This window comes from Vibrio sp. T3Y01, assembly GCF_013114525.1.
GTDB lineage: Bacteria > Pseudomonadota > Gammaproteobacteria > Enterobacterales > Vibrionaceae > Vibrio > Vibrio chagasii_B.
In genome coordinates, this window is record NZ_VTXJ01000027.1 from 1 (window position 1) to 57133 (window position 57133).

55 protein-coding genes and 2 tRNA genes (1 of these 57 cut by a window edge) are annotated in these 57133 nt (G+C 44.2%); 44 read left to right on the top strand and 13 right to left on the bottom strand.

The genetic code is table 11. The features are described from left to right. Positions 1–4: 4 nt before the first annotated feature. The 6 genes from F0232_RS21765 to cobA all read left to right on the top strand — a co-directional run bounded on the left by F0232_RS21765 (position 5) and on the right by cobA (position 5911). Positions 5–85 (top strand) — tRNA-Leu (locus F0232_RS21765). A gap of 66 nt (positions 86–151) precedes the next feature. Beyond that, positions 152–225: transfer RNA gene (locus F0232_RS21770), tRNA-Cys, on the top strand. A gap of 619 nt (positions 226–844) precedes the next feature. Then, entirely contained in the window at positions 845–3403 is a 2559-nt protein-coding gene (gene nirB / locus F0232_RS21775; RefSeq protein WP_061030882.1) for a nitrite reductase large subunit NirB, read from the top strand. A gap of 15 nt (positions 3404–3418) precedes the next feature. Next, positions 3419–3742 carry a nitrite reductase small subunit NirD gene (nirD, locus tag F0232_RS21780; protein ID WP_048608192.1) on the top strand — a complete coding sequence of 108 codons (324 nt, stop codon included), beginning with the start codon at positions 3419–3421 and terminating at the stop codon, positions 3740–3742. 123 nt (positions 3743–3865) lie between these two features. Continuing rightward, positions 3866–4681: a formate/nitrite transporter family protein gene (locus F0232_RS21785; RefSeq protein ID WP_017062558.1), complete on the top strand. Its 816-nt coding sequence runs from the start codon at positions 3866–3868 to the stop codon at positions 4679–4681. A gap of 459 nt (positions 4682–5140) precedes the next feature. Beyond that, positions 5141–5911, top strand: coding sequence for a uroporphyrinogen-III C-methyltransferase (gene cobA, locus F0232_RS21790; protein WP_061030883.1), 771 nt, complete (start codon positions 5141–5143; stop codon positions 5909–5911). A 30-nt stretch (positions 5912–5941) separates the two neighbouring features. On the opposite strand, the gene F0232_RS21795 is transcribed toward cobA, so the two are convergent. Further along, complete coding sequence (locus F0232_RS21795) at positions 5942–6481, bottom strand: DUF4174 domain-containing protein (RefSeq protein ID WP_061030884.1); 540 nt, start codon at positions 6479–6481, stop codon at positions 5942–5944. A gap of 249 nt (positions 6482–6730) precedes the next feature. Between F0232_RS21795 and F0232_RS21800 the strand changes: the two genes are divergently transcribed. From F0232_RS21800 to F0232_RS21810, 3 genes are all read left to right on the top strand, one after another. Beyond that, entirely contained in the window at positions 6731–7204 is a 474-nt protein-coding gene (locus F0232_RS21800; RefSeq protein WP_105058240.1) for an NYN domain-containing protein, read from the top strand. Between the two features lie 80 nt (positions 7205–7284). Then, positions 7285–7950 (top strand): response regulator transcription factor, encoded by a 666-nt coding sequence (locus F0232_RS21805; protein WP_032498470.1) that lies wholly within the window; start codon positions 7285–7287, stop codon positions 7948–7950. Continuing rightward, entirely contained in the window at positions 7947–9341 is a 1395-nt protein-coding gene (locus F0232_RS21810; protein WP_105058239.1) for a sensor histidine kinase, read from the top strand. Before F0232_RS21805 ends, F0232_RS21810 begins: the two co-directional genes overlap by 4 nt. 130 nt (positions 9342–9471) lie before the next feature. Here the strand turns inward: F0232_RS21810 and F0232_RS21815 are convergent, their stop codons facing one another. Further along, positions 9472–10776 (bottom strand): dicarboxylate/amino acid:cation symporter, encoded by a 1305-nt coding sequence (locus F0232_RS21815; RefSeq protein ID WP_008219735.1) that lies wholly within the window; start codon positions 10774–10776, stop codon positions 9472–9474. Positions 10777–11336: 560 nt separating this feature from the next. On the opposite strand from F0232_RS21815, the gene F0232_RS21820 reads away from it, so the two are divergent. The 7 genes from F0232_RS21820 (at position 11337) to F0232_RS21850 (ending at position 18552) form a co-directional block, all read left to right on the top strand. Continuing rightward, positions 11337–13454 carry a TonB-dependent siderophore receptor gene (locus tag F0232_RS21820; protein ID WP_061030887.1) on the top strand — a complete coding sequence of 706 codons (2118 nt, stop codon included), beginning with the start codon at positions 11337–11339 and terminating at the stop codon, positions 13452–13454. Between the two features lie 178 nt (positions 13455–13632). Continuing rightward, on the top strand, positions 13633–14400 hold the full coding sequence (locus tag F0232_RS21825; RefSeq protein ID WP_105058238.1) for a DUF3450 domain-containing protein: 768 nt from the start codon (positions 13633–13635) through the stop codon (positions 14398–14400). Next, positions 14400–15776: a MotA/TolQ/ExbB proton channel family protein gene (locus tag F0232_RS21830; RefSeq protein WP_105058237.1), complete on the top strand. Its 1377-nt coding sequence runs from the start codon at positions 14400–14402 to the stop codon at positions 15774–15776. Before F0232_RS21825 ends, F0232_RS21830 begins: the two co-directional genes overlap by 1 nt. Next, positions 15776–16336, top strand: coding sequence for a MotA/TolQ/ExbB proton channel family protein (locus F0232_RS21835; RefSeq protein WP_019822786.1), 561 nt, complete (start codon positions 15776–15778; stop codon positions 16334–16336). The genes F0232_RS21830 and F0232_RS21835 overlap by 1 nt, the downstream gene beginning before the upstream one ends. Next, positions 16333–16737, top strand: coding sequence for a biopolymer transporter ExbD (locus F0232_RS21840; protein ID WP_004731145.1), 405 nt, complete (start codon positions 16333–16335; stop codon positions 16735–16737). The genes F0232_RS21835 and F0232_RS21840 overlap by 4 nt, the downstream gene beginning before the upstream one ends. Positions 16738–16756: 19 nt before the next feature. Beyond that, complete coding sequence (locus F0232_RS21845; protein ID WP_105058236.1) at positions 16757–17377, top strand: energy transducer TonB; 621 nt, start codon at positions 16757–16759, stop codon at positions 17375–17377. Further along, positions 17374–18552, top strand: a complete 1179-nt coding sequence (locus F0232_RS21850) for a lipopolysaccharide assembly protein LapB (protein ID WP_105058235.1) — start codon at positions 17374–17376, stop codon at positions 18550–18552. The genes F0232_RS21845 and F0232_RS21850 overlap by 4 nt, the downstream gene beginning before the upstream one ends. Positions 18553–18702: 150 nt before the next feature. Here F0232_RS21850 and F0232_RS21855 read toward each other — a convergent pair whose 3' ends face one another. Continuing rightward, positions 18703–19023, bottom strand: a complete 321-nt coding sequence (locus F0232_RS21855; protein WP_105058234.1) for a hypothetical protein — start codon at positions 19021–19023, stop codon at positions 18703–18705. A 344-nt stretch (positions 19024–19367) separates the two neighbouring features. Here F0232_RS21855 and F0232_RS21860 point away from each other — a divergent pair, with 344 nt between their 5' ends. The 9 genes from F0232_RS21860 to F0232_RS21900 all read left to right on the top strand — a co-directional run bounded on the left by F0232_RS21860 (position 19368) and on the right by F0232_RS21900 (position 26102). Continuing rightward, positions 19368–19997 carry a PepSY-associated TM helix domain-containing protein gene (locus F0232_RS21860; RefSeq protein WP_105058233.1) on the top strand — a complete coding sequence of 210 codons (630 nt, stop codon included), beginning with the start codon at positions 19368–19370 and terminating at the stop codon, positions 19995–19997. 80 nt (positions 19998–20077) lie between these two features. After that, a complete protein-coding gene (locus F0232_RS21865; protein WP_105058232.1) occupies positions 20078–20596 on the top strand; it encodes a DUF2271 domain-containing protein in 519 nt (172 codons plus the stop codon). Positions 20597–20708: 112 nt separating this feature from the next. Then, a complete protein-coding gene (locus tag F0232_RS21870) occupies positions 20709–21545 on the top strand; it encodes a DUF4198 domain-containing protein (protein ID WP_105058231.1) in 837 nt (278 codons plus the stop codon). Positions 21546–21660: 115 nt separating this feature from the next. Further along, positions 21661–21996, top strand: a complete 336-nt coding sequence (locus tag F0232_RS21875) for a hypothetical protein (protein ID WP_105058230.1) — start codon at positions 21661–21663, stop codon at positions 21994–21996. Beyond that, a complete protein-coding gene (locus F0232_RS21880; protein WP_105058229.1) occupies positions 21993–22586 on the top strand; it encodes a hypothetical protein in 594 nt (197 codons plus the stop codon). The genes F0232_RS21875 and F0232_RS21880 overlap by 4 nt, the downstream gene beginning before the upstream one ends. 45 nt (positions 22587–22631) lie before the next feature. Continuing rightward, positions 22632–23567 carry a zinc ABC transporter substrate-binding protein gene (locus tag F0232_RS21885; RefSeq protein ID WP_105058228.1) on the top strand — a complete coding sequence of 312 codons (936 nt, stop codon included), beginning with the start codon at positions 22632–22634 and terminating at the stop codon, positions 23565–23567. Continuing rightward, positions 23567–24301, top strand: coding sequence for a metal ABC transporter ATP-binding protein (locus tag F0232_RS21890; protein WP_105058227.1), 735 nt, complete (start codon positions 23567–23569; stop codon positions 24299–24301). The genes F0232_RS21885 and F0232_RS21890 overlap by 1 nt, the downstream gene beginning before the upstream one ends. Beyond that, positions 24301–25176, top strand: a complete 876-nt coding sequence (locus F0232_RS21895; protein WP_004739197.1) for a metal ABC transporter permease — start codon at positions 24301–24303, stop codon at positions 25174–25176. The genes F0232_RS21890 and F0232_RS21895 overlap by 1 nt, the downstream gene beginning before the upstream one ends. Positions 25177–25178: 2 nt before the next feature. Then, the gene (locus tag F0232_RS21900; protein ID WP_061030898.1) at positions 25179–26102 is read left to right on the top strand and encodes an ABC transporter substrate-binding protein; all 924 of its coding nucleotides are present in this window, start codon (positions 25179–25181) and stop codon (positions 26100–26102) included. A 116-nt stretch (positions 26103–26218) separates the two neighbouring features. Here F0232_RS21900 and F0232_RS21905 read toward each other — a convergent pair whose 3' ends face one another. Then, positions 26219–26422, bottom strand: coding sequence for a DUF2986 domain-containing protein (locus F0232_RS21905; RefSeq protein ID WP_061030899.1), 204 nt, complete (start codon positions 26420–26422; stop codon positions 26219–26221). A gap of 97 nt (positions 26423–26519) precedes the next feature. Here F0232_RS21905 and F0232_RS21910 point away from each other — a divergent pair, with 97 nt between their 5' ends. Next, positions 26520–27035 (top strand): GNAT family N-acetyltransferase, encoded by a 516-nt coding sequence (locus F0232_RS21910; protein WP_105058226.1) that lies wholly within the window; start codon positions 26520–26522, stop codon positions 27033–27035. Between the two features lie 3 nt (positions 27036–27038). Further along, on the top strand, positions 27039–27434 hold the full coding sequence (locus tag F0232_RS21915; protein ID WP_105058225.1) for a nitrous oxide-stimulated promoter family protein: 396 nt from the start codon (positions 27039–27041) through the stop codon (positions 27432–27434). A gap of 109 nt (positions 27435–27543) precedes the next feature. On the opposite strand, the gene F0232_RS21920 is transcribed toward F0232_RS21915, so the two are convergent. Next, positions 27544–28941, bottom strand: a complete 1398-nt coding sequence (locus F0232_RS21920) for an MATE family efflux transporter (protein WP_105058224.1) — start codon at positions 28939–28941, stop codon at positions 27544–27546. Between the two features lie 50 nt (positions 28942–28991). On the opposite strand from F0232_RS21920, the gene F0232_RS21925 reads away from it, so the two are divergent. The 3 genes from F0232_RS21925 to F0232_RS21935 all read left to right on the top strand — a co-directional run bounded on the left by F0232_RS21925 (position 28992) and on the right by F0232_RS21935 (position 30874). Then, complete coding sequence (locus tag F0232_RS21925) at positions 28992–29885, top strand: helix-turn-helix transcriptional regulator (protein WP_105058223.1); 894 nt, start codon at positions 28992–28994, stop codon at positions 29883–29885. A 169-nt stretch (positions 29886–30054) separates the two neighbouring features. Beyond that, positions 30055–30378, top strand: coding sequence for a winged helix-turn-helix domain-containing protein (locus tag F0232_RS21930; protein ID WP_239930743.1), 324 nt, complete (start codon positions 30055–30057; stop codon positions 30376–30378). Between the two features lie 154 nt (positions 30379–30532). Next, positions 30533–30874: a helix-turn-helix domain-containing protein gene (locus F0232_RS21935; protein ID WP_061030905.1), complete on the top strand. Its 342-nt coding sequence runs from the start codon at positions 30533–30535 to the stop codon at positions 30872–30874. Between the two features lie 102 nt (positions 30875–30976). Here the strand turns inward: F0232_RS21935 and F0232_RS21940 are convergent, their stop codons facing one another. Next, entirely contained in the window at positions 30977–32128 is a 1152-nt protein-coding gene (locus tag F0232_RS21940; RefSeq protein WP_086714056.1) for an MFS transporter, read from the bottom strand. A gap of 262 nt (positions 32129–32390) precedes the next feature. Further along, positions 32391–33422 (bottom strand): AraC family transcriptional regulator, encoded by a 1032-nt coding sequence (locus tag F0232_RS21945; RefSeq protein ID WP_105058222.1) that lies wholly within the window; start codon positions 33420–33422, stop codon positions 32391–32393. Between the two features lie 369 nt (positions 33423–33791). Here F0232_RS21945 and F0232_RS21950 point away from each other — a divergent pair, with 369 nt between their 5' ends. Next, a complete protein-coding gene (locus F0232_RS21950) occupies positions 33792–35396 on the top strand; it encodes a long-chain fatty acid--CoA ligase (RefSeq protein ID WP_105058221.1) in 1605 nt (534 codons plus the stop codon). Beyond that, the gene (locus F0232_RS21955; protein WP_105058220.1) at positions 35389–37056 is read left to right on the top strand and encodes a GMC family oxidoreductase; all 1668 of its coding nucleotides are present in this window, start codon (positions 35389–35391) and stop codon (positions 37054–37056) included. The genes F0232_RS21950 and F0232_RS21955 overlap by 8 nt, the downstream gene beginning before the upstream one ends. A gap of 108 nt (positions 37057–37164) precedes the next feature. Here F0232_RS21955 and trxC read toward each other — a convergent pair whose 3' ends face one another. Next, positions 37165–37599 (bottom strand): thioredoxin TrxC, encoded by a 435-nt coding sequence (gene trxC / locus F0232_RS21960; RefSeq protein ID WP_061030910.1) that lies wholly within the window; start codon positions 37597–37599, stop codon positions 37165–37167. Positions 37600–37721: 122 nt separating this feature from the next. Here trxC and F0232_RS21965 point away from each other — a divergent pair, with 122 nt between their 5' ends. From F0232_RS21965 to F0232_RS21985, 5 genes are all read left to right on the top strand, one after another. Then, positions 37722–38819: a ketoacyl-ACP synthase III gene (locus F0232_RS21965; protein ID WP_105058219.1), complete on the top strand. Its 1098-nt coding sequence runs from the start codon at positions 37722–37724 to the stop codon at positions 38817–38819. A gap of 22 nt (positions 38820–38841) precedes the next feature. Beyond that, positions 38842–39306 carry a GNAT family N-acetyltransferase gene (locus tag F0232_RS21970; protein ID WP_105058841.1) on the top strand — a complete coding sequence of 155 codons (465 nt, stop codon included), beginning with the start codon at positions 38842–38844 and terminating at the stop codon, positions 39304–39306. 97 nt (positions 39307–39403) lie between these two features. Then, a complete protein-coding gene (locus tag F0232_RS21975; protein WP_105058218.1) occupies positions 39404–40636 on the top strand; it encodes a glycosyltransferase in 1233 nt (410 codons plus the stop codon). A 213-nt stretch (positions 40637–40849) separates the two neighbouring features. Continuing rightward, positions 40850–41326, top strand: a complete 477-nt coding sequence (locus F0232_RS21980) for a YeeE/YedE family protein (protein WP_171731496.1) — start codon at positions 40850–40852, stop codon at positions 41324–41326. Continuing rightward, the gene (locus tag F0232_RS21985) at positions 41326–41757 is read left to right on the top strand and encodes a YeeE/YedE family protein (RefSeq protein ID WP_105058216.1); all 432 of its coding nucleotides are present in this window, start codon (positions 41326–41328) and stop codon (positions 41755–41757) included. Before F0232_RS21980 ends, F0232_RS21985 begins: the two co-directional genes overlap by 1 nt. Before the next feature lie 96 nt (positions 41758–41853). On the opposite strand, the gene F0232_RS21990 is transcribed toward F0232_RS21985, so the two are convergent. After that, entirely contained in the window at positions 41854–42732 is an 879-nt protein-coding gene (locus tag F0232_RS21990; protein WP_105058215.1) for an endonuclease/exonuclease/phosphatase family protein, read from the bottom strand. Between the two features lie 303 nt (positions 42733–43035). On the opposite strand from F0232_RS21990, the gene nrdD reads away from it, so the two are divergent. Next, entirely contained in the window at positions 43036–45156 is a 2121-nt protein-coding gene (nrdD, locus tag F0232_RS21995; protein ID WP_061030915.1) for an anaerobic ribonucleoside-triphosphate reductase, read from the top strand. Positions 45157–45312: 156 nt separating this feature from the next. After that, positions 45313–45783 (top strand): anaerobic ribonucleoside-triphosphate reductase-activating protein, encoded by a 471-nt coding sequence (gene nrdG / locus F0232_RS22000; RefSeq protein ID WP_105058214.1) that lies wholly within the window; start codon positions 45313–45315, stop codon positions 45781–45783. 117 nt (positions 45784–45900) lie between these two features. Here nrdG and F0232_RS22005 read toward each other — a convergent pair whose 3' ends face one another. Continuing rightward, positions 45901–47328 (bottom strand): MATE family efflux transporter, encoded by a 1428-nt coding sequence (locus tag F0232_RS22005; RefSeq protein WP_105058213.1) that lies wholly within the window; start codon positions 47326–47328, stop codon positions 45901–45903. Positions 47329–47418: 90 nt separating this feature from the next. On the opposite strand from F0232_RS22005, the gene F0232_RS22010 reads away from it, so the two are divergent. The 4 genes from F0232_RS22010 to F0232_RS22025 all read left to right on the top strand — a co-directional run bounded on the left by F0232_RS22010 (position 47419) and on the right by F0232_RS22025 (position 52240). Beyond that, positions 47419–48267 (top strand): AraC family transcriptional regulator, encoded by an 849-nt coding sequence (locus F0232_RS22010; protein ID WP_105058212.1) that lies wholly within the window; start codon positions 47419–47421, stop codon positions 48265–48267. Positions 48268–48459: 192 nt separating this feature from the next. Beyond that, a complete protein-coding gene (locus F0232_RS22015; protein ID WP_061030919.1) occupies positions 48460–49644 on the top strand; it encodes an amino acid aminotransferase in 1185 nt (394 codons plus the stop codon). Positions 49645–49655: 11 nt separating this feature from the next. Further along, positions 49656–50342, top strand: coding sequence for a RimK/LysX family protein (locus F0232_RS22020; RefSeq protein WP_061030920.1), 687 nt, complete (start codon positions 49656–49658; stop codon positions 50340–50342). 290 nt (positions 50343–50632) lie between these two features. Next, positions 50633–52240 carry an ABC-F family ATPase gene (locus tag F0232_RS22025; protein ID WP_081090279.1) on the top strand — a complete coding sequence of 536 codons (1608 nt, stop codon included), beginning with the start codon at positions 50633–50635 and terminating at the stop codon, positions 52238–52240. Between the two features lie 125 nt (positions 52241–52365). Here F0232_RS22025 and F0232_RS22030 read toward each other — a convergent pair whose 3' ends face one another. From F0232_RS22030 to F0232_RS22040, 3 genes are all read right to left on the bottom strand, one after another. Then, positions 52366–54252, bottom strand: coding sequence for a methyl-accepting chemotaxis protein (locus tag F0232_RS22030; protein ID WP_061030922.1), 1887 nt, complete (start codon positions 54250–54252; stop codon positions 52366–52368). 304 nt (positions 54253–54556) lie between these two features. Beyond that, positions 54557–55081 (bottom strand): hypothetical protein, encoded by a 525-nt coding sequence (locus tag F0232_RS22035; RefSeq protein WP_061030923.1) that lies wholly within the window; start codon positions 55079–55081, stop codon positions 54557–54559. Between the two features lie 98 nt (positions 55082–55179). Continuing rightward, positions 55180–55557 (bottom strand): YgiW/YdeI family stress tolerance OB fold protein, encoded by a 378-nt coding sequence (locus F0232_RS22040; protein WP_061030924.1) that lies wholly within the window; start codon positions 55555–55557, stop codon positions 55180–55182. Between the two features lie 196 nt (positions 55558–55753). Here F0232_RS22040 and F0232_RS22045 point away from each other — a divergent pair, with 196 nt between their 5' ends. Beyond that, positions 55754–57133 carry the 5' portion of a cobyric acid synthase gene (locus F0232_RS22045; RefSeq protein WP_061030925.1) on the top strand. Its footprint extends 120 nt past the window's final position, so only the first 1380 of its 1500 coding nucleotides appear in the window; its start codon is at positions 55754–55756; its stop codon lies beyond the right edge, outside the window.

A 57133-nucleotide genomic window follows, 5' to 3' on the forward strand; every position in this document is an offset into this window, starting at 1 on the left:
CCTGGTGGTGGAATTGGTAGACACAAGGGATTTAAAATCCCTCGACGTTCGCGTTGTGCCGGTTCAAGTCCGGCCCGGGGCACCATCTATTTGATTGTTACCTTTTACTTGGTAATGTTCAAAAGAGTTGTTCTCTTAAAACACTATTTAAGGCGCCTTGGCAGAGTGGCTATGCAGCGGATTGCAAATCCGTGGACCTCGGTTCGACTCCGGGAGGCGCCTCCACTATTCAAAGTTGAAAGGCCAGCAGAAGTGCTGGCCTTTTTGCTATCTGAAATTCTAAATCCCCATGCTACCTCCAAACTCCCACGTATGCTCTCTAATCAGTAGCACCTCAAGGGGCATAGCCCTTATCTGATCACTTTCTTTGCAGTTTTTTTCCTTGTGTAAATCTATCATTTGCTAAACAACCAGCAGCATCTGTTAACTCGTTGTGCAGTTTGTGAATGGAATTAGTGGGGAATGGAAAAGGGCGACTGTCTTTTGCGTCATTAAGTTCTTCATATTTATACATAGTTACTCATGATCCTGTAACGCTTTCATGAGTTATTACACTTCTAATGACTACAAATGAAAATGATTGTCATTTACTTACGTTGTTGCTAGTCTATTGTGAAATATTACAACAAGCATGCTTGTGTGTGAAATTGCCTATAAAACGCCTCTAAACCTTATCAAACCTATGGTTATTCGTTTGCTATGGCGTAAAATTAGCCACTTCTACCTCTTTTGTTCTACCCCTTTTGGGTAGTTCGATTTCGTAATTGATTTACATCATATTTTCATTTTCTTTCATAATTCATTATTCGCTCAGTTAAGAAATATATAACCTTCAGGAATTCTTATGAGCAAGATGAAGCTAGTCGTAATCGGTAACGGGATGGTCGGTCATCGCTATATCGAAGATTTAGTCGAGAAGACAGATGTTGCTAACATGGACATTACGGTGTTCTGTGAAGAGCCTCGCGTAGCCTATGACCGTGTACACCTTTCTTCTTATTTTTCACACCATACTGCGGACGAACTTTCTTTAGTTAAAGAAGGCTTCTACGAGAAACACGGCATCAACATGCTAATCGGCGAACGTGCTATTAACGTTAACCGTGAAAAGAAAACAGTTTACTCAAGCACTGGTCGTGAAATTCAATACGACAAACTTATCCTTGCTACCGGTTCATTCCCATTCGTTCCACCAATCAAAGGTAACGAAGGTAAAGACTGCTTTGTTTACCGCACAATCGAAGATTTGAAAGCAATCGAAGCAACGGCTAAGAACTCAAAGTCTGGTGTGGTTGTTGGTGGCGGTCTGCTTGGTCTTGAAGCGGCAGGCGCACTAAAAGCACTTGGCGTAACCACGCACGTTGTTGAGTTTGCTCCAAAGCTAATGGCTGAGCAGCTTGATCAAGCGGGTGGTAACCAACTTCGTCAAAAAATCGAACGCATGGGCGTTAACGTACATACAAGTAAGAACACGCTTGAGATCGCTCCTGAAGGCACTGAAGCTCGTAACGTAATGCGCTTTGCAGACGGTACTGAGCTAGAAACTGATTTCATCGTATTCTCTGCCGGTATTCGCCCTCAAGACAAACTTGCTCGTCAAATGGGGCTGGGTATTGCGCCTCGTGGCGGTATTGAGATTAACGACCACTGTCAAACGACAGACAAAGACATCTACGCAATCGGTGAGTGTGCCTCTTGGAACCAAACGTTCTACGGCCTAGTGGCTCCTGGTTACAAAATGGCGACAGTCGCAGTTGACCACATTGTTGGCAACGAAAGCACATTTGAAGGTGCTGACATGTCTGCGAAGCTTAAGCTTCTAGGCGTGAAAGTAGGCTCTATCGGTGATGCGAACGGTCGTACTCCTGGCTGTAAGAGCTACGTTTACCAAAACGAAGAGCAAGAAGTTTACAAGCGCCTAATCGTTTCTGAAGACAACAAGAAGCTGCTTGGTGCAGTAATGGTTGGTGACACGTCTGACTACGGTGATCTTCTACAGCTTATGCTGAATGAAATTGACCTGCCAGAACACCCAGATGCGTTGATTCTTCCTGCACACGCTGGTGCTGAAAAACCAACACTTGGCGCAGACTCTCTTCCTGAATCTGCAGTTATCTGTTCTTGTTTCGATGTAACGAAAGGCAAGATCGCTCAAGCGGTTGCTGAAGGTCACCACACAATCGGAGATATCAAAGCAGTAACGGGTGCGGGTACTGGCTGTGGTGGTTGTATTCCACTAGTGACTTCAGTACTTAATGCTGAACTTGCTAAAGCAGGCGTAGAAGTTAAGAACGATGTGTGTGAGCACTTTGCTTACTCTCGCCAAGAGCTTTTCCACCTAATTCGCATCGAAGAAATCAAAACGTTCGATGAGCTACTAGAGAAATACGGTAAAGGCTACGGTTGTGAAGTATGTAAGCCTCTAGCAGGTTCTATCCTTGCTTCTTGCTGGGGTGAACACATCCTTAAGCCTGAGCTAGTGAAGTTGCACGATACCAACGATAACTTCTTAGGTAACATGCAAAAAGACGGTACTTACTCTGTTATCCCTCGTATGGCGGGTGGTGAAGTAACGCCTCAAGCGCTAAGCGTTCTGGCTGATGTTGCGGCTGAATATAACCTTTACACTAAGATCACTGGTGCACAACGTATCGGCCTGTTCGGTGCTCAAAAAGATGACTTACCAGCAATCTGGAAAAAGTTAATCGCTGCAGGTTACGAAACGGGTCAAGCTTACGCAAAAGCACTTCGTATGGCTAAGACATGTGTTGGTTCTACTTGGTGTCGTTACGGCGTTCAAGATTCAGTTGGTCTTGGCGTGATGATCGAGAACCGTTACAAAGGCATCCGTACGCCTCATAAGATGAAGTTTGGTGTGTCTGGTTGTACTCGTGAGTGTGCTGAAGCTCAAGGTAAAGACTTAGGTATTATCGCGACTGATGCAGGTTGGAACATGTATGTTTGTGGTAATGGTGGTATGAAGCCTCGTCACGCAGACCTGCTAGCAAGCGACCTAGACCAAGAAACGCTGATCAAATACATCGACCGTTTCATGATGTTCTACATCCGCACGGCTGCTCCGCTACAACGTACTTCGGTATGGATGGATAACCTAGAAGGTGGTGTGGATTACCTACGTGAAGTCATCATCGACAATAAGCTTGGTATTAACGACCAACTTGAAGCTGACATCGCTGGCCTTGTTGACAACTTTGCTTGTGAGTGGACAGACACTATCAACGATGAAGCTCAACTTAAGCGCTTCGCTCACTTCATCAACGCTGATGACCGTGATGAAAACGTTGTGTTTGTTGATGACGGCCGTGAACAACACCGTCCTGCGACATTCACAGAGAAACACCCTGAAGCGAAGGGCGATATCCTTCATGTTGAACTGGTTTAATTGGGAGACGACATCATGGCATTTACCAAAGTTTGTAAGATCGAAGACATTATCCCAGGTACAGGTGTTTGTGCATTGGTTGCTGGTGAGCAAGTGGCTGTCTTCCGCCCGACTAAGGCTGAAGAAGTATTCGCGATTAGTAATACAGACCCTTACTTTCAATCTAACGTGTTATCACGTGGCTTGATTGTTGAGCACAAAGAAGAGCTTTGGGTGGCAAGCCCACTTAAAAAGCAACGCTTTAACCTAGCAACAGGTGTGTGCATGGAAGACGAGAACTTCAACGTGAAAGCGTACAAAGCTCGTGTTACCAAAGGTGCTGTAGAAATCTCTGCTTAATCTTTGGATGAGTAAGATTTGATAGTTCAAGGGTTCTAGTTCTCGATATTGCCTTAACTCGGCAACTAGAGCCTTTTCCTATCCAATTTTAACTTTTAATTTTACTTTTTTAAGGACAACATTATGTCTCCTGATTACAAACCAGCTGAATTCGTTCAAACGATGATCGATGTGGGTGAAGCGAAAACTAAAACAAGTACTCGCGATCTTCTGATTCGAAGCACTATGGCTGGTATCATCCTTTCTTTAGCGGTTGTTGTTGCGATTACAGCAATGGTACAAACAGGCATTGGCCTTGTTGGCGCACTAGTGTTCCCGGTTGGTTTCGTTATTCTAAGTGTTATGGGTTACGACCTAGTAACTGGCGTTTTCGGTCTTGCTCCTTTAGCTAAATTCGACAACCGCCCAGGCATCACTTGGGGCCGTATCCTACGCTGTTGGGGCATTGTTGGTCTTGGTAACCTTATTGGTTCTTTGATTGTTGCTTTCCTAGTGGCTGTTTCATTAACAGGTAACTTCTCTCTAGAGCCAAACGCTGTTGCTCAAAAGTTCATTGCTGTTTCTACAGGCCGTAGCTTAGGTTTTGAAAATATGGGTATGGACGGGTGGATTACGTGTTTCGTACGCGGTATCTTCTGTAACCTAATGGTATGTTTAGGTGTGATTGGTAACATGACAGCGCGTACTGTGTCTGGCCGTGTAGCAATGATGTGGTTCCCAATCTTCATCTTCTTCGCACTAGTATTTGAGCACACAGTAGTAAACATGTTCCTATTCCCACTGGGTATGATTCTTGGCGCTGACTTCGGTATCGCAACATGGTTGAACTTCAACCTTATCCCAACAATCCTAGGTAACATCGTTGGTGGTCTACTAATGACATGTGTTCCTCTATACCTTACTCACGCTAAAACAGCTCCTTCTCTAGGCGCTAAGTAATTCTGAATACGGTGAAACGTAATTTAGTATGAGATTGAAAGCCCCAACGAAATGTTTGGGGCTTTTTTAGTTCAAATGCCTTAAGCATCACCAAGGTGTTGATTCTTATTGAGTAATACCAATCACAGCAAGTAAGTGATCAGAAATAGCGCAGGAAAAAGGCTTGAGAACGAGACAGAATTTTTCGATAAGTAGTTATCCTACAATCAAAAATTCTAACGAAGTTATCGAGCGTTTTAACCAGCTAGGATGAACAGTTATTTACTACGATTGGTATCTAATACCTGCAATAGATCGTTTTGTTATAATTACTTCTATCTTCGTTAGTATTTAAACTGAATATTTATATCAACACCTGATAGTCTAAGGGTTAAGGATTTGGATAAGTCATCATGAATACAGTGACTTATCACATAGATTGAAGCTTGAGATAAAACAAGCAAACCTTCGGAGCACAGCATGTCAGAAGTATCGTCATCGAATGTTAAAGAAGTAAACAAAGGATTTGTTTCATTGGTAGGTGCAGGTCCAGGCGACCCAGACTTACTTACGCTAAAAGCGGCACGAGTGATTCAACAAGCAGACGTCTTGGTATATGACCGCTTGGTATCAAAAGATATCTTGGCGATGGCTAACCCAGACGCAGAAATGCTGTATGTGGGTAAAAAGGTTGATCATCACTGTGTACCTCAAGATCAGATCAACCAATTATTGGTCACTAAAGCCCAAGAGAATAAGCATGTAGTACGCCTGAAAGGTGGTGACTCGTTTATCTTTGGACGTGGCGGGGAAGAGTGTGAAACTCTGGCTGAGAATGATGTGAAATTTGAAGTCATTCCGGGTATCACTGCAGCGGCTGGTGCTACGGCTTATGCGGGTATCCCGTTGACTCACCGTGACCACGCGCAAAGCGTCCAGTTTATTACCGGCCACTTAAAGAAAGGTGGCGAAGATATCGACTGGCAATCTCTTGCTCAACATAATCACACGATCGTGTTCTACATGGGTTTAAAAGAGAGTCCGAATATTCAGAAAAACTTGCTTGATAATGGTATGCGAGCAGACATGCCTGTAGCGATTATCGAAAACGGTACGCGCCAAGAACAGAAGGTGTATCGTGGTGGATTGAGTGACTTAGCTAACCTTGCGGCTGTCGCTAAAAGCCCGGCTTTGATCGTTGTTGGCAGCGTGGCTCAACTTCATGAAAAACTCGATTGGTTTAACAAGTAATCAAGTCACGCTTTATCGATTTGTATAGAGTTAAATACTGCAGCGGCTACTTTGTCGCTGCATTTCTTGTTGGCGCATTGGCATTTCATCGATGATGTTGGTGATTTTCTGCCAGTCCGTCTTACCATTCCATCTGTGCTTCTCTTTTCCGTCTTTACCAATTAATACCGCGGTGTGTGACCCTTTAGGGATCTCATAAACGCTGGTTACTGCCTCCAAGTTAAACTCTTCTTCTAACCAAGTGGGTACGGTGTAGCCACTCTCTGCTATCACCATAATAACCACATCACGTTCATCCAATTGGCAGTTGTTTATCAAGACTTCGTTGAGAAACTCTTTGACGACAGTATCTTCTTCAGGCGCAAAATAAATGACGCTGCGATGTGGTAGTGGCTTTGAGTGAGAATACGCAGGATAGGCAAGTACCGAATGAATGGTGAGGCTAAAAATCAATACAGTACTAACAGTCACTAGCTTGAGCATAGTTAACAAACTACTTGAGGGGTTGAGAGCGACTTTTGCTATGTTGCCGATGCTTCCGTGCGATTTATGTTGTTGTCGTTGTAGCATAGCCAACCTCCCTTCAGTAGCTTGTTAGCTTTACTTGTATCTCTAATTGCTAGCCCTTGTGAGATGGTCATCAAGGACAAAGACGAGCGTCCAATCTGGTAGACACCTATTAAGCATAGTTAGGATTACATTAAACATGCTTAGATTTACGTTAACTGTAACCAACAGGTTCATTTTTATTGGATAAAGCGACTCGCATTTTAGGGTTGAATAGAATAGGGTATACCGAAAATCTAAAGGTATGAATTTATGGAAAACATAGCAATTCTGGTCGACGTTCAAAACGTTTACTACACGACGCGAGACAAATACCGTTCTAACTTTGACTATAACCAGTTTTGGTATGTTGCTACGGAAGGTCGTCATGTTGTTGCAGCTCATGCGTACGCCATTTCTAGTCAAGATCCCAAGCAGCGTCAGTTCCACCATATTCTTCGCGGTGTGGGTTTTGATGTGAAATTGAAGCCATTTATTCAGCGTCGTGATGGCAGTGCAAAAGGAGACTGGGATGTGGGTCTTGCCCTAGATGCCATTGAACTAGCAGAGAACGTTGATACGATCGTTCTAGTTTCTGGAGACGGGGACTTTGAGATTCTTGTGGAAAGAATAAAACAGCGCTTTGGCAAAAAAGTGGAAGTGTATGGTGTACCTGGGCTTACTGCTCAAAACCTTATCGATTCTGCCTCAAAATTTGTACCGATTGAAAAAGATTTCCTTCTATAACGGGAAACGCGCACTTTATAATTGAAATCAATAATAACGATAATTAGAATGCAAACTATTATTATTTATTGGTTTGTATGATGTCGCGCGTTTTAGTTGTTGATGATGATATTCAGTTGTGTGAATTATTGGGTGAAGTTTTAGAAAATGAGGGGTATCACGTTGATACCGTTCATTGTGGCGAGGCTGCGCTAGAGTTTATCCAATCCAACCCTGTTGATTTAGTGTTACTTGATGTGATGCTGCCAAACCTTAGCGGAATTCAAGTTGCAAGACGCATCTGCCAGCGTTTTGCTACACCTATCTTGATGTTAACGGCACTCAATGACGATGCATCGATGCTCGATGGTTATCAAGCGGGTGCCGATCAATACATCGCCAAACCTTTCAATGTTCCTGAGCTACTGACTCGTATTAAGGTTATCTTACGTCGAGTTGGATTTGAGCGTCAGAGGCAGTCTCTAGCTTCATCTAACCACGGTTTGTGTGAACAGATCTCCCGTTTACCCCTCACGGGCACAGAAAAAGATCTGCTTGATTATCTGATCAAGAACGACGGCATTGTTGTTTCCAAGTCAGATCTGCAAATACATGTGTTAAAGAAAGAGTTGTGTCCCTTTGATCGCAATCTAGATATGCACATCAGCAATATCCGCCGAAAATTGGTGCAGGCGGGTCTGTCGAAACAGCACATTAAAACCGTTCGTGGTAAAGGCTACAGTTACCTAGAGTCGGTTGGAGCATGAGTTCCACACTAATACGTTGCCCGGATTTCATCGCTAAGCGTAAAGACGGGTTAACCTTTCAGCTGTTCAGCTATCTGACAGTGATTCTTGTGAGTATTTTGATCTTACAAGGTGTGGCGGAAAGAGCGTTGATGAAGGCGCTCCTTAAGGTGCCAGAATCCGTCAAAGAAGAGATGCTCGACCTCGCTTATCAAGCCAACGTGTTGATCGAAGAGGGTGATATGGATGAACTCGCTGACTGGGGTAACGCCCAACGGTATTATTTGTTTGTTATTGACGAGAATAACCGCCCAATTACACACCGACACATGCATCCACACTTCGAATTTAAATTGAAGTTTCTGCGTACCTTAGATCACCAACTGAGTGACCGTGTGAGTAAGCCTATTTTTGGTTTGCCATTGGATAACGGCAGTACGTTGGTTATTCAACTTCCTCACCAGTTTCACCCTGCAAAATCCTTTGCACCGTATTCTTACATGTTGAAAGCCGTGATCGCTTTAGTCGTATTGTCGCTGTTCTCAATCATTATGGCTAAAAGTCTGCAACAACCCCTCGACCGTTTAAGAGAGGCCAGCAGAAGATTAGCAGAAGGCGACTTCACGGTGAGTGTTGTCTCTGAGTTAGATTCAACGACACGTGAATTTAACGAACTTGCCCATGATTTTGATCACATGACATTTGAGATTAAATCTTTAGCCGAAAAGCAGCGCCGCTTGATACGAGATGTCTCTCACGAGCTCAGAACACCTTTAGCAAGGCAAAACCTCGCTCTGCATTTGTTGCGTAACAAGGTAGATGACAAGAGTGCTGGGCTGCTCGATCGTATGGAAAGTGAAACCGAAGAGATGAATAAGCTAGTGGGCGAGATCCTCGAGTTTAGCCGCTTAGAAACCTCTCGTTACGATTCCAAGCTTAGCTTGATGCAGTTAGAACAATATTGCTCAATGCTTATTGCGCAAATGCAAAACGATTTGAAACCTAACCAAACCTTAGTTGGAGATTTAGAAACACCAACGTCTATGGTCAATATAGATGAACGGTTGCTTTTGAGAGTGATAGGGAATTTGGTTGGCAATGCAATTAAGTATGCAGGTGAGCATGCTCATATTTCGGTAACGACGTATGAAATGACTATTGATCAACGTTACAGTGTCATTTCTGTAGAAGATGATGGAGAAGGCATCCCTGATAACAAAATTGCAGGTATCTTTGACCCGTTTACTCGTATTGAATCAGCAAGAGACAAACGGTCTGGTGGTTACGGTCTGGGCCTTGCCATCGTGAAAGAGGCAATGGTTGTGATGAATGGTCATGTGACTGCGGAGAATAGAGAAAGTGGGGGACTCAGAGTGAATATTATGTTCCCAATTAGTGAGTCCGCTAATTAATCTTACCGCTCTGGTTATGGTACTTCTTTAAATCCATAAAAAACGCCACAGCAAATGCTGTGGCGTTTTTTGTGTTTGTAGCTAAAGCGTAGCCATTAATTACGCTTTAGCTTGAAGCAAGGCTGTTAGATTACGCTTCTTGGCGTGATAGCTTAACTTCTTCTTCTTTCTCACCTGCTGCAGGGTCGTTGAAGCGAGACTCATCAAGAGCGCCTTCAGACTTAGCAACGATGATAGATACGGCACTATCACCTGTGATGTTTACAGCGGTACGGATCATGTCTAGAAGACGGTCAACACCCATGATTAGAGCGATACCTTCAAGCGGTAGACCGACTTGGTTCAATACCATCGCTAGCATCACTAGACCAACACCAGGAACACCTGCAGTACCTACAGACGCCAGCGTCGCTGTTAGGATAACCATCAGGTAATCACCCATAGTAAGGTCGATGTTGTAGGCTTGTGCGATAAACGCAGTCGCAACACCTTGCATGATTGCAGTACCGTCCATGTTCACTGTCGCACCTAGTGGTACAGTGAATGAAGCGACTTTGTTGTCTACACCCATACGGTTCTTCGCAGTTTCCATTGTTACAGGAATCGTTGCATTCGAAGATGCTGTTGAGAATGCAAACATAATTGCATCTTCCATCTTGCGTAGGAACGTAATAGGGCTAAGGCCAGTGAAGCCTTTAAGCATCGCGCTGTAAGTCACCAAACCGTGTAGTAGAAGAGTACCTGCAAGCACTAAGAAGTATTCTGCTAGGTTCCAAATTGCACCTAAGCCTAAGCCAGAGAACAGTTTCGCCATCAAGAAGAACACGCCGTAAGGAGCAAGGTTCATCAGCAAAGCAACAAGCTTCATGATAACTTCGTTTAGGTCTGCAAATACAGCGGCAATGCGCTCACCTGGTTTACCAGCAGCACTAATCGCGATACCGAACAACACAGCAAACACGATTACTTGTAGTGTTTTGCCCTCAGCCATCGCCTGAATAGGGTTGGTTGGGAACATGTCGATGATTACTTGGCCAAGAGAAGGGGCATCCGCTGATTTAAAAGAGCTCGCAGCAGTCAGATCCGCACCAGCACCAGGTTGGAACAGGTTACCGATCGTCAATGCTAGAGTGATAGCAACGGCTGTAGTACCGATATAAAGTGCAAGCGTTTTGCCACCCATACGGCCAAGAGTTGATAAGTCTTTAAGGGAACTTGTACCACACACTAGCGAAACGAAGACTAGAGGGACAACAAGCATTTTTAAACTGGCGACAAAAATTTGTCCGCCTACTTCAAAGAGTCCGTTAACGATGTAGTTGTTAACAAATCCACTTTCTGCAAAAAGGGATTGAATGGCAAATCCCGTTAATATACCTACGACCATACCAAGAATTACACGGCCAGTCAGAGACATAGGTTTTTTGGTATTCATTTAGAACACTCCTTATTATTTATAACTTTGATACCTTTTCAAAGTGAGCAGGAGATTAGCAGTCGGTTGATCAAATCGAAAAACAAAAAATGAGTTTGGAATTATAGATGTGATCAAAATCACTGATAATTGTGTAAATTAAACAAATTCAAATAAAATAATTCACTGTTGGTTAACATTTGTCGAGGGTTTTATACATAAAAATGCGGAATCAAAGCTAATAAATAAGAGAAGATAAATTTTTTATCGTTTTTGGCTTGTTAGATTGAGTGAGTAAATAACGCTGTTTCAAAATTTTTGATTGTCGAGATAAGGACAAGACAAGAATCACTTCTAAGTATCTGTATTAAAGCAGGTTCTGTTACATCGAATGAATAACGCTTACCAAGGCCTTTACAAAACTTTACGAATGCAAAGAATGTAAATTTAATGCAAATGGTAATAGTTATCACTTATATTCTCTCGCGAAAAGATTCAGTGGTACCGGCAACGGTTCAGCGAGCACATCAAATAATTAACCATAGTGCTCGTATAAAAAGAATAAAAGCGGAGTAAAGGACATGTTTTCAAAGAGCCCATTGGCTTTAGTGATCGGCGCAGTATTAGCTTCACCAGCAGTATTGGCAGAAACAGTAAAAACAGACGAGCACATGGTTGTTGAAGGTCGTGACTACGGTTACAAAGCCGACACGAACACAACAGCAATGCGCATGGAGGCGACTCAATTAGAGACTCCGGGACAAGTTTCAGTAATCGATGAGCAAATCATCGATGAACAGCGTGCTAGCACACTAGGTGAAGTTCTTAAGAACGACGCTTCTGTAGGTGCCGGTTCAAAATCAACGAACCGTGAGCGTTTCACTCTTCGTGGTTTTGATTTAGACAGTAGCTCTGGCTACTTACGTGACGGTGTTCAACATTGGTCACATTACCGTCAACCAGTTGAGCTATTAGAGCGTGTTGAAGTACTTAAAGGCCCTGCAGGTCTACTTTACGGTAAATCAGCGCCAGGTGGCCTTGTTAACATGGTTTCTAAGAAGCCTGCATACGAGACTCAAGTAAACGTAAGCCAAGATATCGGTTCTGATAGCTACACGCGTACTACCGCTGATGTAAGTGGTTCACTAAACGATGACCAAACCTTACGTGCTCGTCTTATTGTTTCGCAAGAAAACCAAGACTCTTACCGCACACGTTTTGATGGCACAGATGTAGAAACCGACCGTTTTGTTGGTGGTCTATTTGTTGATTACGATATTAACGAAGACATCATGTTGTCAGTTCATTACGACCGCACAATCGAAGAGGGCGATTTAGACAATGGTTCTAAAATCGACACTTCTACAGGCAAGGCTATCGACCCTAACACGGTTAATGATCAACGTTTCGCTCAAACAGATAACGACGTTGCTAACTACGGCGCTTCGATAACTGCTAATTTAAACGAAACTTGGTCTGTTAAAACAGGTATTAGCCGTCAGTTCTACGAGCGTCAGCGTACAGAATCGAACAATACTGTATACAGCGATAAAAACGGCGGTTACGGCTACAAAGTATCAGATCGTCACGACGAGTGGACGTTTGACACGGCTTACGTAGATTTTACTGGTGATTTCGATGCACTAGGTGTAAACCACCGACTACTTGTTGGTGTTAATGGCCTTCATTACGACTACGAACGTTTATACGACTCTGGTTACACTTGTGTTAATGCAACTGAAGCCGAAGCAGAAGCTGCATGTGGCAATGGTTTTGATATGCCTTCTAACGTTAGCTACAAGAACGACAATGAAGTATCTCACTCTGAAAGCCAACACTACGGTCTATATGTTCAAGACTTAGTAACACTTAACGACCAGTGGCAAGTTCTTGGTGGTGTTCGTTTCGCATACGACAAAACGACGAGCAGTTCTAATCAAGAAGAGAGCTACAACAACATTCTTCCAAAGTTTGGTGTAATTTACTCTCCGGCTTCAAATGGTTCAATTTACGCAGTTTACTCTGAAAGTTTCGAGCCTGTTGGTGAAATCACAGATCAAGATGACGTGAACTTTGGTCAGTCTCAAGATGCTAAGAAAGGCACACTTTACGAGCTAGGTTCTAAGTGGGAACTGTTTGATGAGCGTTTGTTTGTATCAGGAGCATTGTTCCAGATCACTCAATCGAACATGCAAGTGACAGAAGACCTAGACCCAGCAAGTAATAACGGCAAAGAAACACGTACAACTCAAGTTGGTGAACAAGTTCATACTGGTGTTGAATTGGCTGCAACTGGTTACGTGACGGAAGCATTCTCTGTAAGTGCATCTACAATGTTCCTAGATGCTGAGTACCAGAATGACCCTGCTCTAGAAGGCAAAACACCTGCTGATGTACCAGAATTTACTGCGAGCATTTGGTCTACTTACTCGTTCAATAACGGTACTGACGTAAACCTTGGTGTTTACCACGTAGGTGAGCGTTACACTGAAGATTCAAACACCTTCAAAAAAGACGCATACACTCGTGTAGATATGGGTATCGCACATACAATGAAGTATGACGAGAACCTAGATTTCGTCGCACGCTTCAATGTAGAGAACCTGTTTGATACTGACTACCTTGAAGGTGGCAGCACGAGCAACGTTGTTGTTGGCGAAGGCCGCAACTACATGGCGACTTTACAGGTAAAATACTAATTTGTTAGTAGGGTACTATTGGTAGCTTAAATGCTAAGGGGGAAGTTTCGGCTTTCCCCTTTCGTGATTCTACTATTTAGTAAAAATATCCCTAGTAATGCGAGTGACTTTTAATGATAATGAGACTGCTTATCAATAAAATTCATTTAAACTTCTTCTATAGTAAATGACTACAATTATGAATCTTTTAAAATCTAGCCTAGCGCTTGCCATCAGTTTGGTTGCAACGTCTTCTATGGCCAATAGCTTGGATCAAGCTCAATCAATTCAAAACAAGACCAATAACGCGTCGGCTTCGAGCCAAAAGGTTATTGATAAAAGCTCACAAGCGACTTTAATGCTGCAAGCTGAGATTGAGCGTCTGCAAGAAGAAGTTAAAAACCTAGAAATCTATCACGATCACCTTGCTGCATTAGTTGAGAGCCAAAACAAAGAAGCTCAAAGCATTGAAGAGCAGATCGAAGAAATCAAATACACACGCCAAGGTGTCGTGCCTTTGATGTATCAAATGATCGATGGCTTGCAACAGCTGGTAGAAAAAGATGTACCGATTAAGAAAGAGCAGCGTCTAGAGAGAGTTGAAAAGCTTCAATCAATGATGACTCGTGCAGACGTAAGTGATGCTGAGAAATACCGTCGTATCCTAGAGGCATACCAAATCGAGATGGACTACGGCATTAAGTTGGGTGTTTACCAAGGTCGTGTCGCATTGGCGAGTGATAAAACCATCGAGGCAGATGTTCTGCACCTAGGTCGTATCTCTTTGGTTGCTCGTAATCTAAATGGCAGCCAATACTGGGCTTGGAATCAAACAGAAGCTCAATGGCAAGAAGTTGATTCTTCGATGAAGTCTGAGCTCGATAAAGCTTACGATATTGCTAGCCAACAAGCTGCCCCAAGCTTGATTACTTTACCTGTTTCTTTAGCTGTTGCGGAGGTTAAGTAATGAACTTAAAGCCATTAGCAGCATTGCTTTGCATCACGTCTATTTCTTTTTCTGCTTTTTCTGCTTCTGATTCAACGGCTCAGTTAGTTAACAAAGCGAAGTCAGAAAATCGTACTCAAGCTTCTCACAATGTGGTTCGTGAAGCTGACTTTAAAAAGACTGAACAAGAACTGAAAGCAATCAAAGCGCAACTTGAAGCGAAACGTACATCTGTTCAAAACGCAACAGACGTTCTTACTAAAACGTTTAGTGATAACGAAAATAAGTTGGCTCGCTTAGAAGAAAAACTGCGCTTAGAAACAGGTAGCCTTGGTGAGCTGTTCGGTGTCGTTCGTCAAAACGCAAAAGAACTCGGCGCAGAGCTTAGCTCAACAGTAAACAGCGTTGATCGCGCTGATCATACAGCGACCGTTGAACAAATTATCGATGCGAAATCACTGCCATCAATGCCACAACTCTCTGGTTTGTGGATGAGCATGGTTGAGCAGATTCAAGCGAGTTCTGAGCTGAGCAAATCTCAAATTGCATTCATTAATGGTGAAGGCAATACAAACAAGGTTGATGCTTACCGCCTAGGCTCGATTGGCCTAGTGACAGATCAAGGTTACGTTAGCTGGAACACTCAGCGTGAAGACGCAATCGCATACCTTAAACAGCCAGAAAATGGTCCAACGCTAACATCACTTTCTTCACTGGCAAATGGTGAAGTAGCAAATGTTGTTGTCGATCCTTCACGTGGATTCATGTTGGAGCAGTTGGCGCTAACACCTAGCCTATCTGATCGCCTTCAAGCGGGTGGTGTAGTTGGTAAAGTGATTCTTGGCTTGCTTGCAATTGGCTTAATCATCGCATTAGTTCGTGGCGTTTCACTAGCTATCGCTCGCCAGAAAATTCGTGCGCAACTTAAGAATCCTGAGCAAGCTGGCGATAACCCACTAGGCCGTGTTCTTGCCGTGTACAACAAAGAACAAAGCCAAACGGTTGAAGCCTTAGAACTACGTCTTTTAGAAGCGGTTGTTGATGAGCAGACTCACTTAGAGAAAGGTCTATCAATGCTTAAGCTATTGGCAGCGCTAGCACCAATGTTAGGTCTTCTAGGTACAGTAACGGGTATGATCGAAACGTTCCAGGTAATCACACAGTTTGGTAATGGCGACCCGAAAGTAATGGCGGGTGGTATTTCTATGGCGCTTGTAACAACCGTACTTGGTCTTGTCGCTGCAATGCCTCTTTTACTGGCACACAACATTCTTAGCACTCAGGCTGAAAATATTCGCAATATTCTTGAGAAACAAGGTATTGGTCTTGTTGCGGAGCAGGCGGAAAAAACGGTTGAATCAAAAGCTGTGGTTTCACCAGTTGGGACTGCTGCGTAATGGATATTTTGTCGGGTTCTCTATTACCAGCGAGTTGGTTAACGAGTGACTGGCTGCTGTCTTTATCAAGCTTTATGGAGCAGGGCGGTTTCGTCTTGTGGTGGCTAGCGGCTGTTGTCCTAGTGTATTGGGTGCTTGTGGTAGAGCGCGTGTTATATCTCGCGTTCTACTTTCCAAAGCAGCGCCAAGCTTGGATTACTAAGTGGCATGAAAGAGAAGAGCATTCTTCTTGGCATGCCAAAGCCATTCGTGAAGGTTGGTTAGGGCAAGCAAGTATTTTACTTAACCAGAACTTGAATTTTATTAAGCTGTTAGTCGCTATTTGTCCTATGTTGGGTTTGTTAGGTACCGTCACCGGTATGATCTCTGTTTTTGATGTGATGGCGACTCAAGGAAGCAGTGACCCTAAATTGATGGCTTCAGGTATCTCGTTGGCAACACTGCCAACCATGGCGGGTATGGTTGCTGCATTAGCGGGCATGTTTGTTCACGCTCGTTTAGCGAAAGTGTGTAACCGCTTAGAATTGAAATTAGAAAAATCTTTAAGGAGTCAACGATGAGACTCGGTCGACGTCATTCAAAAAACGAAGAGGCTCAAATAGACCTTACTTCGATGCTTGATATTGTATTTATCATGCTTATTTTCTTTATTGTGACCAGTTCATTTGTTCGTGAATCAGGAGTTGAAGTCAATCGCCCACAAGCTTCTAACGTAGTAAGCCAAAAGGATGCGGGCATCTTTGTTGCGATTACTTCTGCTAACGACATCTTTATCGACAAACGTGTCGTAGATGTTGAACGTGTCCAAGCAACGTTAGAACACTTGTTGCTAGAACAACCTGATGCTTCTTTGGTTATTCAAGCGGATGAACACGCTTACAACGGTACGGTTGTTAAAGTGATGGACGCGGCTAAAGGTGCGGGTGTTAAAAACATTGCGCTTGCTGCTGAAAAGCGATGATCTTGGAGGATCTTCATAAATGATTCGCCTATTTCTTGCTTTACCGCTGGCGGGTGCATTGGGCCTGGCTCTATTTTCTTTCATGGCTTGGATGGTCGATAATGGCCATCAACGTTCACCAGATGATAGCGAGACGTTGAGTTTCAACATGGTGATGGTTGAACAAGAACAAGAAGTTCAAAGAAGACAACGTGCCGTCCCTGAAAAGCCAGAAATGCCAGAGCCGCCACCGGAAGCGCAAACGTCTCAGTCACAAGCTGAAGTTACACCTCTGAATTCGATGTCTTCACTGCCGTCATTGGATTTGAATACATCGATTGATGGCTTGGCGATTAACGCTCCTAAATTTTCTGATTTTGGGTCAAACCAACAGGCAATGCCTCTGTATCGAGTAGAACCTCGTTATCCAGCTAAAGCGCTAAAGCGCGGGGCTGAAGGCTTTGTTACATTGAGTTTTACTATCGATGAAACAGGCCGACCGACGGATATTCAAGTCACTGACGCAAACCCGCGTCGTATGTTCGAGCGTGAAGCGATACGTGCTATGAAAAAATACAAGTATCAGCCTAAGGTTGTTGATGGTAAAGCGACCCCTCAATTTGGACAAACATTTACCTTTGAATTCAAGTTGGCAAAATGATGAAACAGATATGGATATTAGTGGGCTTGTTGTTAATGCCCCTTACAACACAAGCGCAAGAGCTGACCCAATATACTGCTATTCGTGTTCAAAAGGCGCATAAGCTTGCTCAAGATGAACAGGTTAAACAGGCGATTGACGTACTTGCAGGATTGGAGCTTTCGAAAGGCTACGACAAAGCGTACGTAGCTCGCATGCTTGGTGTGTTTTACTGGCAAGATGGTAAAACCGACACGGCAATTAAGCAGCTTACTTACGCCGTAGACACTAATTTACTGGTGGATGAACAGGCTTGGGTAACGAAACGCATGCTTGCTGATCTATTACTAAACGATCAGCAGTTCAAAAAAGCGCTTCCGCACTATTACGAGTTAGTAAAAACTGCGCCAGTAAAGGAAAAGAAAGACACACTTTGGATGCGAATTGCACAAGCTGAATATCAAACTGAAAACTGGTCAAAAGTACTGGTGGCCATTGGTAATCGCGACAAGTTCAATTCAAAACAAGAGCTATCACCTTTATCGCTAAAATTGGGTGCTCAGCTACAGTTAAAGCAGTGGAAACAGTCTATTCCGACACTGGAAAGCCTCATTGAACTTCAACCACAGAAAGATAACTGGTGGCGTCAACTTGTGGGTATTCAGTTAAGACTAGAACGTAACCGCGATGCATTGAACACTTTAGCGTTGGCAGATCTTCAAGGTGTTGAGCTGAAAAACTCAGACCGCAGACTACTGGCTCAGCTTTACGCGAAACGCGGCATTCCAGAGCGCGCAGCACAAGAAATTAGAAAGCTAGATGGTGCGAACAGCGACGTTCAACTTCTCGCAGAGCAAGCAACTTACTGGCAGCTAGCGAAAGAGTGGGACAATGCGATTGAAGTGTGGACGTTAGCGTCTAAAAAAGACACTCAGTATCATTGGAATGTGGCTCAGCTATTGGTTCAGCAAGGTTACTACGACCGAGCTCTGGTTGTTTTAGATAAAGTGAAAGACAAAAACAAACAAGCCGACGTTGCGTTAGCGAAAGTGCGTTCATGGTACAAGCTAAAGAATCTTGATAACGCCCTTGCTCAAGCTAAGCGTGCGAACAACATTGAGCCATCTTCTGAGGCGAAAGGCTGGATTAAATACCTGACTCAGCTTAGAACGGTAAGTGATAACGGAAACGTCTAACCGCAAACAGAAGACAAGAAACAGCACATAAGAAACAAGAAAAGCAAAAGGGTGTCATTTGATCGTTCAAATGACACCCTTTTTAATTCTAGTGACTTAAGCTCATCTTGGGGCTTGAGCTCATCTAGCGTTATTGTTCGATTGGATTGATTAAGGCTCGCACATAGTGCCACTAAGCGTTGCACTTAGAATTATGCCGCTGGTATCTGCAATCCAGTTAATGGTGCAGTCGCGATAAGGATTTTTAAAGGCATGCAGCGTATAGCCATTGTCTAGTGGCTTCTTAGTCTCAATCCAAGCATAGTTTCGAGATGCCCAAAAACTGATAGGGCGTGAGCGCTCGGTTAGATACTGCTCTTGAACATCACTTATGCCTGCACCGATGTATTCTTGAATATGTTCTTCCGTGCTGGCTATTTGGCTGGTACACGCCGTTGCCAGCGCAGCAAAAGCCAAAACAATAATACGCATTTCAAATCCTTTTAAGCTTAATTAGCTATCATCAAACCAGTGATCAAATAGTCCCAGCTTTCTATCCTTAAAGCCACCACTGTTACCTTAAACCCATCTCAATCAAGCGTGTTGAGATTGAGGTTTTTTGAGCTTTGACTCTGTTAATCGACAACTGCAAATAGAACGAATCAAATCCCTCTAGTACAAGTTAACAAGAATATGCATACAGTTCGATTACTTCCCATGTAATGTTATGTAAATTTCCTTACGCCACTCGGCAAACGTAAACAATGTAAATTGAATGCCAATACGAATGATTATCAACTAAATTGTCGCCATAAAATTTATAGGTATTGGTTTGTATGTCGTTAAAAAGTAGGGCGGTTCAGTCATGGGCTCGTCGACTTCATGTTTATATTTCTATGGCGCTTCTGTTCGTGGTTCTTTTTTTCTCAGTGACAGGTATTACCCTGAACCGACCTGAGTTATTTGAATCAAGCCAACCCAATATTCAACGATCTACGTTAACGCTTCCTACAAGTTTATTTTCAATCCAAGACGGGCGATTAAAAGCCGATGAAACGGCCTTTGAAACCTTTTTGTTTGAAGAAGCCAACCTATCTGGCGTTCCTTCAGGTTTAGACATCTACGCAGAGATTGAAGGCGGTGAGTTGCTCATCGGTGAAGTGTCTATGGACTTCAAAGGACCAGGCTACAACGCTTCTGTGTTCGTTGACGTGACGTCTGAAATGGTGGAAGTCGAAACCACCAATTACGGCGTTATCGCGCTTTTGAACGACCTACACAAAGGGCGTAATAGCGGTGAAGTTTGGAAATGGTTTATCGATATCACTGCGCTACTGATGATCTTCTTTGTGCTTACTGGCGTGTGCTTACTGTTACCTAAGAAAAAAACGCTCAATACCTCCATTAAATGGACGGTGTTTGGGTCTGCAATCTCACTTGCTATCTATTTTGTCGCCGTACCTTAACCCTCCAGTAGGTTGATGAGTCTGCTTGATGAATCAGCATGAAGAACGAAAGGTTAAACGGATTTAAAAGGTTGTTAAAAATGAAAAAAATGAACTGGAGCAAGGCGCTTCTTGCTTTATCTCTTTTGCCAAGCCTAGGTATGGCACAAGCGATCCCTGATACGGCAAAACTTGATGTGAACTTTAAGCTTCCAAAGATCGATACCTTTATGTATGCGCGTCCTTATGTCGCGGTGTGGGTAGAGAACAGCGAACGAAAGTCAGTGAAAACCATTGAGCTTTGGATTGGTAAAGATGAATGGCTGAAAGACTTACGTAGCTGGTGGAGAAAGGTGGGACGTTACGATCGTGAATTGGTTGATGCAGTGACTTCTGCAACGCGTCCTGCTGGCCAGTACCGTTTCGTTTGGGATGGTAAGAGCGATGAAGGTCAAACTCTAGAACAGGGCGAGTACACGGTTCATATCGAAGTGGTTCGCGAACACGGTGGCCGTAATTACCTTCGTCAAAAAGTATCACTAACGGATACAAATGCTTCTTATGAGCTAAAGGCAACAGAAGAGACAGGTGAAATCACACTGAATTACGTCGCTAAATAGAAAGCGCAGTAGTTAATAGCGAGTGGTTTAAGAATCTGAAAAGAATCGACAGTCGTCACCGTAGGCTCAGTTTGAGCGACACGGCTAACAATTATAAATAATGGAATTGAACATGATGAAACAGACAAAAATCAAAGCACTTGTTCTAGCGGGTGTGATGGCATTCGGCCTAGCAACAACGACAACCGCACAAGCTCACCCACGTTGGATACTGCCGTCTCACTTTACTGTGTCTAAAGAAGGTGGTGATTGGCTAACGTTCGATGTGACTGCATCTCATGGTACGTTCGTTTTCGATAAGCCAGCAGGCAGTGAAAACGCTCATGTCATCATGCCAGATGGTCGCAGCGAGCGTCCTAACTTTGTTATTCGCGGTAAACGTCGTTCAATCTTTGATTTCTACTTTGAAGAAGAAGGCACGCACAAAGTGGCGATCAACAATGAACCGTCTTACTACACACAATACAAAGCGGGTCGTCGTGACACAGTGAAATGGGTCAAAGCAAACAAAGCGGAACGTGATTCAGTTCTTCCTGAAAAGTCGCGTGACGTGGTAACACAAATCAGCTTCACTCGTGCAGAAAGCTACATCACAGTGGGTAAGCCATCGGATTCAGTATTTAAGATTGAAGGCAAGCTACTTGAAATGAAGCCAGTCACGCACCCTTCAGACATCATTGAAGGTGAACCAGTAACGTTCCAATTCTTCTACAACGGTGAAATTCAAAAAGACGTGAAAGCGGAGATCACTCGTGAAGGCACACTTTACCGTAACCACCAAGAGCAGATTGATGTTGTGAGTGACGAGAATGGTGAGATTACCTTCACTCCAGACGTAGCGGGTCGTTACGTAATGAAAGCGAACTACAAAGGTGAGTTGATTGACAACCCACTGGCTGACAAAGCAAGCGCGAACGTTCACCTAACGTTCGAAGCACTGCTTCAGTAATCTGTGATATCGGGGCTAGCTTCCTGATTAAGTAACAAAAAACTTAAGGGCTCATTTGAGCCCTTTATCGCTCAGTTTACTTCTGAGAATTTGCACTGTGGCTAGGGTACGAACCATGACAATAAAAACAAAACTAAAACCGATAATCACTCCTTGCTTGGCTCTGGGACTTGGTCTCGCTGCATTACCTGCGCAAGCACACTTTCCACTGATGAGCTGCTGGTTTGAAGGCAAAACCGTGGCCTGTGAAGCAGGTTACTCTGATGGTAGTAAAGCGATTGATTACGCGGTTGAGATGTACGATTACGAAGACAACTTGATTGCAAAAGAGATGACGGATAAGCGTTCTATCGTTGAATTCCCAAACCCTGATACTGAGTTCTACCTTGTATTCGACTCAGGTCATGAGTTTCCTGTTGAAGTCGACGTTGTTGAGATCAGCGAGAAATGATGATTCAAGGCGTACGTGCTGACACGGGTGGTAGAGAAGGTAAATGGGTAGGGCTGATCATTGTGTTCATTCTGAGCTTTGCCACGGTCGCTATTCCATTTCATCAGGCAGAATCCCACGTGAAAGCGGTACTTGATCATCAAATTCTGGTGACCGATGTTGAACAAGAAAACTTGGCGATGCTATCAGAGCTACGTTTGGCGCATGAAGAGATTCGCGACCTGCGTATGGACTCAGACGGCGAATGGCCAAGTGTTATGTCATTGAAAGACGAATGGGTCGCGCCGTTTGTTGAAGACCAGAGTTGGAAGCGCAAAGGTTCTCATGCTTGGGTACTGGACGAGCGTGGTTACTATTTCTCTGCTCCCAGTGAATCTGCAACACCAAGTGAACAAGCCAAACCTGCTGATCATGGTTCTGCGGATTCCTTTATTTTGAACGCCAACAGCGTTTCTCCTGAAATCTGGATTTACCTGGGTGGCGTAGCAAGTCAACCGACTAGTTTTGATGAGAACACACTTGAATCTTCCGGCTGGAAAATGGTCGTGAATGAATCAGAAGTTGAGCAGCATGATGCATCTTCTCATTAAACAATCCGGCTTATAAAAATGCTCACTAATAATAAGAGAATTACTATGCGAATTATGACTCTGTTCATGTCGTTATTAGCGGTGTTCATGACACCCAATGCATTGGCAAAAGAATATAATATCGACAGCGATAAGCTGACGATTGGTATCACGCTTCAACCTTACTACAGCTACGTAAAAGCAGTAGTAGGTGACAAAGTGAACATTCTTCCTTTGGTTGACGCAGGTTTCAACCCACATAACTACTTGCCACAACCCAATGATTTAAAGCGATTGAGCCAAATGGATGCAATCGTAGTAAACGGTATTGGTCACGATGACTTCGCGCTTAAAGTGATTTCAGCCGCGCAACGTGATGACTTAATCGTGATCGAAGCCAACAAAGAAGTGCCTCTACTTCCTGCACTTGGTCAGTCTGTTGGTCAAGGCGCCGTAAACCCACATACCTTTGTTGGGCTCTCGACAACGATTCAAAAGGTTTACACCATCGCCAGTGAAGTCTCTAAGCTCGACCCAGACAACGCTGCGTTTTATCGCAAGAATGCACGCAAGTACGTTAAGCAATTCCGCTTTATGAAGCGTGATGCGATGCTGTCACTGGGTGAACTCGATACATCAGGTATGAAGGTCGCGACGACGCATAATGCTTATGGTTACATTCTTCAAGAGTTTGGCGTGGATGTAGCAGCAGTAATCGAGCCTGCACACGGTGTTGAGCCAAGTGCTAGCCAACTGCAAGAGACGATCGAGAAGATCCGCACATCAGGCATTGATGTTCTGTTCTACGAGTTAAACATGCCAAACCGTTTTGTTGACACCATTGAAGCGGAAACAGGCGTTCAGCTTTATCGTTTTTCTCACATGACGCATGGTGAATATGAGGACGATAAAGTAGAAGTTGAGATGAAGAAGAACCTAGAGACGTTAATCGAAGCCATGAAATTTGCGGCGGCGAACCAAGCTAAAAGCGGGAACGCATAATGTTAGGTCCATCAATCTCAATTAATAAACTCGGTCTGCAATACGATAACAACGTAATTCTTGATGATATCTCGCTCGAACTTAAAGCGGGTGAATGTCACGTGATCATGGGACCAAACGGTGGTGGTAAAACTTCATTATTGCGCTCTGTACTTGGCCTTACGCCTTTCTCTGGGCAAATAAATATCCACTGGCCAGAAAAGCCGAGTATTGGTTACGTACCTCAAAAAGCGACGTTCGAGTCGAGCTTACCTTTGACGGTCATGGACTTCGTACTGCTTAATCAAACGCGAATCCCATTGTTTTGGCGTCGCAAATCTAAGCAGCTAGGTCTTGCACTCGCACAATTAGATCGCGTTGGTATGGCGACACGCAGCGACCGCCGTATGGGACAGTTATCGGGTGGTGAACAGCAACGTGTGTTGTTTGCCCAAGCGCTGTTGGATAACCCAAGTCTACTGGTGTTGGATGAACCTACGACGGGTATGGACGAGCAGGGTGTTCGTTACCTTGAATCGCTGATTCGTGAATGTGTTAATGAAGGTCGCACGATCCTTGCGGTACACCACGATGTCACGGCAGTGCGTCGACTTGAAGCGAACGTTCATGTTGTGAACCGATTCTTGGTGGATAGTGGCCCACACGAAGCAGTCTTACACCCAAGTAAAATCGAGAGCTTGTTTCAGCACTACAGCAGTGGCTCTGCCATGACCAAATCGAAGGAGGTTGCGTAATGGATTGGTTACGACAACTTGCCATTAGTGGTGTTGAAGCTGGCCTGTTATCAGAAAGCTTTATGTATGCCTTTATGGTGAATGCTTTGGTTGCAGCCTTATTGCTTGGCCCTCTGCTAGGTGGCCTGGGTACTTTGGTGATTGCAAAGCGTCTAGCTTTCTTCTCTGAGGCAGTAGGCCACGCCGCGTTAACTGGTATTGCGATTGGTGTTTTACTTGGTGAGCCACCAGAGAATCCAATCATTGGACTGTTTAGCTTCTGTATGATCTTCGCTTTGCTTTTGCACTTTGTAAGAAACCGAACCAACGTGCCATACGATACCTTGGTTGGTGTGTTCCTTGCGCTGGCATTGGCAGTGGGTGCAGCGTTACTGATGTACGTGGCTCGTAAGATCAACATCCACATGCTGGAAAACGTACTGTTTGGCTCGATTCTTACCGTAACAGACCAAGACTTAGCAATTCTCGCGGGTAGTTGCGCGATCATCATTTTGCTCTTGATACCGACGTTCAACCGTATTCTTCTAACCTGTATCAGCCCGGATATTGCGAAGGTTCGTGGTTATAACACCAGCTTCTACGATTACTTGTTTGTCATGATGATCACCTTAGTGACGATTGCTGCAGTGAAGATCGTGGGTGCGGTACTTGTTGGCGCATTATTACTGATCCCAGGGGCGACAGCTCGATTGCTGACTAAACGCATGGGGAGCTTTGTACTGCTTTCGGCATTACTCGCAACCATCGCATGTTTGGTTGGAACCGTGCTCCCTATGGAACTAAAACTGCCAGTGCCATCGGGCGCTTCAATCATCATCGTTTCTGCAACGTTTTTTCTAGCAGCAACGCTATACCGAATTGTAAGAAAGGCGTAATCATGACTTGTTTAATGAATCGTATCGCTAGCTCAGTAAAAGCAGCGGCTCAAGTGAGTGTGCTGTGTAGTGTGTTAATGGCTGGTTCAGTGATGTCACTGAACGTGAATGCAGAGGATATCCTAACCAGTACACCTGTGACTTATGCATTGGCGAAAGAGCTAACCAAAGGCACGGACATTACGACTGAATATCTACCTCCCAAGCGCTACGGTATTGACCGTCTGCCGAATTGGTTTGGTACCAAGGGTGCGAGTAAAGTGCTTCAATCGGGTGAAAAGGCGACCGTTGCGGTAACACTGTCATCCATCTGGCAAGCTGACCCTACGTTTGTATACGCAAGACAAGGCAATATCCGTTTGGTTGAGGTTGATGCCGCTCAAGCAATTACACCGCGAGCGCAAGGTGTTGCAGCGCTTACATTGTCGAATGGTGATGTGTCTAAATACGCATGGCTAAATCCAACCAACTTAACGCGTATGGCGGCGATCGTGGCTGATGACTTCAAGTTATTGTGGCCTGAACAGGCTGAGGCAATTGATAGTAATCTGCAGCGTGTGATGTTGGATGTTCGTGAGCTGATTAACAAGCAGCAAGAAGTATTGTTGGATAATGAGGTGGACTCAGTATTGCTACTTTCCGAAAGCTTGGAAGATTTTGCTTCAGGTACTCAACTGTTTGTTGAAGAGCGCATGTTCAAAGCTGAACTTGAATGGACAGAACAAGACAAAGCGAAACTCAAAGCGATGTTTTCAGAAGACGATGCACTATGGTTAGTTACAGCGAAAAAGCCAACTAACTTAATTAAGTCTCTAGTGCCTAATGAGCGTATTTTAGTGGTTGATTCCGTTGACCGTTGGGGACGAGCGGGGATTAATCCAAAAGCACCGTTTGTACGCTGGGAAGTACAGCCTTTTAAAGGCTAATCAGCGCGATTAAAAATGGTAGGATCAAAAAAGCAGCCCAATTAGAGGCTGCTTTTTTTGTTCTTGTCTGTTGGCTCTTGGAAGAGTGTTAGACAAGAGAGCTGCGAGTTTACAACTTACTCTGCAGCTTTTGTTTCTTCAGCTTCAGCAGTTGCTTCTACAGCACCTTCCGTTTGCGCTGCTTGAGCTTGTTCTTCGGCTTCCATTTTTGCGCGTTCAGCTTTAGAAATGTAGCGAGGCTTATTACTTGTATGCAGTTTAGAATTCGCTTTTTTCTGCTTCTTTTTTAGAATTTGATTGATTTTTTTCTTACGGTTCATTGCTGCATAGCCTTGTATTTAGTTTAGGCGGTGGAGGATAATCATTTTAGCTCTAGAACTCAATATTTACATGGTATTCAGCAAGGAAAATATCACTATGCAGGCAGTCGAGACCGAACGTTTAAGATTAAGAATGATCACTCCTCAAGATGCGGTGTTTATTCAACGATTATATAGCTCAGAAGATTTCCTGCGTTACATTGGTGATAAGGAAATCAACGACTCTGAAAAGGCTGTGGAGTACATTGAAAACAATATTCTAAAGATGCATAAAGAGAAAGGTGTCTGCTTGTTGATGGTTGAAATCAAGGATTCTTCAACACCAATTGGTATTTGCGGACTAATAAAAAGAGACACCTTACAGTCGCATGATATTGGCTACGGGTTTGTTCCTGAGTTTTATGGTCAAGGCTTTGCCCAAGAAGCCGCGGAGGCGATAATTGAACAAGCTAAGCAGAATGCTGATATCGATCATTTAGTTGCCATCACAACCTCTGATAACATTCGAAGTATCGCACTACTGACTAAGTTAGGTTTTGTGTTCGAGCGAGTTGAAGATGTGATAAACGAAAGTGTCAATCTCAACTTGTACGGTTTCTCATTAGGTAATTAAAACATGTTCCAACATAACAATATTCTACAAGGCGAGCTTGCAACGGAGTACAAAACCGTTATTGCGATGGTTCACATCTATTGCAAAGACCACCACGGTGAAGTTCGTCAGAATAACGCGTTATGTGAGGAGTGTGAGCAACTGTTGCTTTATGCCGAAACACGACTGGATAGATGCCCTTATGGTGAAGCAAAACCGACCTGTAATATGTGTCCAATCCATTGCTATAAACCTGACCCTAAAGAGCAGATGCGTTTAGTAATGCGCTATGCCGGGCCAAGAATGTTACTCAAGCATCCGATTTTAGCGATCAGACATTTGATACATGAAAAAAGAAAAGTGCCCGAAAAGCCGCTGCCGAATGTGTCGAACCGTCATATCCGAATGAATAAGAAGTAACTGGCGTTTTAAAGTGGTTGCTAAAGAAACGAAAAAGGTCTAATTGCTCAGACCTTTTTGATGCAGATACGTTTTTATCTAAACTTGAATGTAGTCACGTAGCTTTAACTTAAGCCGCTTGTGGTTCTTCGTAGGTCACTGTGAGGTTGTTGATCCAGCGTCGGCTTAGGTAACGATGAGAACAAATTGCCAGTTTCACCACTTCTTCTACCAACATCAAACCATAGATGTATTTGAAACCCCATCCAGCGACAAACGCGCCGTAAACACATACTGGAATACCGACCATCCACATCGCGATGAAATCCATACGTAGGCAGAACGCATTATCGCCACCAGCGCGAATAATCCCGTTGATAATCACCATATTCAGCATGCGAATCACCACAGCAAAACACATAATGGTCATTGCAGGTGAAGCGAGCGGGTAGAGTGCATCTGTAGAAAGGTTCAGCCATGATAGAACATGCTCTTTGCCCATAAACAGTAGCAATCCTACAACCGCGCCAAATCCAACCACGGCTTTAATGAAGGTCAGCCCCATACTCATCGCGTCATCAAACTCATCACGGCCCAATGAATGACCAAGCAGCACAGAACACGCTACCGAAATACCAAAGAAAATCGAGTAACAGAGCGATTCAAACGGCGCGAGCATAGAGAACACAGCAAGTTCCGTTGTGCCCATGTGACCGAAGATCATTTGGTACGCCATGGTACCCATTGCCCACAAAACGGCATTCATGGTCAGTGGCAGGGCAATACGACGGTAAGATAACCACAATGACGGGCGATGTGGCGAGCTGAGTGTCGTTAATAGCCAGTGGTTGCGCATACGCATGTAGCCGTACATCAAACCCACTTGAATTAATCGCGCTAGAGTCGTTGCTAATGCTGCTCCTGCAACACCCATCGCTGGAATTCCGAAAGCACCCTGAATAAGGATGAAGTTAAGTGCGATATTGAGTGCAATCGTCACCGCACCAAGTAGAAGTGGTGTGACGGTGTCACCTGATGAGCGCATGCTTGCTTCAACTACAACCACAATATGGGTCAAAAGCAGAACAGGGAAGCCATACCAAAGGTAAGTCGCACCAAGCTCAATCACGGTTTTATCGCTGGTTTGCAACATCATCAAAAACTGTGAACCAAGAGTGATGACTGCAGTCACTGGCAACAGAACTTTTAAGCCAAACACCATCGCGATAGAAGACACGGTTCGTGCACTTTTACGGTCGTTTTTTCCCCAATATTGTGCGACCAATGTCCCGTTTGCTGAGGCCAACCCTGCCATAATCATAATAGCGACGAAGTGCCATTTTGATGCAATTCCCACAGCCGCTGCTGCTTCCATACCAAAATCGCTGACCATTAACACGTCAGCAAGGGCTAAAATAGCAACCAAAGCACTTTGCAAAGCAACAGGCAAACCAAGTTTGATGATGCGAGGTAATATGCTCTCTGGCTTGTTATTCATAGATGAGTTAGGGTTAATGTTAGTTGTCATAAGCTCTCCAATTTATGGCAGAACTATAGTGAGTTGAGTGAAGTAACAACATGTTTAAAAAACAACAAAACCTGTGCAAATCCGTCATTGATAATATGAAGCCAAAATTAACGTGGCAAGATGACGTGTTTCTTGCAGAACGATGTAAAGAGCGTTTTTTGACCGTTGAAGATATCCCAGAGATGAGAAGCTGTGGTGTTTACATGGGGGGAATGGCAAAGCTGCATGATGCGTACTGGGTTGAACGCGAATCGGTGAATGTTCATACGTTTATTTTTACTCAAGAAGGGGGCGGAATATTAACAACCGCGACCTCGGTACAAGCGATTACGCCTTATACGCTTGTGGTTCTTCCTGCTGAAACGCCATTTCGATTTGAACTTGATCCTCAATACAACTATTGGAAAATGGCGTGGATGCTGACGCCCGATACGCCACAGTGGCAGCATATCGCGAGTTTAGGGCAGAGTATTGTCCCTTTCGGAGAGTGTGAGCAAATCTGGTCACTGATGAATTTGGTTCACTTTGAAATTGGCGGCAGAGCGAGTTATCGAAAACTACTGATGAGTGAAATCATTCGCACGTTAACAGGGTTTGAACCTAAGTCGACCAGCACCACTGCACGTGTTCAAGCGCTCTATAACGAGATTGAAAGCAGTCTTCACCAGCCATGGACAGTTGCTGGGATGGCTGAAAGAGTGTTCATCAGTGAAGAGCAACTCAATCGAGTCACCAAGACGCTATTTAACCTCTCACCACGCAGCAAATTGATTCAATTACGCATGGATAAAGCCACCAGTCTGCTGAAATATCAAGATTGGTCAGTTTCTATGATTGCTAATCGTTTGGGCTACAAAGATCCTTATAACTTTTCGCATCGCTTCAAAAAGCATTTCGGCTTGTCACCCAGTCAGTATCGAAAGAGTCATCGACTGCCCGGTTAGCTTTGCTTGTTTCCTCGATCAATTACGCAAGATCAAGCTTTGCAGTAATATTACTGTATTGAGCTATCTATCAATTTAGTATTTTTACTCTATTCGGTACTATTAGAAATATCTAAAAACATGAATGCATATGCAATGTGAGGAATAAATGCAAAAAGCTATCGATAAGATGAATGATTTTACTCTTCCATCAAAGCTCACTTTAAATAATAAAGAGTTTCAATCCGGCACGAAAATTGTTCGAAAACAGGGCTGTGGTTCAATAATAGGAACGCTTTCTGAGCCTCATCGTAAGGTACTTTTTTATCTTTATCAGAACAAAGGCGTAGTTGTTAGCAAGAATATTCTTAAGCGTGTTGGGTGGCCTGGGAAATCGGTAACATCCGCGTCAGTTCTGGTTGCAATCTATGAAATTCGCCGAATGATAGACTGTAAATGCCTATACACTATACCAAATGAAGGCTATTTGTTAGAGCCTAGACCCTGCTGTTGATATTCTGTTCATATTCTTATAATAAAATTTTAATCTCTTTACCGTATACGCTCCTTTCATTATCTTCGAATTCAAGCGTCCATTTATAAGTGACGTTATTAAACACATCTCTTAATAAAGTTGTGTCGTTGGTTGCTCTGTTAGGGAATATTATATGAATACGGACTCTTCCCCTGTCATTGAGGGTATACGTGAAGAACAAAACGAGGTCTTGGAAGTAAACGGTAAGGTTATTGAGCTAAATACCAAGCTCATACGCAATTTGGAAAATGGTTATATCGTAGGAACGATGCCATTGGCTTATAGAAAGATGATTCTTGCTATGAATCGTCATCGTGGACAACTATTCAGTGTGCCGCAGCTAAAAAAAATCGGTTGGGAAGGTGAGAAGGTCACTAACTCTTCAGTGATTGTCGCTATTTCAGAGATACGTTCTATTCTTGGTGATGGCTTGATCCTAACGATCACTGGCGAAGGCTATGTGTTCCAACCCTAGTGTAACCCTCTAAATATCGTGTACAAAAAAGGGCGCTTCATTTGGACGTATTGTCTTTAGTGAAGAGCCCCTAAGTGTATCGCTCAAAAGTAAGATAACGACTTATTCGCCCGCAATTTGTAGATGAGAGCGCTTAAGGCTCGCAATCAACATGTAAATCGTCGTCGCTAGTAACGATGCAAACAGGTAAGTGAACAACCCTGCTTGTGAATCCATGAAGCTATCTGCCACGATCGGACCTGCAACAGAGCCAATGCTGTAGCAAAGTAGCATGATCTGAGTCACTGACACCAAGTAGCTTGGGTCAAGGTTTCGGCAACCCAAGTTAATTGCGATTGGGTATAGCGCAAATGTCGCCATGCCTAATACGAACAAGCTCATGCCTAGTACGTAGAAATCGTGATTGATAGTCAACACACCAATGCTTGCAACGCCTAGCAGGCAGAACAGAGCCATCAATAACACTTGACCTACATGGTGAGATAACCAAGTCACCATTGGTTGTACAGCCATACCACCCATAATAACTAACGCCATCAAACCGCCAATGTCTTCGTGCGCAATGTTACGTTGAGCAAGCTCGACAGGCATTAAACCGTAAATCGCACCTAGCGTTAATCCAGACACAATGCAGCCAATTAACGCGCTGTGGCTTAATTTGCTGATCTGCTTTAAAGACAAAGATTGCGCATCGTGGATCTGTGGTGGTGTTGCTTGTCCGTACATCAAAACAATGATCGCACCAAACAGAAGGGTGAACATTGCGATGAAAGGTACGCCACCAGTAATACCTAAGTAACCGATACCAAGCTGACCAACTGCTGAACCGCCGTATAGTGAACACATGTAAATCGCTAAGCGTTTTGCACGTTGTGATTCGTCACCGCTCATTAGCCATGATTCAACAATGACGAAAATACCCGCAACCGACACACCCGCAACAAAGCGCGCAATTAGCCACACAGCTTGGTGTGGGATTAATGGCAACACAAGGATCGTTGCGATAAACACGCTCAGTGCCATTACAAACGCGTCTTTGTGGCCGATACGTGCAATCGCACGCTCAATCAATAACGTACCCGCTAAAAGGCCTGCATAAAAGGCACTCGCCAACCAACTCGATAGGTTACTGTCTAGGCCGTATTCAGATAGCATTAATGGCAATGAGCTCATTAGGTAGCCTGAAGCGATCGCGTAGAAAGACAGTGCAATAACTGGAACGGTTATGCGAGTTGTTGGTTGGATGTTGTCCAATGCAGGAGCCTCCGAAAGTGTGAGAAACGATGAATTTTCCGCGACTATGGGGGAGAAACTGAATTGGGTAAAACGAATAAAAATGGTCGTTAAGATAAAAGAAATTTGTCGACCAGCGAAACTAAAATACCGTTGTAATATTTGGTGATTTCATGAGATTTTATGTGGTCAAAAAGCCGTTAAGCCCTTGTTCATTGGCTATTTAATTGAGAGGGTGAAAACGAATCTATTTGTAGTGTTGAAATTAGATTTGAAGTGCAGTTTACGATAAGAGCGCTTCTTTTCGGTATTGACGTGGTGAGCTTCCACTCCATTTACGAAATGCGTGACGAAAGTTGGCGCTGTCGGAAAAGCCAACACGCTCAGAAATCTCTTCAATGCTCATTTTTGTCGACGAAAGATAGTGTCGAGATAGATGAAAGCGAACGTGGTCGAGTATCTTCTGGTAGCTGGTATCGGCTGCTTTAAGATGACGGCGCAGTGTGCGGGAAGACATCCCCAGTTCTGACGAGATTGATTCTATCGATGGGTAACTTCCTGGTCTCTCAAGCAACATTTGCGAGACCTTTTCTTTAAGGCTGGTGGACGCACTAACTTTTGCCAACATGTCATCACATGATTTAAGACACATCTGCAGCGTAATGGTATTGGCCGTAGGGAGAGGCGAGTACAAGCTGGTTGCATCAAACTGCCATTCAAGGCGGTCACTGTTAAATTCAACAGGGCAACGGAATACCTTTGTATAAAGGTCACCGTACTCTGGCTTCGGGTAAGGGAAGCGGATCACTTGTGATGGAAAGGGCTGTTGCAGCACTTCTTCACACAGGCTTTGGATCGCCGCAAACCAATATTCGCAACAAAATGGCAGTAGAGAGTCCAAGTCGATCAGCTGTTCCGCTCTAAAGTACCCAACGTTATCCTCTACCGACATGGTTTTTCTGAGTACTGGACCAGCAAGTTGCAGATATTTAAATCCAATTAGCAAAGCATCTAATAGAGTTTCGCTACTGAATACTGCATAACCTAGAACACCGAAGTCACTAAACCGAGCTTGTTGGCCAACTCTTAACCCTAAACCGCCTTCATCAGTATTTGCCAGTGCATTGCTAAACACCGCCAACTTTTGCGCCAACGTAATGTGCGTGTCTGGCGTGTTTAGCTGAAGATCATCAATGTTACTGCCTTCCAACAACGCTTCAATATTAAGCGCGGGTGACATATAGCGATGCAGTAGTTGAAGATCAAGAATACCGAATGCTTGCATATCGGGTTCGTAGACTGCGGTGTATTCCATAGGATGCCTCTTGTTGAATATCGTCATATTAACCGAACTTTTAACATTTACGCCTATTGCTTGTTCTCACTTTCCTAAGCTTGTTCAAACTTTTGCCTTATGTGTGCAAGGTTTTACAAGGTCTTATTGAACTGTGTCCGAATATCACCGGTTTTTGTCTTTTTGAAACCTGTTCGATATGTTATCAAAATGTTGTAATTTAATGGGTTGCACATCGGGGCGTCTCAAACATTTTGCTCAATAAATACTTTTACCTACATGACACGCCAATGTGCAGGCTCGTGATGACAAGAAAGACACTTATTACAACGATTAGAACGTCTACGGTGACCGTCACAAACAGGTCTTAGCCGCATAAGGAGATCATTGATGCACAATCTTGCTGTTAATTTGGAGCGTAGCGCTTCGCTTTTTCCAACTAAAGCCGCTCTGCGTATGGGATCGGATGAAATCAGCTTTTCTCAGTTAGAACAACTTTCTGGAAACGTGGCTGCTAACTTGAAAAGACTTGGGTTGCAGAAGGGAGATAAGGTCGCATTGTCATGCCCGAACGTGACTTACTTTCCGATAGCCTACTACGGGATTCTAAAAGCGGGCTGTGTAGTCGTGCCTTTGAACGTGCTATTTAAGGCCAGAGAGATCGCTTATCACCTTAATGACTCGGACGCGAAAGCCTATTTATGCTTTGAAGGCAGTGAAGAGCTTCCGATTGGACGCTATGGTTTACAAGGTTTTGAGCAGGTAAATCACTGTGAACATTTTATCAAGATGCCTATTCCAATAAGTGCAGGCATTAGTCCGGAAAGAAATGAGCAGTATGAGTCAATAGCCGATTGGTTAGAACAACCTTTGGATTCGTTTGAGTCTGTAGCGTGTCATGGCGATGATACCGCGGTAATTCTATATACGTCAGGTACCACAGGCCAGCCGAAGGGCGCTGAGCTTTCACACACCAACATGCAAACCAATGCGATGTCGTCACAGTATCTGATGCGATTGGAATACAGTGATACTACAATGGCCACACTTCCTCTGTTTCACAGTTTCGGTCAAACCGTCATGATGAACGCGAGCGTGTTGACGGGGTCTACCATGGTCTTAATTCCACGCTTCGAGCCATCACTAGTGATCGAGCAGATCATTAGCCATAAAGTCAGTGTCTTTGCTGGCGTTCCTACCATGTATATCGCACTGCTCAGAGCGGGAGAAGAATCTCCTGATGCTTCTGAAAAAACAAGCAAGCGTTCTGAGCAGGTCAAACACAGCTTAAGGCTTGGTGTGTCTGGTGGTGCTTCGATGCCACTTGAGGTCATTCGTCAGTTTGAATCTCGCTTTGAATTACCGGTACTTGAAGGATACGGGCTATCTGAAACGGCACCGGTCGCGACTTTCAATCACATTGATGGTGATCGTCTCTCGGGCAGTGTTGGTCAGCCGCTGTGTGGTCACCTTATCAAGATTACTGATGTGCAAGGCAACTCGGTGGCAATGGGACAGTTGGGTGAAGTCTGTATTAAGAGCCCAAGCGTTATGAAAGGCTACTATCAACGACCTGAAGCAACGGCAGAAGCGATCCGAGATGGTTGGTTTTTAACAGGCGATATCGGACGTGTCGATGAGCACGGGAACTTGTTCATTGTTGACCGTGTGAAAGATATGATCATCCGAGGCGGTTACAACGTTTATCCGAGAGAAATCGAAGAAGTATTGATGTGTCACCCTGATGTGGAAATGGTGGCAGTAGTGGGTGAGCATCATGAGCAGCTAGGTGAAGAGATCCACGCCCACGTGGTGCTGCACGAGCATACACAATGTGATAGCAAAGCCTTGATGGCTTGGTGTCGTGAGCAACTCGCGGATTACAAATATCCTCGTAAGGTGTTCATTCGTAGTGCGTTACCCATGACGGCAACTGGTAAAATCTTGAAGAGAGAGTTGCACCCTCTAGAGGTCGCGGAGGCAATCAATGGATAACTATGACTTTATTATCGTTGGCGGTGGCTCCGCTGGCTGTGTGATGGCTTCTCGATTGTCTGAAGATCCAAATACGACCGTTTGTTTGTTGGAGGCTGGTGGCAAAGATACGAGCCCATTTATCCATACTCCTGTGGGTGTTGTAGCAATGATGCCAACCAGACTCAATAACTGGGCGTTCGAGACCGTAGAACAACCTGGCTTAAATGGTCGTAAGGGCTATCAGCCGAGGGGGAAGACACTCGGTGGCTCTAGCTCTATTAATGCCATGATGTACGCCCGTGGTCATCGTTATGACTACGACACATGGGAAAGTTTAGGTAATGCAGGGTGGGGCTATGAGTCGTGCCTGCCTTACTTTAAGAAAGCTGAGAATAACGAAGTCCACCGAGATGAGTATCACGGCCAAGGCGGTCCTCTGAATGTGGCGAACCTTAGGTCGCCAAGCCCAATGTTGGAGCGCTATTTAACTGCGTGTGAATCGATTGGTGTCCCTCGCAATGAAGATATAAACGGTGCCGCTCAGTTCGGTGCAATGCCGACTCAGGTTACTCAGTTGAATGGTGAACGATGTAGTGCGGCTAAGGCCTACTTGACGCCAAATCTATCTCGTCCAAATCTCACCGTGGTGACCAAAGCAACCACACATAAGGTCTTGTTTGAAGGTAAGAAAGCGGTTGGGGTTGAATACGGCTCGAATGGTAAGTGTTATCAGATCCGATGCACCAAGGAAGTCATTTTGTCGGCTGGGGCTTTTGGGTCTCCCCAGTTGCTGTTGCTATCGGGCGTCGGTTCTAAAGATGAGTTGGCGGTTCATGGCATCGAGCAAGTTCATGAGTTACCGGGAGTGGGCAAGAACCTGCAAGATCATATCGACTTGGTTCACTCATATAAATGCAGCGAAAAGCGCGAAACGTTCGGTATTTCATTGCAAATGGCATCTGAAATGACCAAAGCTTTGCCCTTATGGCACAAAGAGCGTCGCGGAAAAATGAGCAGCAACTTTGCTGAGGGCATTGGTTTTCTTTGTTCTGAAGATCATATCGCCGTGCCAGATTTAGAGTTTGTATTTGTGGTTGCAGTTGTCGATGACCATGCGAGGAAAATTCATACCAGTCATGGGTTTACCTCACATGTCACTTTACTTAGGCCAAAAAGCCATGGCACCGTAACACTGAATAGCACCAATCCTTACGATCCGCCTAAGATCGACCCTGCGTTTTTCAGTCACCCTGAAGACATGGAAATAATGATTAAAGGGTGGAAAAAGCAGTATCAAATGCTAGAGAGTGAAGCGTTTGATGATATCCGTGGTGATGCTTTTTATCCTGTCGATGCTAGTGATGACAAGGCGATTGAACAAGATGTCCGTAATCGTTCAGATACCCAGTACCACCCTGTGGGAACCTGTAAAATGGGGCCTAGTAGTGATTCTTTAGCCGTGGTGGATAAAGATCTTAAAGTCCATGGTTTGAATAACTTAAGAGTCATTGATGCGTCGATTATGCCGACCTTAGTTGGGGCTAATACCAATGCGCCAACCATAATGATTGCTGAGAAAGTCGCTGATCAGATTAAAGATCAATATCGCTTGGTTAAGGAAGATGGTGCACACAAGCAAGGCGCGAATGAGAGCGCAAAACACGAAATGATTGGCTAGAAGAACATATTAGAGATAACAGGTGGATTACAATAGGTTAGGGAGCCTTATCCTTTAAGGTTCCTTAACCTATTTTGTTTGTTGATTACTGAAAGAATCGAAACAAACTTACTTAGCTAGAGCTTGATTAAGCCATTGATCAAATTGACCTTTTGGTAACGCGCCGTTGATCGTGTCGACACGTTTACCATCCTTAAATACCATCACAGTAGGAATGCTTCTGATTTGGTACATCGCGGCTAGCTGCTGCTGAGCTTCGGTATCGATCTTAACGAATCGAACATCTCCAGAACGTTCTTTGGCAACGTCGCTGAACACAGGGGCGAAGCCCACACAAGGGTTACACCATGTTGCCCAGAAATCGACAACCACAGGCTGTGAACTGTTCAAAATAGATTGGAAGTTCAATGACGTGCCTTCGATTGGCGCGCCATCTAGTAATGCGTTTTTGCATTTACCACAAGTTGGACTTTCTGAAATTCGTTCTGAAGGAACTCGGTTTACGCCACCACAAGAAGGGCAACGTGTGTTGAATGTAGACATAACTTTCTCTTTTTATTGCAACTCCGTGTCTAACGCGATTTACGAATCACGTACGGAACGCTTATACTGTTTAAAACAAGAATACGATACTTAAATAAAAACAAACAATAAACAGGTAAATGATGACAAAATTTTACGCCGAAATTACTGGCTGGGGAAAGTGTCTGCCACCAGCCGTGCTGTCCAATGATGATTTAAGCACTTTCATTGATACGTCTGACGAGTGGATTCGTACTCGAACTGGTATCGAAAACCGTCGTATCAGTCATGTAAATACCTCTGAACTAGCAACTGTTGCTGCTCAACACGCAATGGCGTGTGCTGGTTTAACAGCCGAAGATATCGATCTTGTGATCGTAGCGACGTGCAGTCCAGACTCTCTTATTCCAAATACTGCGTCTAAAGTTCAACAGAACCTAGGCATCAAGAGTGCAGCGGCTTTTGACCTTAATGCGGCGTGTACAGGCTTCATCTACGGTGTTGAAACTGCAACTCGATTGATTCAGGCGGGCAACTACCGCAATGCGATCGTTGTGGGCGCAGAGCGTCTATCATTCTTCATCGATTGGACCAAGCGTGATACAGCGGTTCTATTTGGTGATGGCGCTGGCGCTGTGGTTCTATCGCGTACTGAAGAGCAAGTTGGCCTACAAGAAGCGCAAATCGGTTGTGACGCCGAAGGTCGTGACATTCTAGCAGTACCAAAATTTGGTACTTCAATGGATCGTTTTGCGGCTGACAACGGCTACTGGGACTTTGATTTCGTAGGTAAAGAGATCTTCAAACGTGCGGTTAAAGGCATGGGCGCTGCAGCGCACACAGTGTTGAGCCGTACTGGCATCTCAACGGACAACATCGATGTTGTGATTCCACACCAAGCAAACATCCGAATTATTCAAACTCTGTGTGACATGGCGGGTATTGAGCGCGATAAGGCGTTTGTGAACATTCAAAACTATGGCAACACGTCGGCTGCGACTGTGCCAATTGCATTGTGTGAATCGTTAGAGCAAGGCTTTGTTAAACCGAACTCAAACATCCTTGTGGCGGCATTCGGTGCCGGTTTAACTTGGGGGGCAGGCCATATTAAGTGGGGTAGCCGTGTTGAGCCGTTAGGTCAATCGGACGCTAAGCTTCCAGAAGCAGATAGCTCGGCATTAGAACTTCTAGAGAGAGCCATTTTACACTGTAAAACGCGTCCTAATTCTGAGAATGAGTAGCAGCATGGCGCAAGTTCGTCTTATGACAGAAGCCGACCTCAATGGAGCGGCTTTAGTTCACCAAGCTACTTTTGTTCGACAGCAAAACTCAAAAAAATGGTTACAATGTAACTTAAGTGCTGCGCCACGCTTTCTTAACTTTGTTGCTGAAAGCGATGGCGAGATTGTCGGCTACATTATTTGGGTTCAAAAGAGTGGGTTTAGGCCTGAAGCTGTTTTGGAGCTAGAACAACTTGCTGTGTTACCGAGTGCTCAGGGGCAAGGATTGGGCAAAAAGCTGATTCTAGACTCTTTGCGTCAAGTGAAGCAGAAGCTATCAGAGCAGGGCTCGACACTAAAACATGTATTAGTGACCACCAGAGCAGATAACTTTGCACAAAAGCTCTATCAGTCGACATTGGGCGCAGAAGTCGAAACCACGATTTCAAACCTTTACTCAGCCGATGAAGTGCTTATGATAGCTCGCAATGTAGGTGAACGAATCTGATCGCTGAGTTCTTAGAACCATTATTATCAGCGGCATAACTCGATTAACGTTTTATTAGGGGCTTTCGTGGCCCCTTTGTTATTTCTTAGGAAGTGTTTTGAAGAAAGTTTTAGCAATTGGCTACGTTTGGCCAGAACCGAATTCATCGGCGGCTGGCAGCCATATGATGTCACTTTTACGACTGTTCAAGAGACAAGGTTGGTCCGTTGAGTTCGCAACGCCAGCTCAAGAAACCGAGCATATGATTGATCTTTCTGAAGAGGGCATTACAAGCCAATCTATTCAGCTAAATTGCGATAGCTTTGACCAGTACATCGAAGAGCTGCAACCTGATGTTGTCATGTTTGACCGCTTTATGATGGAAGAGCAATTCGGCTGGCGCGTCGAGAAGGTATGTCCGAATGCCTTTAAGCTACTGGATACTGAAGATTTACAATTCCTACGCAATGCTCGACATGAAGCTGTTAAGAAAGAGACAGAGTTAACGAAAGAGCACCTGTACAGTGACTTGGCGAAACGTGAAATCGCTGCAATCCTGCGCTGTGATCTTTCGTTGATCATCTCAAGTTACGAGATGGAATTGCTCCAAGCCGAGTTCAATATCGATCCCAAACTGCTTCATCACTTGCCGTTCATGGTTGATCTTAATACGTTGCCTGAAAGTACGAAAAGCTTTGAAGAACGTAAGCATTTCATGACGATAGGTAACTTTAGACACGCACCGAATTGGGATGCTGTGCTTCAGTTACAGAAGATTTGGCCGAAGATTCGCAAGCAGTTACCTGATAGTGAACTTCATATTTACGGATCTTATCCGCCGCCGAAAGCAACCGCTTTGCATAATCCAAAAACCGGTTTCCATATCAAAGGTTGGGCGAAAGATGCTCAAGAAGTAATGGAACAGGCGCGTGTTTGTGTTGCGCCATTACGTTTTGGCGCTGGCATTAAAGGCAAGCTGCTTGATGCGATGAAGCTGCAAACTCCAAACGTGACGAGCGAGATCGGCAGTGAAGGCATGTTACCGCAAGGCGAACTGCAATGGCCGGGTGCGGTTGCTGATGATATTGACGAGTTTGTTGAACAAGCTGTCGCACTCTATAAAGATGAAGAGAAGTGGCTTAAGGCTCAAAGTCAATGTCACTCAATTCTTGAAACACACTATGAACAGAATCAGCTGGGCGACAAATTAATCGAGCGATTGATTGCACTAGATTCTGAGCTTAAATCTCATCGACTGAATAACTTCTTCGGTTCAATGCTCAAGCACCACAGCATGGCAAGCACTAAGTACATGTCGCAGTGGATTGCTGAGAAGAACAAGATCAAATAGCTGTTCTTTACCAAAGACAGAATAAATCTTAAGCCCTTAGGTTAACGCCTAGGGGCTTTTTTCATGGGTGAAGCTTCTTGGCTTTAGACACTAGACTTGCAAAACCGAAACATAGTGCCATTACATTAGCATTGACTAATTTATATTTATTAGTAAACTCTAATTTAACTTGTGGTGAGTTAGATTAGAGTTTGTGGATAGGAGAGGTCAGTGATTAGTTTTATACCTTGGGATGCGTTTTTCGGCGGCATGCTGTTAGGCGCGTCGGCAATTATTCTGATGTTGGGCATCGGGCGAGTAGCAGGAATCAGCGGAATCGTTAGTCGTTTATTACCGTCTAGAAAGAATAAAAGCTTAGAATCGGGATCTGAATCCAGCTCGGACACGCGTATTGAGAAAACCGAGAAACATTGGCGACTTGCCTTTGTTGTCGGAATGGTTGTGAGCGGTTGGTTGTTGATTCCTACCGGTTATCAACTCCCTCAATTAGAGGAGATGAACCTGTTGGTAGTTGTTATTGCTGGTCTGTTAGTCGGCTTTGGTACTAAAACAGCGAATGGTTGTACTAGTGGACATGGCATTGTGGGCATGGCGCGTTTGTCTAAACGTTCGATTATCGCAACGTGTGTATTCATGAGTGTGGCAATAGCAACCATGCTTATCAAGAACCTGATAGGGCTGGGGGCATAATGAAAAACTCTTTATTTACTATCGTCGTTGGTTTGCTTGCCGGAATCTTGTTTGGCTCGGGTATGATCATTTCAGGCATGGTAGACCCTAACAAGGTACTTGGATTTTTAGATGTGACAGGCGATTGGGACATAAGCCTGGCATTCGTAATGGGCGGTGCACTGATGGTGTTTGCTCCGTTTTATCACTTAGTCATTAAAAAGCGTGACAAAGCTATTAATGGTGAGCAATTAGATAGCCGAAACAACCCGTTAATCGACAGAAAGCTGATTGTGGGTTCCACAGCGTTTGGATTAGGTTGGGGGCTTGCAGGCTTTTGTCCGGGACCTGCGGTGACGAGTCTCAGTGGCGGTAACCCAACCGTATGGGTATTTATGGTCAGCATGCTGGTGGGAATGTGGCTTGCAGGTCGAACGAATAAAACCTGTTAGGGTAAACCTATCGTGTACTTGATAGGCTTGATATGAGCATTTGAGAGGTTGACTGGCTTTTGAGTAAAAAGCCAGTCAGCCTCTTTTTAGATCTATCTATTGTTTGATGGTCGTTGATACTGGGCAATGGTCACTGAGTTTGTAGTCCAGCACGTCTTGTGTTTTAAATACCTGTTGTTTAGCAGGAGCTGCATTCAATGATTCACTCACCACAATATGATCAATAACAGAGCGGAACTGATGCGTGCGATGGTTGTTGCGGTTAGAGCGTACTTTGCAGTCGGCGCGTGTCTTTCGTGTCGCTAACTGCGCATCAGTATATTGTGTTAACTCTTTCCACATCCAATCTCGTGAGTAGGCGAGGTTATGGTTAAAGTCGCCAAGAATGGCGTAGTCTTCGTTATTGCGCTCTCTCTGCTTTATCCATTTATTCAATTGCTGAGCTTGCTCTTTTAAACGTGAGCAGTCGCGGTTGGACTTATAAGCACCACTGCATCCTGCCTTTAAATGAACAGAGAGCATATGAATGGGTTTAGTCTCTGTTTCTATAACGATATAGCTGGCAAACCTAAGCTTGCTGTTAGAACTCGATTCCAGAGGAAAATCAGCGTAGTCGGTGAGGCTTACTTCTTTACGAACCGCAAACCCAGTGTATTGGTTCACTTCTTTGAACTGGCGGTTGCTGTTCTTAGGTAGCGCCCGGTCAGACATCAATATCTTGTATTGATCACCAGCCACACGCTGAATGGCATTTATGTCATCGACTTCTTGAAACGCAACCACATCGGCGTTTAAGGATTGAAAGTATTCTTCAAGTTTGTCGAAATCAGCTTGATCACGTTTGTCAGAAAACTTATTCACAGCCTCGTTGGTTGATAACCATTCGATATTCCAACTGGATATGGTTAAAGGTTCAGCAATTGCTTGGTTACCGATTAGGCAGCCTAACATTAACCACTTTTGTAGTCGTTTCATCCCAAATATCCCTAAATTTGTCGACCAATATTGATGAGCCGTTATCCTACAACACTTACCAAAAATTCAACTCTTTTTAGCAGTTTTTTTATTGTTACATTGTTTCTTTTCGAGTTGAGAACTAGCGTAATAATATTGAATTGATCTTAGTCAGCGTTCTCTTTTTATTGATCCAAATCAATACTCAAGTTTGGTGGTTCTCGTTAAATACGCCACAATATCTAGTGTTAGTTTAACGGTAAATCGCTCTATATAGTGTGTTTGTGGATAAGTCTGTGAATACCTCAAGAGTAAGGAGAAGTGGTGAAATCAATCGTAATCAAGCGTGATGGCTCAAGAGCTCCATTCAGTAGAGATCGCATCCAGGCTGCAGTGGAAGCAGCATCAGACAAAACCGATAAGGAAATTGCTATTTATGCATTGAATGTGGCATTAGCAGTTGAGTTGAAGCTCGAAGACTACGATGAAGTTCATATCTCTGAAATTCAAACCATGGTCGAGAACGAGCTAATGCAGGGGCCATATAAGTCTCTAGCACGCGCATACATCGAATATCGTCATGATCGCGATATCGCACGTGAAAAGCAAAGTGCGTTAACTCGTGAAATCGAAGGTTTGATCGAAGAAAGCAATGTTGATCTAATCAACGAAAATGCGAATAAAGATGGCAAAGTTATCCCAACTCAGCGTGACCTGCTGGCGGGTATCGTGGCTAAACACTATGCGAAAACTCATATTTTGCCACGTGATATCGTACATGCTCACGAATGTGGTGATATTCACTACCACGATCTAGACTACGCACCATTCTTCCCAATGTTTAACTGTATGCTTATCGACTTGAAAGGCATGTTAACGCATGGCTTCAAGATGGGTAACGCGGAAATCGATACGCCTAAGTCTATCTCAACCGCAACGGCAGTAACTGCACAGATCATCGCACAAGTGGCGAGCCACATTTACGGCGGTACAACGATCAACCGCATCGACGAGGTTCTAGAACCTTACGTAATGGCGAGCTACGAGAAGCATTTATCGTTAGCGAAAGAGTGGGACATTCATAGCCCAGAAGCTTTTGCTATCTCTCGTACTGAGAAAGAGTGCTACGACGCATTCCAATCTCTTGAATACGAAGTAAACACCTTGCACACCGCTAATGGTCAAACACCATTCGTGACGTTTGGTTTTGGTTTAGGTGAAAGCTGGGGCTCGAAACTGATTCAGCAATCAATCTTGAAAAACCGCATTGCAGGTTTGGGTAAGAACCGCAAAACAGCCGTGTTCCCTAAACTGGTATTTGCAATCAAAGATGGCTTGAACCACCAGCCACAAGATCCAAACTACGATATCAAGCAACTGGCACTTGAGTGTGCGTCTAAGCGCATGTACCCAGACATTCTTAACTACGACAAAGTAGTAGAAGTGACAGGGTCATTCAAAACGCCTATGGGTTGCCGTAGCTTCTTGAATACATACGAAGAAAACGGCGAGCTTATCCATGAAGGCCGTAACAACTTAGGTGTTGTGAGCTTGAACTTGCCACGTATTGCGATCAACGCAAAACAAGATATGGCTAAGTTTTACGAGTTGCTTGATGAAAAACTGAAGCTTGCTCGTCGCGCATTGGAAACTCGTATCTCTCGTCTAGAAAACGTGAAAGCGCGTGTTGCTCCAATCCTATATATGGAAGGTGCATGTGGTGTTCGCTTGAAAGCAGACGACTCTATTGCTGATATCTTTAAGAACGGCCGTGCATCTGTTTCTCTTGGTTACATTGGTATCCACGAAGCAATGACTGCTTTATACGGTACTGACGTTCACTTGTACGACGATGGCGAAATGCGTGCTAAAGCGCTTGAGCTGGTGGAGTACATGAAGCGTGAAGTGGAATCTTGGACCAAAGAGACAGGTTACGCATTCAGCCTATACGGCACACCAAGTGAAAACCTATGTAGCCGCTTCTGCAGCATCGATACCAAAGAGTTTGGTGTGATTGATGGTGTAACAGACCGTGGTTACTACACAAACAGCTTCCACTTAGATGTGCAGAAGAAAGTGAACCCATACGACAAGATCGATTTCGAGATGCCTTATCCTGAAATTTCTAGCGGTGGTTTCATCTGTTACGGCGAATTCCCTAACATGCAGAAGAACATCGAAGCATTAGAAAACGTATGGGATTACAGCTACACACGTGTTCCTTACTACGGTACCAACACACCGATTGATGAGTGTTACGAGTGTGGTTACAACGGTGAGTTTGACTGTACAAGCAAGGGCTTTACGTGTCCTAAGTGTGGCAACCATGACTCAACCAAAGTATCGGTAACACGCCGTGTTTGTGGTTACCTTGGTAGCCCAGATGCACGCCCATTTAACTTCGGTAAGCAAGAAGAAGTTAAACGCCGCGTGAAGCATCTTTAATAAGCCCTAAGATCAATAGCTAGCTTATTTAGAAGAGCTAAGTTTCGAAGAAATAAGATTGGTATCGGCGTTATGTCGATACCAATTCATTTGTTTCACTTCTCGCTATTTCTCGAGTTAAACCACTAAGCCATCACGAGTTCTCAATACTGCCTTATGAATTATCATCAATATCACCCAATCGACGTTGTAAATGGCCCCGGAACACGCTGCACCTTGTTCGTATCGGGTTGTGTGCACCAGTGCCGTGGGTGTTATAACCAGTCGACGCAAAGGTTGGATTCTGGGCATTTGTTCACTCAAGAATTACAAGATCACATTATTGCCGATCTGAATGACCCGCGAATCAAACGTCGTGGTTTATCGCTTTCTGGTGGTGATCCTCTACATCCTGCAAATGTATCTGAAGTGCTTAAGCTTGTTCAGCGTGTAAAAGCTGAATGCAAGGGCAAAGATATCTGGATGTGGACGGGCTATGAACTTGGCGAATTGGATGAAAATCAGAAGCAAGTACTAGAATACGTTGATACCTTAATTGATGGGCGTTTCGAGCAAGATAAAGCGGACCCAATGCTGGATTGGCGTGGTAGTTCAAACCAAATTATCCATCGATTCACTGATATCTAAGGCTGTCGTCACTTCGTATTTTTGCAAAACGAAAAAGGGCATCATGGTTAGCGCAATGCAATCAATCAGCCCTTGGGTGTGAGTTCTTTTCGTTTGTTCTAGTAGTTCAAATAAATATTAAGTGGCTAGTTGGTTAGGCTCTTCTATGAGGTTGTTTATCCATTTCTTAGAATGAATCCGCTGGCTAGTCAAAGCTATCTTCGCCAGCTCCTCCAGTAACACAATCATCAACACCCATTCTAAAGACCAGCCAAGCACCAAAGCGGTGAAGTAGGCGAGGGGGATGCCAATCGCCCACTGGCCGAATATGTCGATAAAGATGCTGTAGTTGATGTCCCCACCACTCTTTAAAACACCTCCGATGCCAACCATGTTGAACACTCTCAATATCATCCCTGCCGCCATCACCAAGGCGACGTTGACCGCTGTATCTTTGAGTTCCAGGTGCGTTAAATCGATTAATTGAATAATGGCAGGCTTGGCGATAAAACACAGCAGTGCCAATAGTGTCGCAAGCGCACAGCTTACAAATACATAGCCCCAAGCGGTATTTTCAACACGTTGATAGTTCTTAGCACCAATCTCATTACCAAGGATGATCGAAGCAGCGACGGCAAAACCTAAGAAGGCTGAAATTAAGATACTTTCCACTGGAGATAGCAGTGAGATGATCGCAAGTTCACCAACCCCGATCTGACCTACAATAACGTTGTAAATCAGTATTCCACCAGCCCATGCCGTGTCGTGAATCAGCATAGGAATCGCAATCTTGAAGTACATCTTTCTGTGCTTAGGCAATATTGCATCACGCCAACTCTCAATCGTAGGGAATAGATGCGCGTAATGTTTTCTCGCCATAACAAGCAATGCAATCGTCTGAAAGAATCGAGAAGCCGTGGTGCCAATCGCTGCGCCAACCACGCCAAGTTCTGGAAAGCCAAATAGTCCGAAGATCAGCAGAGCATTGAGAATCGCATTGACGATGATTGCCCAAATACTGATCTTGGTGGGCAATTTGGCTTCACCAACCGATCGCAGTGCGCTTTCTAGCGGCACAACGATTGCCGTACCAATAAGGCTGGCTCCTGTTATCCAAAGGTAATCCGTTGCCAAGCGGATGTAATCAGGGTCTGAGGCCACCACAGACACGACTGATTCAGGAGCCAATGTGTAAATCAAAATAAAAGGGATGATGGCAAAGATAGACAAGGCCCAAGATTGCGACAAGACACGTCGAATCCCATTGAAATCGCCCGCACCAAAATATTGCGAAGCTAGCACACTGACTGCACCGCTGATTCCCGATACCATGATTAGGTTAAAGAAGAAGATACGGTTGCCAACACCAACTGCTGCGGTTGCCGCATCACCAAGCTGATTGACCATGAAAATATCGACTACGCCGAGCAATGAAAACAACATGGTTTGCAGAGACACAGGTAAACCGATGTGCAGTAACTTTTGCCAAAAATCTTTGTCTAAATGACGATATGTCGAGAGCATCGCATTTCCCCTGTCGTGAATATGCGAGAAGTGTATCGGCATTTGTTTTAGCTGTATTGTTCAGGTTAATCACAAACTTTTGCCAAACTATCTACTTTTATGGGTTGGCCAATTGAATGAGTTAACAGTGGTATGAGTGATAAACAAGAACGTTACGACATTTCTGAAAAGACCCATCAAGAGTTTGTCGATCAAAGCCATGTATTGGCATTTGAAGAGCTAGGTATCGTTCAATGTGGGACAGCATCGTGCCGCGATTTCTTTTCTGTTTATCGAAAGAACCAACAAAAACATATGCTGCTGTACACCGTAAGAGGCAAAGGGTGGCTTGAAAGTGAAGGGTGTCGATATATTCTAGAGCCGGGGTCGTGCATTACTGTGCCAGCAGGCGTTGAGAACGGTTTTGGTATTGAAGAAGAAACATGGCAAATAGCGTGGATCTTTCTATCGCCTGATAAACAATGGGAGAATGTCGTTACTGATGAGGTGAGTTACACGTTATCCCCAGCAGCAGAAGTCGTCTCATCTTGCATACATACCTTGCTAAGAAGTATTGCTTTGCCAATTGATTTAGGTGGAGCGATTGCCAATCACAGTGTGGCTCAAATCGAGTTCATGATTAACGCGCCGGTTCCGCAGCAACAATCAAGAAATTTGATTCGTTTGAGACGAGTGTTCGACAGTGTTCAAAAGCAGCTTCACAAAGAGTGGAACGTGCATGAACTGGCAAGCCTGTTTCCGTGTTCAGAACCGCATTTTCATCGCTTATGCCAGCGTTACTATTCGCATGGTCCTATGACACACATCATGCGAATGAGGATGGAGTACGCGGCTCGTTTGTTGAAATCCAGCGATTGGTCCATTCAACACATTGGCGAGATAGTTGGGTATCCGAACGCCGCCAATTTTAGTACTCGATTTAAAGCGTGGTCGGGAATGACACCAAGGCAATTCAAACGTGGTGTCCACAATGAGAACTGAATCGATGTAGGTACGTTTTAACTGGTAAAAGTACAAATGGTTGTTTGAAATTTGCGCTAAATATCGACGTAAAATGACCAAGCTCTGATTACTTATGGTAACTAAGCGCTTCTATTAAAAAATGTTTCTGATTTTACTACGATAATGTTAACGTGAAGTACATTACTTGAATTTCAAAGGGTTGTGACTTTCATGTTTTCACATCTACCAAAACCAACTTTAGATCCAATTCTATCTCTTTCAGTTGCTTACCGCGGCGATACTCGTACTGATAAAGTCGACTTAGGTATTGGCGTTTACAAAAATGACCAAGGCGAAACACCGATCATGAAAGCCGTCTCTATGGCTCAGGATATCGTTGTTGAAACGCAGAAAACCAAAGCTTACGTTGGCCTAGCGGGCTGTGAAGAGTTCAACCAAAGCATGGTTGATCTCCTGCTTAAAGGGACTTCTGCAATGGATCGCGTTGCTGCGATTCAAACACCAGGTGCAAGTGGTGCACTGCGTATGTTGGGTGACTTAATGAAAGTTTCTCAACCAGACACCACAGTTTGGATCTCAAACCCAAGCTACGTTAACCACAAACCTGTAATGGAAGCGGCAGGCTTAAAAGTTCGATACTACAATTACTTCAGTCCTGAAACGAAGCAAGTTGATACCGCAAGAATGTTGGATGACCTTTCAAAAGCGGGTCCATCAGATGTGGTACTACTGCACGGTTGCTGTCATAACCCAACGGGTGCGGATATCGACTTTGAGGCGTGGCAGGAAATTACCAAACTATCGCAGAAAAATGGCTTCTTGCCGTTTGTTGATATTGCTTACCAAGGCTTTGGTGACGGCTTAGAAGAAGATGCGAAAGGTCTTCAGCATATGGCGAACAACGTGGAAGAGATGTTGATTACCACTTCTTGCTCAAAGAACTTCGGTTTGTACCGAGAAAGAACGGGCGCGGCGATTGTGATTGGTAAGAATAGCGAACACGTTGGCAACGCAAAAGGTAAGCTACTGACGCTTGCTCGCTCAACTTACACGATGCCGCCAGATCACGGTGCGGCTTTGGTGAAAACAATTCTTCAGAATCAAGAGCTAACATCGATTTGGAAGCAAGAGTTGAGTGAAATGCAGCAACGTTTGTTAAATCTGCGCCAAAGTTTATGTGATGAATTGCGAAATACTTATAACACGTCACAATTTGATTTCATTGAAAGCCATAAAGGTATGTTTACTGTACTAGGCTTTAAAGAAACTCAAATGAATCAATTACGTGAAGAATATGGCATCTACGGTGTTGGTGACGGACGCATCAATATTGCAGGCCTTTCTGAATCCCATATTCCTTACGTAGCAAAAGCGATAGCCAACGTATCAAAATAGAAGGTGACTGAATGTATAATTGGAAAGCGATTATAATCCTAATGTTAAGTGGCGGTCTGTTTGCTTGTTCAACTACGACTCAAGCGCCAGTTGAACCAGAGCAAAAGCCTCAGGTCGAACAACCAGTAGTTGATGACTCTTCTAAGCCTGACGCAACTGAAGGCGACAAAGTAACGGAACCTACTGAGAAGCCAGAAGAAGTAAAACCAGCTGAACCAGAAGCAAAGCCAAAACCTGAAGAAAAGCCGGTAGCGAAACCTACAAAAACCAGTGATGGTAAATTGATTCTTGGTGAAGAAGAGTGGGTATTTGTTCCAGGTTTGAAAGAAGCGTTTAAAGCACGTGTCGATACTGGTGCGACAACGTCTTCAATCAGTGCGGTTGATATCGTCGATTTTGAGCGTGACGGAAAAGACTGGGTTAAATTCAAGATTGAACATGATGGCATCACAACAGAAGAGATCAGCCTACCTGTAGAGCGTTGGGTGAAGATCAAACAATCTAGCGCTGAAGGCACACAACGTCGTGCCGTGGTTGTAGCTTCTATCCAAATTGGTGACCTAAAAGACAAAACTGAATTTACACTTGCAGATCGAACGCATCTTTCTTTCCCACTTCTTTTGGGAAGAAGCTTCTTTAGAGATGTTGCGGTTGTCGATGTAAGCCAGAAGTACGTTCAGAAGAAAGTGACTAAATAGACTTAGCTTCTGTTGATTCAGACTTGTTCTGAGACTTTCACTTTTGGAAAATTGAATCCCTGCTAATTGAATTAGCGGGGATTTTTTCGTTTTACGGTCTAAAATCTTAGTAAATATCGTTAATTCGGCTCTGTTCGTCATCAGGTTACTGTTTAGCCTCGACAACGTGATCCAGATCTCTATATAATCCGCGCTTCGTTTTTGTTTAATCCATACTTTCGTAGTCCTTATTTAGGTTTATTCAGTGACCTAATAACGATCTATCCAGTACACGCTTAGGAATTACTTCTTTGATATCTACCGCGAACATCACAATGCAATTTGGCGCAGAGCCTTTGTTTGAAAACATCTCCGCTAAATTTGGTAACGGCAATCGCTATGGTTTGATCGGCGCCAATGGTTGCGGCAAATCGACGTTCATGAAAATCCTAAGTGGCGCATTAACGCCAAGCTCGGGTAACGTTTCAATCACTCCAGGAGAAAAGCTGGGCGTATTGAGCCAAGATCAGTTTGCTTTTGAGCAGTACAGCGTAATCGACGTTGTGATCATGGGCGACAGAAAGTTATGGGAAGTAAAGCAAGAGCGTGACCGTATTTACTCTTTGCCTGAAATGAGCGAAGAAGACGGTATGAAAGTGGCAGAGCTTGAAAGCGAGTTCGCTGAAATGGATGGCTATACAGCGGAAAGTCGTGCTGGAGATATTCTTATTCAAGCGGGTATTGAAGAAGAGCTTCATTTTGGCCTGATGCAGCAAGTGGCTCCAGGTTGGAAACTGCGTGTGCTTTTGGCACAAGCATTGTTTGCGAACCCAGACATTCTGTTACTTGATGAACCGACCAACAACTTGGACATTCACACCATCAACTGGCTTGCTGAAGAGCTAAACCAGCGTAAATGTACAATGATCATCATTTCGCACGATAGACACTTCCTGAACTCGGTATGTACGCACATGGCGGACATCGATTACGGTGAACTTCGCATCTACCCAGGTAACTACGAGTACTTCCTAGAAGCATCGGGTTTACGTCGTGAACAACTTCTGGCTTCTAATGCGAAGAAAACGGCAGAAATAAACGAACTGCAAGACTTCGTAAACCGTTTTGGTGCCAATGCATCAAAAGCGAAGCAAGCGAGTTCTCGTGCCAAGAAGATGGAAAAGATCACCCTTGATGAAGTGAAGTCTTCGAGCCGTATGAGCCCATCAATTAACTTCGGCGAAGGTAAAAAGCTGCATCGTCAAGCGCTTGAGCTTCAAGAGCTAGGCCACGGTTTCGAAGGCGAGACGCTATTTGCTGGTGGTAATTTGTTACTTGAGGCGGGTACGCGCCTTGCGGTTATCGGTGAGAACGGCGTAGGTAAAACCACTTTACTACGCTGTCTAGTTGGTGAATTGGAGCAAAACCAAGGTATCGTAAAATGGTCTGAAAACGCATCAGTCGGCTACTGCCCGCAAGATAGCAGCGCAGACTTTGACAACGATTTGAGCATATTCGATTGGATTTCACAGTGGCGTACAGCGAAGCACGATGACTTAATGGTGCGTGGCATTCTAGGTCGTCTGCTGTTTACTGCTGATGACGCAAACAAGAAAGCACGTAACTGTTCTGGTGGTGAGAAGAACCGTCTGCTATTTGGTAAGCTAATGATGCAAGACATCAATGTTCTTGTGATGGACGAACCAACGAACCACATGGATATGGAAGCGATCCAAGCGCTAAATGATGCGCTGAAGGTTTATCCAGGTACGCTTATTTTTGTGAGTCACGACCGTGAGTTTGTATCTTCACTGGCAACACACATCATTGATGTGAAAGACCAGCAATTAGTGAGTTTCCAAGGTACTTATGAAGAGTACCTAGATCATCAGAAAAAGATGCTGATGGTTAACCTGTAACAGTCACTATGCAAGACTGATTGAGGTAGGTGAACTGATACTATTGGTTCATCACCAGAAGAAAATAAAGCCCCCGAGCACCGTTGTGTTCGGGGGCTTTTTGTTAGCTAGTACTAATGATCTTATTAGTACTTGAACAACTGAACTTGGGTATTCAACTGTTGGGCGATGCCACGTAATTCTTCTGAAAGGTGGCGCGAGTTATCGGCTTCCGTCGACATCTTGTCTGACACATCATTAACTAATTGGATGTTTTTGCTTACTTCGCCAGTCACGGTTCTTTGCTCAGATGCCGCATTTGAGATGTGTGACGCCATATCAGAGATCTGCTGGATCGATGTTGCGATCTCTTCAAGCGCTGTGGTGGCATTGTTCGCATCATCAACACTAGATTGAGCTAAGTCTTGGCTACGCTGCATTGATTCAACGGCACTAACACTGTTTTTCTGCAGAGTCTCAATCATTTCACGAATCTCATCAGTAGAGCTGTGAGTGCGTTGAGATAGCACGCGTACTTCATCTGCAACCACTGCGAAACCACGACCTTGTTCACCAGCACGTGCCGCTTCAATCGCTGCATTAAGTGCAAGTAGGTTAGTTTGCTCTGCGATGTCTGAAATTGTTGAAAGGATCGCGTTAATGTCTAGGGCATTCTTTTCAAGCTCTTGAATGATGCCCGATGCATTTTCTACCTGTTGTGCAAGGTTAGTGATTGAATCTTGATTACGAATAATCACACGCTTGCCTTGCTCACAGTTTTCAGTAGAACTGATCGCTGAATCTGCTGTCATCTGTGCGTTGTTTGCCACTTCCTCAGCCGTTGCCGACATCTCGTGAACTGCGGTTGCGATTTGCGAGATCTCATGCAGTTGAACTGTTAGGCCATCGCTCGTTTGGCGAGCAACATTGGTACTGACTTCAGATTGCTCGTTCAATTGGCTAGAAGAGTCTGCGATATCACGGACAATTTCTTGTAGCTTAGCGATGAACGCATTCACGTGATGAGCCAGTGTGCCAATTTCGTCCTTGCTGTTGACGGTAATACGTTGGGTTAAATCACCATCGCCTTTAGATAGTGCTTCCATTGCTGAACTTAACGTTGTTAGGGGGGCGAGTGCTTTCTTAATGACAAACATTGCCACAAATGCAATAACGGCAAGCTGAATCAGGCCAAAGATGGCCGATTGGCGAAGCAACGAGCGGTAAGAAGCAAAAGATTGGGATTTATCGATAACGACAGTGAAGTACCAGTCGGTATGAGGAACTTTTTTCGCTGAAAGCAGAGACTCCGCGCCGTCGATGCTCATCTCCTCAAAACCCGGATCTTGAGATAGCGATTTGATCTTATTCGCTGAGAGGTTTTGTGAGACGTTAGCAACTGATTTAAGCGTAAGGTCACGGTCTCTGTGGGCAACAATTTTACCATTTCCATCGACAAGGAATGCGTAAACGCCTGGCTGCTCAATGCTTACAACATCGTTAATCAACGTATTTAGGTTAAGATCTGCGCCAATAACACCTGAATACCCGTTGGTATTGAAAGGGCTGGCAATGGTCACGACAAGGTCATTGGTTGCCACATCGACGTAGGGTTCTGTCACTACTGTTTTGCCTGTAGACATTGGTACTTTGTACCAGTCGCGAGTGCGAGGGTCATAACCTTCGGGTACGGGCAAATCGACACCTTGTAGGAAACGGCCGTCAGAAAGTCCAGCATACGCAATTTGGAATCGACCTGCGTTAGTACTTTGGGTGAAATAGCTTTTTGGATCGTCCGTGTATTTGAACGCGTCTTTCGCTGCATTTACAACGTTAATACGACCTTCTATCCACTTTTCAATTCCAGAAACATTGGCCTCGGTAAGCGTGGTCGAATATTGTTGGATAGAACGGTAAGTTTCGTTCAACAGTTGCTTGCCAGTGATATAAGTTTGAATCATCGTCATGGCGAAGATAATGACAACAAACATCAACGTTAGTTTGTTCTTAATAGAAATGCTGCTTACACCCATTAAGGTACTCCATTTTCAGCAAAATTTTCGCAAAGAGTATCAGTACGCCATATTGCAGTAAAGCTGTTTTATCAATTGGCATTTATTAATAATTTAATTGTATAAAAGGTACTAGAGCGGTTGTGATTGGATGGCCCAAATCAAGAATAGAACGCAGCGTGTCGTGAAGCTGTTTGTATAAAACTGATGGTAAAAGATGAGAACGAAAAAAGGCTAACAGGTAAAGAACCCATTAGCCTTAAAATCATGCTGTAAATGAATAATCAATAAGAATTAGCCACTTACATTAGGGGGTATAGTGAGCTTAGAAGCCGAATCGAGCAGACATTAACAGCTGATGTCCGTATGTACCGTTATTGCGCATATCTAGACCAACAGACAGTTGTTCTGTTGAATGGAAACGGGCACCAATACCCACGATTGAGCGAGTATCATCATTGTCGATCAGCTGACCAAGGCGAGCGTTAACTTCAACGTTTGCCATTAACCACGCTCTTAAGCCTAGGTTAATTTCAGTCTTGATGTGGTTGTCGTCATTGCGCTCAATGTTGTGAAGTAGCATTTGGCCAGTCACATCAGCAAATTGACTAATTGGACCGTTAAAACCCATACCGACAGCAGCATCCCAATCACTTTCAAATTCTGAATCGATGCGAGCCACAAAGTGTGAGTTCTGAGTAAACATGGTTGTGACTTCACCACCGAAAGTACTAGGGCTGGTACCCATGCGCAGCTCGAATGTGTTGTAGTTAAAGTTGTTTGCAGACGCAGAGAATGAACACAGTGCAGCTAGTCCTAAAAGGACAGTCTTGTTAGTGCAACCTAGCATGGTGACTCCATATAAATGTATTTTGCGGCAGTATAATACAAAAAAGCCTGCAATATGCAGGCCAATTTATTTGAAGTCGTTAGTTTTATATTTGTCGGTTATAGAATTTGGATGTGGTCAACCTCGATTTCCGGTGTTTTGCCACCTTCGTATTCACCGAAGATACGTACTTTGGTATCTGCTGTTAACGGTTGTGCTAGACGGATATCGTCGTCCAGTTCAATTTGAATTTCGCTCTGGCCGTCAGAGAAGATAAATGTGTCGTTCTTAAGTTGACGAACAATCTTGCCGTCTACAATCGCGTCTTGCTCAGAAAACATGCTTGTGTCTGCAAGTAGGGTCGCTACAGAAACGGTTTCAATAGGTCCTGTGTAAGCAATCGGGCTCTCGTGCTTGTTACCTTTGTGGTCACCAGCCATTGCGAAAGTTGGAGCAAGAATAATAGTGGTTGCGATAGCTAATACAGTTTTTTTCATGGTGAATCCCTTAATGTTGTTTGTTAGTTGAAACGTTTTGTTTCGATGAGGCTATTAAACAACACTCGGTTTGAATCTAGAGTGAGTAACACATTCATTTTCCATTCATTTTATTGAGCATCGAGTCGCCAATGACGTTAAGATGGTTAAAGAGAAGTATTGCCTGCGGGCTGAGAAATTAAGGATTTAAGTACGAATGCGAGCACCATTGAACGCCCTTATGGTTCAGGGAACCACATCAGATGCCGGAAAAAGTGTATTGGTGGCAGGTTTATGCCGTGTTTTGGCTAGGAAAGGCATTAAAGTGGCACCTTTTAAGCCACAGAACATGGCTTTGAATAGTGCCGTGACCAAAGACGGCGGCGAAATTGGCCGCGCTCAAGCCGTTCAGGCACAAGCTTGTAATATTGAACCTTCAGTGCACATGAACCCTGTATTGCTTAAACCCAATTCTGATACTGGCGCTCAAGTGATTCTGCAAGGGCGCGCATTAAGTAACATGGAGGCTACGGGCTACCATGATTATAAGAAAGTCGCGATGAATACAGTAATCGATTCTTTTGATCGACTTTTGGATGAATACGAAAGCGTGATGATCGAAGGGGCGGGAAGTCCTGCAGAAATCAACCTTCGCGAGAATGATATCGCGAACATGGGATTCGCTGAAAAGGCAGATATCCCAGTGATTATTGTGGCTGATATTGACCGTGGTGGTGTATTTGCGCACCTGTATGGCACATTAGCTCTGTTATCTGAATCTGAACAAGCTCGTGTAAAAGGGTTTGTGATTAACCGTTTTAGAGGCGATATCGCGCTGCTTCAGTCGGGCCTTGATTGGCTAGAAGAGAAAACGGGCAAGCCTGTAATAGGTGTGTTGCCATATCTGCATGGCTTTAATTTGGAAGCTGAAGATGCCATTACCTCCGCTCAAGAATCCGATGGAGAGGCTAAGCTAAAAGTCGTGGTACCTGTTCTAACACGAATCAGCAACCATACGGACTTTGATGCGTTGAGACTTAATCCTTCAATTGATCTTCGTTACGTCGGTAAAGGTGAGCGTTTGAACAACGCTGATTTGATCATCTTACCGGGTACTAAGTCAGTAAGAGCCGATTTGGATTATTTGAAGCAGCAAGGTTGGGACAAAGACATTCAGCGTCACCTGCGTTTAGGTGGCAAAGTGATGGGCATATGTGGTGGTTATCAGATGCTCGGTAATCTTATCCACGATCCTGATGGCGTTGAAGGCGAGCCGGGAAGCAGTGAAGGGTTAGGGTACCTTGATGCTGAAACCACGTTAACGCAACAGAAAACGTTAACGAACGTGTTTGGGAATTTAAGCCTAAATGGAAAGTCAGCACCAGTAAAAGGGTATGAAATTCACGTAGGTAGGACTGATGTCAATGAAATAGCATTACCGGTTCAGTTAGAATCTGGCAACCTTGATGGCGCGATAAACTCAGACAACTCGATATTTGGTACCTACTTGCACGGTGTATTGGATAACAGCGATGCGTTATCCCTGATTTGTGAATGGGCAGGTGCTAATGAAGTAGCAGCGATTGACCACGAACAA

Excerpts from the sequence above, each read along its gene's own strand:
- nirB (WP_061030882.1), top strand. The coding sequence starts at position 845 with ATGAGCAAGATGAAGCTAGTCGTAATCGGTAACGGGATGGTCGGTCAT.
- nirD (WP_048608192.1), top strand. The coding sequence starts at position 3,419 with ATGGCATTTACCAAAGTTTGTAAGATCGAAGACATTATCCCAGGTACA.
- F0232_RS21785 (WP_017062558.1), top strand. The coding sequence starts at position 3,866 with ATGTCTCCTGATTACAAACCAGCTGAATTCGTTCAAACGATGATCGAT.
- cobA (WP_061030883.1), top strand. The coding sequence starts at position 5,141 with ATGTCAGAAGTATCGTCATCGAATGTTAAAGAAGTAAACAAAGGATTT.
- F0232_RS21795 (WP_061030884.1), bottom strand. The coding sequence starts at position 6,481 with ATGCTACAACGACAACAACATAAATCGCACGGAAGCATCGGCAACATA.
- F0232_RS21800 (WP_105058240.1), top strand. The coding sequence starts at position 6,731 with ATGGAAAACATAGCAATTCTGGTCGACGTTCAAAACGTTTACTACACG.
- F0232_RS21805 (WP_032498470.1), top strand. The coding sequence starts at position 7,285 with ATGTCGCGCGTTTTAGTTGTTGATGATGATATTCAGTTGTGTGAATTA.
- F0232_RS21810 (WP_105058239.1), top strand. The coding sequence starts at position 7,947 with ATGAGTTCCACACTAATACGTTGCCCGGATTTCATCGCTAAGCGTAAA.
- F0232_RS21815 (WP_008219735.1), bottom strand. The coding sequence starts at position 10,776 with ATGAATACCAAAAAACCTATGTCTCTGACTGGCCGTGTAATTCTTGGT.
- F0232_RS21820 (WP_061030887.1), top strand. The coding sequence starts at position 11,337 with ATGTTTTCAAAGAGCCCATTGGCTTTAGTGATCGGCGCAGTATTAGCT.
- F0232_RS21825 (WP_105058238.1), top strand. The coding sequence starts at position 13,633 with ATGAATCTTTTAAAATCTAGCCTAGCGCTTGCCATCAGTTTGGTTGCA.
- F0232_RS21830 (WP_105058237.1), top strand. The coding sequence starts at position 14,400 with ATGAACTTAAAGCCATTAGCAGCATTGCTTTGCATCACGTCTATTTCT.
- F0232_RS21835 (WP_019822786.1), top strand. The coding sequence starts at position 15,776 with ATGGATATTTTGTCGGGTTCTCTATTACCAGCGAGTTGGTTAACGAGT.
- F0232_RS21840 (WP_004731145.1), top strand. The coding sequence starts at position 16,333 with ATGAGACTCGGTCGACGTCATTCAAAAAACGAAGAGGCTCAAATAGAC.
- F0232_RS21845 (WP_105058236.1), top strand. The coding sequence starts at position 16,757 with ATGATTCGCCTATTTCTTGCTTTACCGCTGGCGGGTGCATTGGGCCTG.
- F0232_RS21850 (WP_105058235.1), top strand. The coding sequence starts at position 17,374 with ATGATGAAACAGATATGGATATTAGTGGGCTTGTTGTTAATGCCCCTT.
- F0232_RS21855 (WP_105058234.1), bottom strand. The coding sequence starts at position 19,023 with ATGCGTATTATTGTTTTGGCTTTTGCTGCGCTGGCAACGGCGTGTACC.
- F0232_RS21860 (WP_105058233.1), top strand. The coding sequence starts at position 19,368 with ATGTCGTTAAAAAGTAGGGCGGTTCAGTCATGGGCTCGTCGACTTCAT.
- F0232_RS21865 (WP_105058232.1), top strand. The coding sequence starts at position 20,078 with ATGAAAAAAATGAACTGGAGCAAGGCGCTTCTTGCTTTATCTCTTTTG.
- F0232_RS21870 (WP_105058231.1), top strand. The coding sequence starts at position 20,709 with ATGATGAAACAGACAAAAATCAAAGCACTTGTTCTAGCGGGTGTGATG.
- F0232_RS21875 (WP_105058230.1), top strand. The coding sequence starts at position 21,661 with ATGACAATAAAAACAAAACTAAAACCGATAATCACTCCTTGCTTGGCT.
- F0232_RS21880 (WP_105058229.1), top strand. The coding sequence starts at position 21,993 with ATGATGATTCAAGGCGTACGTGCTGACACGGGTGGTAGAGAAGGTAAA.
- F0232_RS21885 (WP_105058228.1), top strand. The coding sequence starts at position 22,632 with ATGCGAATTATGACTCTGTTCATGTCGTTATTAGCGGTGTTCATGACA.
- F0232_RS21890 (WP_105058227.1), top strand. The coding sequence starts at position 23,567 with ATGTTAGGTCCATCAATCTCAATTAATAAACTCGGTCTGCAATACGAT.
- F0232_RS21895 (WP_004739197.1), top strand. The coding sequence starts at position 24,301 with ATGGATTGGTTACGACAACTTGCCATTAGTGGTGTTGAAGCTGGCCTG.
- F0232_RS21900 (WP_061030898.1), top strand. The coding sequence starts at position 25,179 with ATGACTTGTTTAATGAATCGTATCGCTAGCTCAGTAAAAGCAGCGGCT.
- F0232_RS21905 (WP_061030899.1), bottom strand. The coding sequence starts at position 26,422 with ATGAACCGTAAGAAAAAAATCAATCAAATTCTAAAAAAGAAGCAGAAA.
- F0232_RS21910 (WP_105058226.1), top strand. The coding sequence starts at position 26,520 with ATGCAGGCAGTCGAGACCGAACGTTTAAGATTAAGAATGATCACTCCT.
- F0232_RS21915 (WP_105058225.1), top strand. The coding sequence starts at position 27,039 with ATGTTCCAACATAACAATATTCTACAAGGCGAGCTTGCAACGGAGTAC.
- F0232_RS21920 (WP_105058224.1), bottom strand. The coding sequence starts at position 28,941 with ATGACAACTAACATTAACCCTAACTCATCTATGAATAACAAGCCAGAG.
- F0232_RS21925 (WP_105058223.1), top strand. The coding sequence starts at position 28,992 with ATGTTTAAAAAACAACAAAACCTGTGCAAATCCGTCATTGATAATATG.
- F0232_RS21930 (WP_239930743.1), top strand. The coding sequence starts at position 30,055 with ATGAATGATTTTACTCTTCCATCAAAGCTCACTTTAAATAATAAAGAG.
- F0232_RS21935 (WP_061030905.1), top strand. The coding sequence starts at position 30,533 with ATGAATACGGACTCTTCCCCTGTCATTGAGGGTATACGTGAAGAACAA.
- F0232_RS21945 (WP_105058222.1), bottom strand. The coding sequence starts at position 33,422 with ATGGAATACACCGCAGTCTACGAACCCGATATGCAAGCATTCGGTATT.
- F0232_RS21950 (WP_105058221.1), top strand. The coding sequence starts at position 33,792 with ATGCACAATCTTGCTGTTAATTTGGAGCGTAGCGCTTCGCTTTTTCCA.
- F0232_RS21955 (WP_105058220.1), top strand. The coding sequence starts at position 35,389 with ATGGATAACTATGACTTTATTATCGTTGGCGGTGGCTCCGCTGGCTGT.
- trxC (WP_061030910.1), bottom strand. The coding sequence starts at position 37,599 with ATGTCTACATTCAACACACGTTGCCCTTCTTGTGGTGGCGTAAACCGA.
- F0232_RS21965 (WP_105058219.1), top strand. The coding sequence starts at position 37,722 with ATGACAAAATTTTACGCCGAAATTACTGGCTGGGGAAAGTGTCTGCCA.
- F0232_RS21970 (WP_105058841.1), top strand. The coding sequence starts at position 38,842 with ATGACAGAAGCCGACCTCAATGGAGCGGCTTTAGTTCACCAAGCTACT.
- F0232_RS21985 (WP_105058216.1), top strand. The coding sequence starts at position 41,326 with ATGAAAAACTCTTTATTTACTATCGTCGTTGGTTTGCTTGCCGGAATC.
- F0232_RS21990 (WP_105058215.1), bottom strand. The coding sequence starts at position 42,732 with ATGAAACGACTACAAAAGTGGTTAATGTTAGGCTGCCTAATCGGTAAC.
- nrdG (WP_105058214.1), top strand. The coding sequence starts at position 45,313 with ATGAATTATCATCAATATCACCCAATCGACGTTGTAAATGGCCCCGGA.
- F0232_RS22005 (WP_105058213.1), bottom strand. The coding sequence starts at position 47,328 with ATGCCGATACACTTCTCGCATATTCACGACAGGGGAAATGCGATGCTC.
- F0232_RS22010 (WP_105058212.1), top strand. The coding sequence starts at position 47,419 with ATGAGTGATAAACAAGAACGTTACGACATTTCTGAAAAGACCCATCAA.
- F0232_RS22015 (WP_061030919.1), top strand. The coding sequence starts at position 48,460 with ATGTTTTCACATCTACCAAAACCAACTTTAGATCCAATTCTATCTCTT.
- F0232_RS22020 (WP_061030920.1), top strand. The coding sequence starts at position 49,656 with ATGTATAATTGGAAAGCGATTATAATCCTAATGTTAAGTGGCGGTCTG.
- F0232_RS22030 (WP_061030922.1), bottom strand. The coding sequence starts at position 54,252 with ATGGGTGTAAGCAGCATTTCTATTAAGAACAAACTAACGTTGATGTTT.
- F0232_RS22035 (WP_061030923.1), bottom strand. The coding sequence starts at position 55,081 with ATGCTAGGTTGCACTAACAAGACTGTCCTTTTAGGACTAGCTGCACTG.
- F0232_RS22040 (WP_061030924.1), bottom strand. The coding sequence starts at position 55,557 with ATGAAAAAAACTGTATTAGCTATCGCAACCACTATTATTCTTGCTCCA.